Origin of the sequence: Streptomyces sp. NPDC005393 (assembly GCF_040606675.1) — a bacterium.
In the GTDB taxonomy this organism is placed as follows: Bacteria; Actinomycetota; Actinomycetes; order Streptomycetales; family Streptomycetaceae; genus Streptomyces.
Genome location: NZ_JBEXFG010000022.1, coordinates 1 through 57,671 on the forward strand (window position 1 = coordinate 1; position 57,671 = coordinate 57,671).

Here is a 57,671-nt window from a genome sequence, read left to right on the forward strand (position 1 = left end):
CTGCAGCGTCGCACCGATATCCGCCGTCACCGTCGTCGTCATGGACTGCACGGAGATCGGAGCATCCCCGCCGACCGCCACCGACCCGACCTGGATCTTCCGGCTGACCCTGCGCTCGGCGAGCTTGGTCGGGACGGACGGCATTCCTAGCGAAATCGCAGTCATCTGGTTCGTAACCCCAAGAAGGTGTATGAGTGGCCGGAGATCAGCGGGCTCCGGTCTCCGAGATTACGGCACGGGCCCAGGGCCGAGCACACCCAGTCCCGAAGTCCACCCAAAGGTGAACTTCGGGATATCTCGCGTCATCAGGAGATTCTCACGGGGTTCACGACGTCCGCCACGAGGACGAGAAGCGTGAAGCAAATGAAGATTCCCGCGATCACATAGGCGACCGGCATCATCTTGGCCACATCGAACGGTCCGGGGTCGGGCCGCCGGACCAGCCGCGACGCCTGCCGCCGCAGGGACTCCCACAGCGCGCCCGCGATATGTCCGCCGTCCAGCGGAAGCAGCGGCAGCATGTTGAACAGGAACAGCGAGAGGTTGAACCCGGCGACGAGGAAGAGCATCGTCGCGATCCGCTGCGAGGGCGGAATGTCGAGGTTGGCGACCTCGCCGCCGACCCGCGCCGCGCCGACGACGCCCATCGGGGAGTCCGCCTTGCGCGGGGCGTCACCGAAGGCCGCGTTCCACAGATCGGGGATCTTGGAGGGCAGGGCGACCAGGGAGTCGATGCCGTCCTCGACCATGTTGCCCATGCGGTCCACGGACTGGCCGAAGGACTGCTGGACCACGCCGTTTGCCGGGGTGAAGCCGAGGAAGCCGGCGCTCACGTACTGGCCCTCGACATAGCCGCCGTTCCCGTCGGACTTGGCGACCTGGTTCTCTATGAGGGTGGCCTGCAGGGTCTTGCGCGCGCCGTGCCGCTCGACGGTGATCGTGGCGGGGCCGGTGGTCTTGCGGATGTCCTGCTGGAGGGTGCCCCAGTCGGGGGTGGGGTGGCCGTTGAAGGCGACGATCTTGTCGCGGGGCTGGAGCCCGGCGGCCTTGGCCGGCGAGTCCTTGGCGCCCTTGGGGCACTTGTCGGTGGAGGAAGAGGCCGGGACCACGCATTTGGAGACCGTGCCGACGCTGGTGGTCTGGGTGTTGACGCCGAAGCTCATCATCACCCCGACGAAGATCACCACAGCGAGGACCAGATTCATGAACGGCCCGGCGAACATCACGATCACGCGCTTCCACGGCTTGCGCGTGTAGAAGAGGCGGGTATCGTCACCGGGCTGCAGCTCCTCGAAGGCGGCCGACCGGGCGTCCTCGATCATGCCGCGCCAGGGTGAGGTGGAGCGTGCGGTGATCTTGCCGTCATCGCCGGGCGGGAACATCCCGATCATGCGGATGTATCCGCCGAGCGGGACCGCCTTGATGCCGTACTCGGTGTCCCCCTTCTTGCGCGAGAAGATCGTCGGGCCGAAGCCGACCATGTACTGGGGCACGCGGATGCCGAAGAGCTTGGCCGTCGAGAGATGGCCGAGCTCGTGCCAGGCGATCGAGAAGAGCAGGCCGACGGCGAATACGACTATGCCGAGAACCGTCATCAGTGTCGTCATGCGCGAGCCTCCGGGGTCGCCGTCGCCGCTCGGGCGGCCAGTTCGGTTGCGCGGGCGCGGGCCCACGTCTCGGCTTCGAGGACGTCCGCGACGGTGAGCCGGGTTCCCGCGGTGGGGGTGCCGTGCTCGGCCACCACCTCCGCGACCGTATCGACGATTCCGTTGAAAGGCAGCTTCCGGTCAAGGAAGGCATCCACGCACTCCTCGTTCGCCGCGTTGAAGACGGCCGGTGCGGTGCCGCCCAGCTCTCCGACGTGGCGGGCGAGGCCGATCGAGGGGAACGCCTCATGGTCCAGCGGGAAGAACTCCCAGGTGTGGGCCTTGGCCCAGTCGCAGCCGGGCGCGGCGTCCGGCACTCGCTCGGGCCAGCCGAGGCCGAGCGAGATGGCCATCCGCATATCGGGCGGGCTCGCCTGGGCGAGCGTCGAGCCATCGGTGAATTCAACCATCGAGTGGATATACGACTGAGGGTGGACGACGACCTCAATCCGATCGAAGGGAATGTCGTACAGCAGATGGGCCTCGATGACCTCCAGGCCCTTGTTGACGAGGGTCGCGGAGTTGATCGTGATCACCGGGCCCATGGCCCAGGTGGGGTGGGCCAGCGCCTGCTCCGGGGTGACCGTGGCCAGCTCCCGCTTCGTCCGCCCGCGGAACGGGCCGCCGGAGGCGGTGACGACCAGCCGGCGCACCTCCTCCCGCGACCCGCCGAGCAGCGCCTGGAAGAGGGCCGAGTGCTCGGAGTCGACGGGCACGATCTGCCCGGGCTTGGCGAGGGCCTTCACCAGCGGGCCGCCGACGATCAATGATTCCTTGTTGGCCAGCGCCAGCACCCGGCCCGCCTCCAGGGCGGCCAGGGTCGGCGCGAGGCCGATGGAGCCGGTGATGCCGTTGAGCACGGTGTGGCACTGGGAGCGGGCCAGCTCGGTGGCCGCGTCGGGGCCCGCCAGGATCTCGGGCAACGGCTCGCCGGCGCCGTAGTGCGCGGTCAGGGCCTCGCGCACCTCGGGCACCGCCTCCTGCCGGGCGACCGCGACCCTGGGCACCCGCAGCCGGTGGGCCTGCTCGGCCAGCAGTCCGGCCCGCCCGCCGGCGGCGGACAGGCCGGTCACCCGGAAGCGGTCGGGGTTGCGCAGCACCACATCGATGGCCTGGGTGCCGATCGATCCGGTGGAGCCCAGGATCACGATGTCGCGCACGCCTCCGGCGGCGGCACTCGCCGCCGGAAAGCGCAGATGCGGGTCAGCCAGGGATTCCGTCATCCCCCCATTGTGGCCGGTAGGGGTGGCGGCTCGGGGACACGCCCCGGGATCGGGTGAGCGAGGATTCAGCGAATCGGGCGGTGGACGTTGTCCTTGGCCGACGGGCCGGGGGTGCCGTCGGCGATCCAGGGGCCGTCGCCGCTGGGGTCGAGAACGCCCTCTTCCAGCCACTCGTACGAGCCGGAGAGCACCCCGGAGACGACCTTGCGGTCGATCTCGTCGGTGTTGGTCCACAGCCGCCCGAAGAGCTCATCGGCGCGGATCCGGGCCTGCCGGCAGAAAGCGTCGGCCAGCTGGTAGGCCTCGATGCCGTGGTCGCCGCGGGCGCGCAGCATCTCGGCCCGTACGCAGGCGGCGCTCATCGCGAACAGCTCCGCGCCGATATCGACGATCCGGCTGAGGAAGCCCTGTTTGGTCTCCATCCGGGCCTGCCAGCGGGACATGGCGTAGAACGTGGAGCGGGCGAGCTTGCGCGCCGAGCGCTCCACATAGCGCAGATGGGACGAGAGGTCGCGGTGGCCCTCCGGGTGGAACTCGGCGTAGGAGCGGGGCAGTTGACCGGGCCCGGCGACCAGGCCCGGCAGCCAGCGGGCGTAGAAGCCGCCGGCCTTGGCGGCCGCCTTGCCCTTGTCCGCCAGGGACTTGTCGGGGTCGATCAGATCGCCGGCCACCGACAGATGCGCGTCGACGGCCTCGCGGGCGATCAGCAGATGCATGATCTCGGTCGAGCCCTCGAAGATCCGGTTGATCCGCAGATCGCGCAGCATCTGCTCGGCGGGGACGGCCCGTTCGCCGCGGGCGGCGAGCGAGGCGGCGGTCTCGTAGCCGCGGCCGCCGCGGATCTGGACCAGTTCGTCGGCCATCAGCCAGGCCATCTCGCTGCCGTAGAGCTTGGCGAGCGCCGCCTCGATCCGGATGTCGTTGCGGTCCTCGTCGGCCATCTGGGAGGCGAGGTCGATGACCGCCTCCAGCGCGAAGGTGGTGGCCGCGATGAAGGAGATCTTGGCGCCGACGGCCTCGTGGCGGGCGATCGGCTTGCCCCACTGCTCACGGTGGGCGGACCATTCGCGGGCGATCTTCAGACACCACTTGCCGGCGCCCGCGCACATCGCGGGCAGTGAGAGCCGGCCCGTGTTGAGCGTGGTCAGCGCGATCTTGAGCCCGGCGCCCTCGGGGCCGATCCGGTTGACGGCGGGGACGCGGACCCGGTGGAAGCGGGTCACCCCGTTCTCCAGACCACGCAGCCCCATGAAGGCGTTGCGGTGCTCGACGGTGACGCCCTCGGAGACCGTCTCGACGACGAAGGCGGTGATCCCGCCCTTGTGCCCCTCGGAGCGGGGCACCCGGGCCATGACGACGAGGAGGTCGGCGACCACGCCGTTGGTCGTCCACAGCTTGACGCCGTCGAGGATGTAGTCGTCGCCGTCGGGGACCGCGGTGGTGGCGAGGCGGGCCGGGTCGGAGCCCACGTCCGGCTCGGTGAGCAGGAAGGCCGAGATGTCGGTGCGGGCGCAGCGCGGCAGGAAGAGGTCCTTCTGTTCCCGAGTGCCGAAGAGCTTGAGCGGCTGCGGTACGCCGATGGACTGGTGGGCCGAGAGCAGCGCGCCGATGGCCGGGCTGATGGAGCCCGCCAGGGCGAGGGCCTTGTTGTAGTAGACCTGGGTCAGGCCCAGGCCCCCGTACTTGGTGTCGATCTTCATACCGAGCGCGCCGAGCTCCTTGAGGCCGTTGATGGTCTCGTCGGGTATCCGGGCCTCGCGCTCGATGCGGGCGGCGTCGACCCGCGTCTCGCAGAAGTCACGGAGCTTGGCGAGGAACGCCTCGCCGCGGCGCACATCGTCCGGCGCGGGGGCGGGGTGCGGATGGATCAGATCGAGTCGGAAGCGGCCGAGGAACAGCTCCTTGGCGAAGCTCGGCTTGTGCCATACCTGTTCCCGGGCGGCCTCGGCGACCTGGCGCGCTTCACGCTCGGACACCGGCCTGACGGATGATGCGGTCATCGGTGCTCCCTTGCCGCAAATGACGATCTCGTGACATTACCGGCACGTACCGCTGCCAGTGTGCATCCGGTTCGGTGCGACGGCAAAGCGGGGCGCAACCCGGTCTCGGGAGTTTGCCCGGAATCCTCGTTGTAGCGCTTCGACACTCCTTTGGACAGCTCTTCGCGACGGGTTTACGGTCGTTCCGCGTGGCCAGCCAGGAGCCGTTGGCCCACTGTGGAAGCGCTTCACCGCCTTTCTTTTTCGGACGGAATCCCCCCGCATGGTCGCCCTCGCCGAGGTCGCCCGCCACGCCGGAGTCTCCGCCAGCACGGTGAGCTATGTCCTCAGCGGCAAGCGCTCGATCTCGGCTCCCACCCGCGAGCGCGTCGAGCGCAGCATCAAGGAGCTGGGCTACCACCCGAACGCCGGAGCCCGCGCCCTCGCCAGCAGCCGCTCCACATCATCGCGCTGATGGTGCCGCTGCGGACCGACATCTATGTGCCCGTGATGATGGCGATCGCCATCTCGGTCGCCACCACCGCCCGCTCCCACGGCTATGACGTGCTGCTGCTCACCGGCGAGGAGGGGCCGGCGGCGGTGCGCCGGGTCACCGGCAGCGGTGCGCCGGGTCACCGGCAGCGGTGCGCCGGGTCACCGGCAGCGGGCTGGCCGACGCCATGATCCTGCATCCTGATGGATGTCGAGCTGGAGGACGAGCGGCTGCCGCTGCTGCACGCGGCCCGCCACCCCACCGTGCTGATCGGGCTGCCCTCCGACACCGTCGGACTGACCTGCGTCAATCTGGACTTCACCGCCACCGGCGCGCTGTGCGCCGACCATCTGGCCTCGCTCGGCGCCACCGCGAGATCGCCGTCGTGGGCGAGGCCGCGGCCGTCCACGAGCGCCACAGCGGATTCGCCGAGCAGACGCTGGACGGCCTGCGCGAACGCGCCCGTGAGCTGGGGCTGCGGCTACTGCACCGCCCGTGCGAGGGCAGTTACGAGTCCATGGACGGCGCCCTCTCCCGGATCTTCGACGAGCGCCCCCGCACCACCGGCTTCGTCGTCCAGAACGAGGCCGCCATCGACCCGCCGCTCAGCCTGTCGCGCCGGCAGGGGAGCGCGGTTCCCGAGGATGTCTCGGTGGTCGCGATCTGCCCCGACCAGGTGGCCACCTGGCGTCGGTGCGGCTCACCTCCGCCGCCATCCCGGCGCAGGAGATGGGGCGGCGCGCCGTCGAGCTGGTGGTGGCCAAGCTGGGCGGGAACGCCCCCGAGGAGCAGGTGGCCCTCCTGGCGCCGGAGCTGACCGTACGGGCCGGCTCGGGCCCGGCGCCCGCCACCGGCTGACCCTGGGCGACCGTCGTCACTTCTCCGGTTGAGGGTCCGGGGAACCCGGGACGGGCCGCCCGGCGCGGTGGGGCTGCTCGTGGTCCGGCCGGGTGCCGCGGGACGGGACGCGGCTCGCCCGAGTGCGGGTCTCGTCTCGCCTGGGGTGCTTGGAGCATCGGGCGGGGTGGGGGGCCGGTCCACGCCGTCGCCGGATGACGGTCCGGTGGGAGTGCGGGTGGTGCGGCCGAGCGCGTCGGGCGGTGCGCGGCTCCCCCGGTGCGGGCCTTCGTCTCGCGGCTGCGGTACCCCCTCTGAAAAAACGCTTGATCTGGCGCAACTACTTTGTCAAGCAATTTCGCAGGGTTACCCCACCGGCGCCGCCGGTACCGGCCGCAGCCCCACCGGCCCGTCACCCGGCGATGGCCCGCCAGTGGCCCCCACCCCACCCGATGCTCCAAACACCCCAGGCGGGACGAAGCCCGCAGACGGCAGAGCCGCAACCACCCGGCCACGCTCGACCGCACAACCCGACCGCACCTCAACCAAGACGGACGCGAGCCCCACCCGGCAGCGAGGGGAACATAGGCTCGATTCATATCCCCGGTGCGGTGGTGCCTGCCAGACTTGATCTGGGGAGAATCACACGCTCTGGGGGGTGCCACGCATGGCGGGACGTTGGCCTTTTCGTCTTTCTCGCCGTCATCGGGACGGCTCCCCGGACGACGCCGCCCAAAGCGATTCGGCTGGGCTGGACGATCCGCGGGCGCTCGCCGCTATGGGGCTCCGGTTGGCTGAGCGCGGGGATGTCGCCGGGGCGCGGCAGTGGTTGCGGAGGGCGGCTCGTACGGAGGATGCGGAGGTGTTGTTCGCCGTCGCGGGGGCGCATCATCAGTTGCTGGGGGACAGCGGGTTGGCGCAGTCTCTCTATGAGCGGGCGGCGGAGCACGGTTCCACGGACGCCATGAACAACCTGGGGGTGCTGCTCAAGCAGCAGGGGCGGCTCGATGAAGCCGAGCGGTGGCTGCGGAGGGCGGCGGCGACCGGTGACCCCGACGCGGCGAACAACCTGGCGCGCACCCTCCATGAGCGCGGTGAGCTCGAGGAGGCGGTGGTCTGGTTCGAGCGGGCGTTCCTGGTCGGGGACGATCCGGACGTGCTGGGCAACCTCACCATGACGCTTCTCACCCTGGGGCGTGAGGACGAGGCCCGGCGGCTGCTGGAGGCCGCCGGGGAGCGGGGGGATCCGTTGGCCGCGGGGCTTGCCTCGGCCCTCGTCGACCGGGCCGACGAGCCGCGCGAGCGCCCACCGACGGCCCCCGAGCCGGATCCGGCCGACGCTCTTGCCGAGGACACCGCGGGCCCCGGGCCCGCCGTCACCATCGATCCCACCGACCCGCTCGCCTCCGCCGACGGACTGCGCCTGGCCTATGCCCGCTCCGGCGACCCCCAACTGCTGGAGCTGGCGCTGGACATGTGCCGGCTCGCGGTCCAGACATACCGTGCGTACGCCAACCCCGCCCGCCATGCCCTCGCCCTCTCCACCCTCGGCGTCCTGCTGCGCATGCGCCATGAGCGCGACCGCTCGCCCGAGCCGCTGGCCGAGGCCGTGGAGGTGGGGCGGGCGGCGGTCGCGGCGTCCTCGCGCGAGGATCCGGAGTACGCCCGTCATCTGTCGGGGCTCGCCAACTCCCTTCAGGAGATGTTCGAGCAGACGGGCGATCTCGCCGTGATCGACGAGGCCATCGCGCTCTACCGCACCTGTCTGTCCGTCGTCCCGGCCGCCCACCCCGAACACACGAGTGTGCAGACCGACTTCGGCAACTGCCTGCTGTGCCGGGCCCGGCACAGTCCGGACCCCGCGGTTCTCGACGAGGCGATACTGGCCGGGCGGGCGGCCGTGCGTGGCACCCCGCCCGGCCACCCTCGTCACCCCGTCGTGCTCACCAACCTCGGCGCCGCGCTGCTGCAGTACGCGATCACAACCGTCAATCTGGCCGCTCTGGACGAGGCCATCGAGACCTACGAGCGGGCGCTGGAGGCGTTCCCGTCCGGGCATCCGGCGTGCGCGCAGGTCCGGGAGGCGCTGGACACGTGCGCACGGGCCCGCAGGGCCGTGCACAGGGAGCGCGGCACCACCCCGCGGCCCGGGGGCGCGCGGCGCGGGGCGCCCGCCGGGGCGGCGGCGGAGCTGCGGGAGGCGGCCGCCCGCCACGCCGCGTACGAGCGCACCGGAAGCTTGCCCGACCTGGAGCGGGCCGTCGCCGGCTTCGAGTCCGTAATGCGGTCCGCCACCGACGCCGAGCCGCGCAGCGCCGCCGCGAACGGGCTCGGCATCTCCATGTGGTCGCGCTACGAGCGCGGCAGCGACCGGCGCGATCTGGACCGGGCGATCGATCTGTTCGCAGACGCGCTGGCGATGGGCCCGCAAGAGGACCCGGAGGCGCCCGCGATGAGGGCGAACCTGTCCGGCGTTCTCCGGCTGCGCTGGCTGCTCACCGGCGACGGTGACGACCTTACGGCCGCCGTCGAGCTCTCGCGCGCCGTGCTGGCGGCGACCCGGCCGGACGATCCGCGCCGGTCATGGCGGCTGTCCGGGCTGGGCGGCGGGCTGCTGGGGCTGTTCTTGCACCACCGGGACTCCTCGGCGCTCGCCGAGGCGGTCCAGATCTACCGTCAGGCCCTGGCCGCCGTGGTGCCCGGGGACGCCGGGACCCGGGCCAAGGCCCGTTCCAACCTGGGTGAGGCGCTGCGGCAGCAGGCCGGGCTCGAGGGCGCGGGGGCGGAGGAGGCGCTGGACGAGGCGGTCGAGCTGGCGCGCGCGGCGCTCGCCGCCATGCCCGCCGACCGGCTGCTGCACCCCCGCTTCGAGTCGAATCTGAGCATCGCCCTGCACCAGCGGTTCACGGCCCGCGCCGACCCGGACGACCTGCGGGAGGCGGCCGCCGCCGCCCGCCGCGCGGTCGCCGCCACCCCCGCCGACCACCCCAACAGGGCGGAGCGGCTGAGCATCCTGGCGCAGGTGCTGCAGCTGGACTTCGAGCGGCGCCGGGACGCGTCCGCGCTGGACGTGCTGATCGTCGCCGCCGAAGCGGCGGCCGACGCGGCGCCGCCCGGCCACCGGTTGCGCGCCCAGGCGCTGACGCTGCACGCGCACGCGCTGGGTGTACGGGCCGTCGTCGAGCACGAGCCCGCGGCGCTGGCGGCGGCCCAGGCCGTCCACCGCGAGCTGGCGCACGATCCGACCGCCGCCGTGAGCGCGCGGGTCCGGGCCGCCCAGCGGTGGGCGTTCACGGCGCTCACGGCGGGCGACTGGCCCCGCGCGCTGGAGCCGTTCGCGCTCGCCGTGGAGCTGCTGCCGCGCACCGCGCCGCGCCGTATCGGCCAGGCGGACCGCGAGCGCCAGCTGGCCGGCTTCGCCGGACTCGCCTCGGACGCCGCGGCCTGCGCGATCCGGCTCGGCGACCCGGAGCGCGCGCTGCGGCTGCTGGAGCAGGGCCGCGGGGTGCTGCTCGCCCAGGCGCTGGACGCCCGTACGGCACTGGCCGGGCTGCGGGAACACCACCCCGGTCTCGCGCACCGCTTCGAGGAGCTGCGCGCGGCCCTCGACCGCCCCGAGGAGTCGGTCTTCAGCTCCGCCGGGACCGTCGCGGGCCGCCCGGACGCGACGGCGGGCAGCCTGCGGGGCGAGGACCGGCACGCGCTCGCGGAGGAGTGGGAGCGGCTGACGCTGCGGATCCGGCAGCAGCCCGGCTTCGAGTGGTTCCTGCACCCGCCCGAGGTCGCGGAGCTGCTGGCGGCCACCGGCGGAGCGGGCCCCGTGGTGATCGTGAACGTGAGCCGGCTGCGCTGCGACGCGCTCGTCCTCACCGACCGCGAGGTGCGGGCCGTTCCGCTGCCCGCGCTGCACCACGACGAGGTGGTGCAGCGCGCGGACGCCTTCTTCCCGGCGGTGCGTACGGCCGGGGACGGCGAGGGCGCGATGGCGGACCGGTTCACCGCGCAGGGGCAGGTCCGCGAGACCCTGGAGTGGTTGTGGACGGCGCTGGCCGAGCCGGTGCTGGACGCGCTCGGCCTCACCGGCAGAAGGGCCAAGGGCGGCCCCAGGGCCGGTCCCAAAGGCGCGAAGGACGCCGCCCTGCCACGGCTGTGGTGGATCCCGACCGGCCCGCTGACCGCCCTGCCACTGCACGCGGCCGGGCGCCATGACGCGGCGGGCCGCCCCGCCGACTCCGTACTGGACCGGGTGGTCTCCTCGTACGCCCCGACCGTCCGCGGTCTCGCGCGCGCCGCCCGGCGCGGCGCCGGCGACCGGGCCCCCGGGCCCGTCGAACCGCTGGTGGTGGCCCTCCCGGTCACGCCCGGGGCCCCCGAGCTGTCAGGGGCCCGGCAGGAGGCCGCCGCGGTGACCGGCCGACTGCCCGACACCCGGGTGCTGACGGGCGAGCGCGCCCGCCGGGATGTCGTCCTCGACATGCTGCCCCGCCACCGCTGGGCGCACTTCGCCTGCCATGCGGTCAGCGCGGTCGGCGATCTGTCGTCCAGCCATGTGCTGCTGTACGACCACCGGAAACGGCCGCTGGCCGTCGCGGACATCGCCCGTCTCGACCTCGGCGGCGCGGAGCTGGCGTATCTGTCTGCGTGCGAGACGACGCGCGCCCGGCAGGAGCCGGCCGACGAGGCGGTGCATCTGACCGGGGCGTTCCATATCGCCGGGTACGCCCATGTCATCGGCACCCTGTGGACCGTCGACGACGAGGCGGCGGCGCGGATCGCGGAGGACTTCTACGCGGCTCTCACCGCTTCCGGGGCCGCGGGCGCCCAGGGCGCGGCCCGCGCACTGCACGGAGCGGTGCGCGGGCTGCGCGATACGTACCCGATGGCGCCCACCCTGTGGGCCACGCATATCCACGTGGGCGCCTGAGCGCTTGCTTTAGAGGTCCAGCCCGGTGAGGACCATGACCCGCTCGTAGGTGTAGTCCTCCATCGCGTAGCGCACGCCCTCGCGGCCGACGCCGGACTGCTTGGCGCCGCCGTACGGCATCTGGTCGGCGCGGTAGGAGGGCACATCGCCGACGATCACGCCGCCGACCTCCAGCGCGCGGTGGGCGCGGAAGGCGGTCTGCACATCGTGGGTGAAGACGCCTGCCTGGAGGCCGTACTTGGAGTCGTTGACCGCCGCGAACGCCTCGTCCTCGCCCGTCACCTTGCGGAGGGTGAGCACCGGGCCGAAGACCTCCTCGCAGGCGAGCGTGGTGTCCGCCGGCACGTCCGCGAGCACCGTCGGGGCGTAGCTCGCGCCCTCGCGCTTGCCACCCGTCAGCAGCTTCGCACCGGCCTGGACGGCCTCGTCCACCCAGGACTCGACGCGCTTCGCCGCGTCCTCGCTGATCAGCGGGCCGACATCGGTCTTGTCGTCGGTCGGGTCGCCGGTGACCTGCGCCTCGACGGCCGCGACGATCTTCGACACGAGCTGCTCGTAGACGGACGCGTCCGCGATCACCCGCTGCACGGAGATACAGGACTGGCCGGCCTGGTAGTTGGAGAAGGTGCCGATGCGGGTGGCCGCCCAGTCGAGGTCGGCGTCGGAGGAGTAGTCCGGCAGGACGACCGCCGCACCGTTGCCGCCCAGCTCCAGCGTGCAGTGCTTGAGCGGCACCGACTCCTTGATCGCGTAGCCGACCTTTTCGGAGCCGGTGAAGGAGATGACCGGCAGCCGCTCGTCCTGGACCAGCGCGGGCATCCGGTCGTTCGGCACCGGCAGGATGCTCCACGAGCCCGCCGGGAGGTCCGTCTCGGCCAGCAGCTCGCCGAGGATCAGCGAGGAGAGCGGGGTCGCGGGCGCCGGCTTGAGGATGATCGGCGTGCCGACCGCGAGGGCCGGGGCGACCTTGTGAGCGCTCAGGTTCAGCGGGAAGTTGAACGGCGCGATGCCGAGGACGGTGCCGCGCGGGAAGCGGCGGGTCAGCGCGAGCCGCCCCACGCCTCCGGCATCGGTGTCCAGCCGCTGGGCCTCCCCGCCGTTGAACCGGCGGGCCTCCTCGGCCGCGAACCGGAACACGGACACGGCCCGGCCCACCTCGCCGCGCGCCCACTTAATGGGCTTGCCGTTCTCGCCCGAGATCAGCCGGGCGATCTCCTCGGTGCGCTCGGCGAGCCGGCGCGACACATGGTCGAGGGCGTTGGCCCGCACATATGCGGGGATCGCGGCGAGCTCCTCCCGCACGGCCTCGGCCGCGGCCACGGCCTCCTCGATCTGCGCGTCGGTGGGAACGCTCACCGCGCCGACGCGACGGCCGTCCCAGGGGGACGTGACCTCAAGCGTGCTCTCGCCCGTCGCCTCACGGCCGGCGAGCCAGAACGCGTGGGTGACAGCTTCGTTTGTGTCTGGCACAGCGGATCCCGACCCTTCTGAAGTGGTGTCTCTCCCCCCACGGTAGACGCGTCCGGCCCACCCGGCGTTTGTCCGAGGCGTAGCAGTCGACGGCGGATGCGCTCCGCTATGGCGTGGGGGCGAGTTGTGGGGCCGCCGGGCTCTGTCGTCGCCTCAGGCGGAGGTGCCCGGTCCGGTGGTCTTCAGTGCCAGCCACAGCTCCATGCGGACGTCCGGGTCGTCCAGGGAGCGGCCCAGGATCTCCTCGACCCGGCGCATCCGGTAGCGGAGGGTGTGGCGGTGGACGCCGAGGTCGGCGGCGGCCGCGTCCCATTGGCCGTGGCGGGAGAGCCAGGCGCGGAGCGAGGCGACCAGATCGCCGCGGCCCGTGGCGTCGTGTTCGTGCAGGGCGCGCAGCATGCCGTCGGCGAACGCCCTTACGGCGTCATCGGCGAGAAGCGGGAGGACCGAGCCCGCCGCCACCTGTTCGTGCTCGACGAGCACCCGGCCGCGGCGCCGCGCCACCGACAGCGCCTGCTCCGCCTGGCGGTAGGCGCCCCCGGCGGCGATGGGGCCGGCCGGGGCGGACAGTCCGATGACGAGGTCGTCACCCTGGTGCGCGGCGGCGCCGCGGTCGCGGGGGCGGGCCGCCGTACCGCGGCGGCTCTCGACCCCCTCGGCGTACTCGGCACACGCCGAGACCGCCGCCCCGCCGTCAGGGGCCAGCACGATGAGCCGCTCGCCGTCCGGGACGACGAGCACCGACTCGCCGGTGCGGGCCGCGGCCGACTCCATCGCGTCGGCGAGGGCGGCGAGGGGGGCGGTCCCGTCCGGCTCGCCCGCCCCCCTACCGGCGTCCGCGGGGTGCTCCGCCGGGGCCGCGTCCGCGGCGGCGGGCGCCGGGTGCTGCTGCTGGGCCGCGCCGCCGGGCGCCGCCTCGGCGACCAGCATCCGGAACGGGGCGTCGAGCAGCCCGCCGTACAGCCGCCCGGCGACCGCCCGCGCGTGATCCGGCTCGCCCGCCAGCAGCATCCGCAGTACGGCCGCGCCGAGCCGCTGCTCGGCCTCCTGGAGGGAGCGGGAACGCTCGGTGGTCAGGGTCAGCAGCGCCACCGCCGAATTCACGGCATAGCGCTCGGCGGTGCCCAGCGGCGCGCCCGTACCGACCGCGAGGACGCCGCGCGTACGGCGCCCGGTGCCCAGGGACTGGAGCTCGACCCGGTCCGCGGCGGCCGTGTCCTCGGCCGCGTCTCCGTCGCTTCCGCCGACCACGACGCTCGCGGGGGCGGGCCGGGCGCGCAGCCGCTCCACGTCGGCGGTGAGCCGGGCGGCGCGGCGGGCCGCCCAGTCGGGGGCGGCGGCGACCACGGAGCCGGAAACGTCGTAAAGCGCCGCCCAGCCGTCGAGGTGGACGGCGAGCCGGGCGAGCAGCGCGGCGGGCCCCTCGGCGCCGATGGCGGCGCGGGTCAGCTCGCGCTGCGCCTCGAAACCGGCGGTCACGGCCCGGTACTGATCGGCGGCTATCGCCGCGGAGACGGCCTTGCTGATCGCGATGAAGGGGGTGCGGCGCGGCACCCCGAGCAGCGGCAGCCCCTCCTCCTTGGCCGCCGCGACGAGCGCGGTCGGCACCTCGTCGTACTTGACGCCGATCGCGAAGCCGAGCCCGACGACGCCCGCGCCGGCCAGCCGCCGCACATAGCGGCTCATCTCGTCCGGGTCCTCGGCATTGAGCTGCATCGCCGTGATGAGGAGCAGTTCGCCGCCCTCCATATAGGGCACGGGGTCGGCGAGCTCGCTGACGTGTGCCCAGCGCACGGGCGTCTCCAGCCGGTCCTCGCCCGCGAGAACGGACAGCTTGAGCGCGGTGTGGTGGACGAGTGAGGCGAGCGTGGGAGGCATGGCACCTTCGATGCGAAATGCGACGACTTCACCGCCCCGTATGAACGGCTACTGCCGATTCTGCCTCAATGGACGAATCCGCGGATCGGCGCCGGATGTACGGGGCGGACGGGCGCCCCGTAATGACGCCGCGACCGGGGGCAGGGGGCCGGACCCGGCCGGGGAACCGGGGCCGTGTCCGGCCCCCTGCCCCCGGCTCAGCCGCGCAGATCCACCAGCACCGGCGGCCCGCCCTCACCCCGTACGGAGGTCACCGACAGCACCGCATGCCCGGCCGGAACCGAATGCGCCAGCTCCGACGCCGACCAGCGCTCCCGCTCCACCTTCCGTACGGTCACCGACTGGGTCGTCACCGCCTTGCCGGTCACCACCTTGCGGATGAAGTGCAGCACCTTGGTGAACGGCTCGTCCGAGACGATCTGCCGGTCGGTGACATCCCGCGTCTCGACCCACTCCGTGCCCCACACCTCCGCGAACCGCGCCCCGTCCCACGTCGTCACCCCGGCACACGCCATCCGGCAGCCCACCGCGCCGAGCAGCGCGCTGCGCAGCGCCTCGGGGACGTCGTCGAGGGTGCGGAGGGTCAGCACGGCGCCCGCGTGGGCGGAGCGCAGCCGCTGGATGCCGCGCAACGCCTCGGGGGTGACGGTGTGCGAGGCGTCGTCGAGGACCAGGCAGGCGAAGAGCGAACGGTCGGCGCGGCCCACGGCGCACTCGGTGAACTGCGCAAGGACGAGCCGCGCGAGCATCCGCGACGCCTCGGCATGGCCGCGCTCGGGCAGGTCGATACGGACCCGCAGCGGGTGTTCGAGGGCGCGGAGCGAGAACGGGCGGCGGTTGCCGGTGGTGTCGAAGAAATCGGCGAACGCGGGCCGGTCCAGCAGCGCGATCCGGTCCGCCAGCAGCGCACCCGCGTCCCCGGGCGAGCCGGACTGCCGTACGCGCGCCTCCAGCTCGCGCGCCTGCGCCCGCTCCCCGGCCGCCTCCAGCGCCTCGCGCAGCGCGCCGACGGCCGTCTTCGACCCGTCGAGCAGCTCACGCAGCTCCGGCACGGACGGAAAACGGCCATGGGCGGCGCGGTAGGGGCCGAGCAACTGGGCGAGCGCGGTCGCCGCCCGGCGGCTGTCCCCGCCGGGCAGCGAGGCGGCCAGGTCGCCGATCAGGGCCTCGGCCAGGATGCCGGCGGCCTCGTCGGGGTCGGTGGTGCCGCCGTAAAGATCGAAGTCGTACGCGGAGTCGGGGCGGCCGATCTTCACGACGACATCGAACGCCTCATCCCCCCCGAGTCCCGCCCCCGCCGCCCCCACGGCCACGACGGCGACCTGCCCGGCGAGCGCCTGCAGACACAGCGACTCCACGACGGGCCGCACCAGCCGCCCCGTCTTCCCCGAACCGGGCGGCCCCACGGCGAGCAGCGAGGTGCCGAGCACATCCGGGTCGAGGGCGAGGCCGACGCCGCGGTGCTGGTAGGGGTTGCGGAGGTCGTCGGCGGCGGTGCCGATACGGACCTGATGAGCGAGCAGGTCGTGCTGCGCCGTCCGGATGGGCAGATCGCGCGCGCCGGACGGGTGACCGTGCGAGGCGGCGCCATGGCGCAGCACGGTGTCGGTGAAGGCGGCGAGCGAGCCCCGCCCCGCCCGTACGGACTGCCAGGCGCGATCGATCCGGGCGTGGTCGACGTCGTTCATCGCCCCGGCCCGCGCCTCGGCCGCCAGCCGATCCGCCGCACTGTGCGCCCCCGCGACCCGCAACTGCGGCCACTCGACGGGATCGCCCTCAGCCCCCGCGACGGGCGCGGCCTCCGCGTCCGGCTCATCCCAGGCCCGCCGGAAGAGGGGCCCGACGTAGCGCCGCCAGGCTTCGCCCCAGTGGCCGACGCGGCTGAAGATCGCGGCGAGGAAGGCGAGAACGATGCCGATATAGATGCGCTGGGCCCACCAGCCTGCCTCTGTATTGCCTCCGCGCTCGTACCACGCATCGGGAGTCAGCAAGTACATCGGCCACAGCCAGTAGCCACCGAGGTACCCGTTCCAGAGCAGCGACCAGACCAGCCAGCCACAGAGCGCGGAGATCAGCGCGCCGCTGAGCAGACGGCGGCCAGGGATCCGGTCCGGTTCCTCCGGCGGCTTGGGCTTGTGCCCGTACGTCCACACCCCGGGCGCCGCCGTGGCGGCGCGCGGGACGCGCAGCCAGGCGACGAGGGACGGGCGCGCGGCAGGCCCGTGGGCCGCCCCGGGAACCGCGCCGGGCGCGATCGGGGGCGCGGTCGGCGGCATGGGCGGCAGCCCGGCGGGGGGCCTCGCGGCTGTCTCACCCGGAGCCGGGGCAGGCGGCCACCCCGACGTTGACGGGGCGGTCGCCGCAGGAGGCGTATGCATGCCGTTCGGGTGCCACAACTCGCCCGAGCCCTGCGATGACGCATCCGTCGCGAGCGGAGGCGAAGGGGGCCGCTCTGCTGACACTCGCGGGTGCGCCGATGGGTCCACCGGCCCGGACCCGCACTGCTGCGCGTCAATGGTCCCGGAGGGCTCCGCGGTTCGCGGCAGGACCCCAGGGCCCGGTGAGGGCGGGTTGGCCGGAGGTGGGGGTGGGATGGGGAGGGGTGGGGGCGGGTTGTGTTGTGTGCCGCGTGAGTCGAACGTGCCCTCGGTGTCCATGTGCTGCCCCTTGCCCCCTGACCGGCTGTGCCTGTGCTGTCGCGCCACCGCTCAATCTAGTGTTCCCGCCCGGGGAGTTCAGCGACCCGGGCGGGGCGGCCTGCCTCGGCATGCGCAACGGCGGGCCCCCGGCCGTATCCGCCCCGCTATGGCCGTCGCGGACAACGCAACACGCACACTGCTACCGAACGGAACATGCCTGATCCGCCACCCCGCCCCTAGCCTGCGATTAAGCGACCACATGACTTAGCGACCACATCCCCGTTCCCCCTCCGTTCTCACCCTGGAGCCCCTCATGACCGAACTGTCCGGAGGTCCGTCCCTCCCCCAGGAGCGCCGCGTCGTCACCGCGATTCCCGGCCCGAAGTCGCAGGAACTGCTCGCCCGTAAGACCGCGGCGGTCGCCGGTGGTGTCGGGAGCGTGCTGCCGGTCTTCACCGTGCGTGCGGGCGGCGGTGTGATCGAGGACGTGGACGGCAACTCGCTCATCGACTTCGGCTCCGGCATCGCCGTGACCTCCGTAGGCTCCAGCGCGGAGGCCGTGGTGCGCCGGGCGTCCGCGCAGCTGGCGGACTTCACGCACACCTGTTTCATGGTGACGCCGTACGAGGGCTATGTGGAGGTCTGCGAGGAGCTGGCGAGGCTGACGCCGGGCGATCACGCCAAGAAGTCGGCGCTCTTCAACTCGGGCGCCGAGGCGGTGGAGAACGCGGTGAAGGTCGCCCGCGCCTACACCAAGCGCAAGGCGGTCGTCGTCTTCGACCACGGCTACCACGGCCGGACCAACCTCACGATGGCGCTCACCGCCAAGAACATGCCGTACAAGCAGGGCTTCGGCCCGTTCGCGCCCGAGGTCTACCGCGTTCCGGTCGCCTACCCCTACCGCTGGCTGACCGGCCCGGAGAACTGCGCCCAGGAGGCCGCGGCCCAGGTCATCGAGACGATCAACAAGCAGATCGGGGCGGAGAACGTGGCCGCGATCATCATCGAGCCGATCCTCGGTGAGGGCGGCTTCATCGAGCCCGCCAAGGGCTTCCTGCCGAAGATCGTCGAGTTCGCCAAGGACAACGGCATCGTCTTCGTCGCGGACGAGATCCAGTCCGGCTTCTGCCGCACCGGCCAGTGGTTCGCGTGCGAGGACGAGGGCATCGTCCCGGACCTGATCACCACCGCCAAGGGCATCGCGGGCGGTCTGCCGCTCGCCGCCGTCACCGGCCGCGCCGAGATCATGGACGCGGCGCACGCCGGCGGGCTCGGCGGCACCTACGGCGGCAACCCGGTCGCGTGCGCGGCGGCGCTCGGTGCGATCGAGACGATGCGCGAGCTGGACCTCAACGCCAAGGCCAAGCGCATCGAGGAGGTCATGAAGGGCCGCCTCGGCGCGATGCAGGAGAAGTACGACATCATCGGCGACGTCCGCGGCCGCGGTGCGATGATCGCCGTCGAACTGGTGAAGTCCGGCACCAAGGACCCCAACCCCGAGGCCACAGCCGCCCTCGCCAAGGCCTGCCACTCCGCCGGCCTGGTGGTGCTCACCTGTGGAACCTACGGGAACGTGCTGCGTTTCCTGCCGCCGCTGGTGATCGGCGAGGACCTGCTGAACGAGGGTCTGGACATCATCGAGAGCGCCTTCGGCGAGCTGTGACTGTGGGTGATCGACGGGTGGCGTGAAGAAGATGTGCGGGGCCGATGACAGGTGGGTGATCGGCCTGTCGGGCAGGGCTTCGCTGCCGTACGGTCATTGCAGATGAGAGAAACACCCCGCCCGCAGGGGACTGCGGGCGATGCCGAGCCGGTGCTTCCCCAGCCCCGACCCGGCTGTGCCCTCGCGCACACCACCGGAGCCTCTGGCTCCGGATCTCCTCACCGATCGGATGGCCGCCCGCCCCAAACCCCCCGGGGCGCGCGGCACACCGGTCGCCACGGCGGCTCCGGAACCACCCCCCCTGTTCCGGGGCCGCCGATCGTCTTCCTGCCCGTGACGCTGCTGGCCCTGTTCGCGCTGTGCGCCTGGCAGATCGCCGCGGGCGGCCCACTGCGCTCGTTCGACGTACGGCTCGACCGCGCACTCGCCGGATCGGCCCTGCCCTCCCCCACCGCCGAGCTCTTCGCGGACCTCGGCAATACGGCGGCGGCGCTCCCTGTTCTCGTCCTGGCCCTCGCGTACGCCGCCTGGCGCGCCCGGCGCGCGGGGATGGCGCGCTGGTGGCCGGCGCCACTGGCGGCCGCGGTGGCGATGGCGGCGGTCCCGGCGCTGATCGCCCCCCTCAAGGCGATGATCGACCGTCCGGGGCCGCCCGGTCCGCTGGCGGACCAGAGCGGATTCTTCCCCTCCGGCCACGCCGCGACGGCCGCCGTCGCCTATGGCGCGGCCGTCCTTCTCCTCAGCCCGCTCCTGGGGCAACGCCTCCGGCGGCCGCTCCTTGTGGCCGTCGTGCTGCTGAACCTCTGCGTGGGCGCCGGGCTGGTGCGGCGCGGGTACCACTGGCCGCTGGATGTCGTCGCGAGCTGGTGTCTGTCCGGCTGTCTGCTGTGGGCGGTGGGGCTCCTGAGCCGGTTTGAGGCCAATCACCGGTTGGGGTCAAGCGCCGGCTGAGGTCAAGCGCCGACTGAGGTCAAGCGCCGGTTGACCTCGACCTTGGCTGAAGTACGACGCTGTCCTCACAGGCAGGCGCTCCAGGGACATCGAGTGGGCAGCGTGCCGGCGGTACAGGCGAAGGCGTTCAGCGGCCCGGCCTCAGCTGTCGAAGCCCAGCCCCGCCTTGTCCATGGCCTTCAGCCACAGATTGCGGCGGCCGCCGTTCTGGTCGGCACGCGTCATCGACCACTGGGTGATGCCGATGCCCGCCCACCGCACCGGCTCCGGCGGGAACGGCAGCGGTTTGCTGCGCACCATCTCCAGGCGCGTCCGCTCGGTCCGCTCACCGTCGAGCAGATCGAGCATCACCTCGGCGCCGAAGCGGGTCGCGCCGACGCCGAGGCCCGTATAGCCGAGGGCGTACGCCACCCGTCCGCCGTGTGCGCTGCCGAAGAAGGCGGAGAAGCGCGAGCAGGTGTCGATCGCGCCGCCCCACGCATGGCTGAAGCGCACGCCCTCCAGCTGCGGGAAGCAGCGGAAGAAGTGCTGGGCGAGGGTGCGGTAGGTGGCCGGGTGGTGGTCGTACTCGGCGCGCACCCGGCCGCCGTAGCGGTAGACGATGTCGTAGCCGCCCCACAGGATGCGCCGGTCGGCGGTGATCCGGAAGTAGTGGAAGTGGTTGGCCGTGTCGCTGAGCCCCTGCCGCCGCTTCCAGCCGATCGCGTCGAGCTGTTCCACGGTCAGCGGCTCGGTCATCAGCGCGTGGTCGTAGACGGGTGTGATGAACGGGCGTACGCGGCGCACCAGGGCGGGGAAGGCGTTGGTAGCCAGCGCCACCTGCCGGGCCCGCACCCGGCCGTAGGGCGTACGGACCGTCATCCCGGAGGATCCGGATCCGGCGCTCGCCAGCTGTTCGGCCGGGGTGTGCTCGTAGATCCGTACGCCCAGGTCGGCGCAGGCCCGCTTGAGGCCCCAGGCGAGCTTGGCGGGGTGCAGCATCGCCACGCCCCTGCGGTCCCACAGCCCGGCGAGGAAGGTGGGCGAGTCGACCTCGGCGCGCACCGCGTCGCGGTCGAGGAACTCCTGCTCCGCGACGCCGAGCGCGGCGGCCAGTTCCGCGGTCTCGCGCAACTCCTCGACCTGGTGCGGCGCGGTCGCCACATCGATCTCGCCGGTGCGCTCGAAGTCGCAGTCGATGGCGTAGCGGGCGACGGCGGCTTCGATCTCGTCCAGGTTGTGGTGGCCGAGCCGCTCCAGTTCGGCCTGTTCGGCGGGCCAGCGGGCCGCGCCGTTGCCGAGGCCGTGGGTGAGGGAGGCGGCACAGAAGCCGCCGTTGCGCCCGGAGGCGGCCCAGCCGGCCTCCTGGCCCTCGATCAGGACCACATCGCGGGCGGGGTCGCGCTCCTTGGCGATGAGGGCGGTCCACAGTCCGCTGTAGCCGCCGCCGACGACGAGCAGATCGCAGTGCTCGTCCCCGACGAGGGCGGGGTGGGGGCGGGGCCTGCCGGGGTCATCCAGCCAGTAGGGCGTGTACGCGGCGTCGGCCAGGGCTTCCAGTGCGGATGGTCGGGGGGCGCTGTCGCCCCCGGGAGAGCGCGTCATGGCGTCTGCGGCCATGGTTCTCAGCTCCTCTTGCGGCGGGCGCCGGCCAGTTGGCCGACGAGAACGCACAGCACCGCGATGGCGAACATCGCCGTTCCGATCACATTGATCTGGACCGGGGTGCCGCGCTGCGCGGATCCCCACACGAACATGGGGAAGGTCACGGTCGATCCGGCGTTGAAGTTGGTGATGATGAAGTCGTCGAAGGAGAGCGCGAAAGACAGCAGCGCGCCCGCGGCGATACCGGGTGCGGCGATCGGCAGGGTGACGCGCAGGAAGGTCTGCGCCGGGGAGGCGTAGAGGTCCTGGGCGGCCTGTTCGAGCCGGGGGTCCATGCTCATCACGCGCGCCTTGACGGCCGTCACGACGAAGCTCAGGCAGAACATGATGTGGGCGATGAGGATCGTCCAGAAGCCGAAGTCGACGCCCATATTGAGGAAGAGGGTGGCGAGCGAGGCGGCCATGACGACCTCGGGCATCGCCATCGGCAGGAAGATCAGGCTGTTGACGGCGGGGCGCGCCCGGAAGCGGTAGCGGGCCAGCGCGAAGGCGATCATCGTGCCGAGGACGGTCGCTCCGATCGTCGCCCACAGCGCGATCTGGAGGCTCAGCGAGAGCGAGCCGCACAGGTCGGCCACGCCGCACGGGTCGGTCCAGGCGTCGGTGGAGAACCGCTGCCACGCGTAGTTGAACCGGCCGTTGGGCTTGTTGAAGGAGAAGACCAGGACGACGACGTTGGGCAGGATCAGATACGCGAGGGTGCCGAGCCCCGCGATGACCACCAGGTTCCGCCGTATCCAGCGCGTCAGAGCCATCAGACCAGATCCTCCGTCCCGGATTTGCGGATGTAGACGGTGACCATCGTGAGGATCGCCGCCATGAGGATGAAGGAGAGCGCCGCGGCCGTCGGATAGTCGAGTACCCGGAGGAACTGCGACTGGATGACATTGCCGACCATCTTCTGGTCGGTGGAGCCGAGCAGCTCGGCGTTGATGTAGTCGCCCGCGGCGGGGATGAAGGTGAGCAGGGTGCCCGCGACGACGCCCGGCATGGACAGCGGGAAGGTCACCTTGCGGAAGGTGGTGAAGGGGCGGGCGTAGAGGTCCCCGGCCGCCTCGTGCAGCCGGCCGTCGATGCGCTCCAGGGAGCTGTAGAGCGGCAGGACCATGAAGGGCAGGAAGTTGTACGTCAGCCCGCAGACCACCGCGAGCGGCGTGGCCAGCACCCGCTGCCCCTCGGTGATCCCCAGTCCGCTCGTCACATCCAGGATGTGCAGGGAGCTCAGCGCGCCCACCACCGGGCCGCTGTCCGCCAGGATCGTCTTCCAGGCGAGCGTGCGGATCAGAAAGCTGGTGAAGAACGGCGCGATGACCAGGACCATCACCAGATTGCGCCAGCGGCCCGCGCGGAAGGCGATGAGATACGCGAGCGGATAGCCGAGCAGCAGACACAGCACGGTGGCGGTCGCGGCGTACAGCACCGAGCGCAGGAACTGCGGGTAGTACTCGCTCAGCGCGGCCCAGTAGGTCTGGAAGTGCCAGGTGACCTTGAAGCCCTCTTCGAGGGAGCCGGTCTGGACGGACGTCGACGCCTGGTAGACGAGCGGCGCGGCGAAGAAGATCAGCAGCCAGAGGATGCCGGGGAGCAGCAGCCAGTAGGGCACCAGCCGCTTGCGGACGGCGGTCTTACGGACGGCGGCCTGCTGTTCGGGCCCGGCCGCCGGGGGCGCCTCAGGAGTGACCGTCGTTGTCACGCCGCCTCCTCGTCCAGCTCCGTGCCCGCGTCGATGTCCTGCGCCGCGTCGAGGCCGAAGGTGTGGGCCGGGTTCCAGTGCAGGACGACCTCGGCGCCGGGCAGGAGCCGGGCGTCGCGTTCGATGTTCTGCTCATAGACGGCGATCTCGGGGCAGTCGGGGGTCTGGACGACATACTGCGTGGAGACGCCGATGAAGCTGGAGTCCAGGATCCGGCCGGTGATCCGGTTGCGCCCCTCGGGGACGGTGCCGGCGTCCTCGGCATGGGCCAGGGAGATCTTCTCGGGGCGCACTCCGACCAGCACCTTCCCGCCCGGGCGGGCGGGCGCGCTGCATCGCTCCGCGGGCAGCGCGAGCCGGCCGCCGGCGGCGGTGAGGACGAGCTCGCCGCCGCTCTTGTCGGTGATCTCGGCCTCGATGAGGTTGGAGGTGCCGAGGAAGTTGGCGACGAAGGTGGTGCCGGGGTTCTCGTACAGCTCGGCCGGGGCGCCCTGCTGCTCGACCCGGCCGCCGTTCATCACCGCGACCGTGTCGGCCATGGTCATGGCCTCCTCCTGGTCGTGGGTGACGTGGACGAAGGTGATGCCGACCTCGGTCTGGATGCGCTTGAGTTCGAGCTGCATCTGGCGGCGGAGCTTGAGGTCGAGCGCGCCCAGCGGCTCGTCGAGGAGCAGCACCTGGGGGTGGTTGATCAGGGCCCGGGCGACGGCGACGCGCTGCTGCTGGCCGCCGGAGAGCTGCTGGGGCTTGCGGCGGGCGAAGTCGCCGAGCTGGACGAGTTCCAGCATCTCGTCGACCTGCTTCTTCACCGACTTGACGCCGCGTCGGCGCAGCCCGAAGGCGACGTTCTCGTAGATGTCGAGATGCGGGAAGAGCGCATAGTTCTGGAAGACGGTGTTGACGGGCCGCTTGTACGGCGGGAGGTCGGTGACGTCGTTCCCGGCGAGCCGGACGGTGCCGGTGGTCGGCTCCTCCAGGCCCGCGATCATGCGCAGGGTGGTGGTCTTGCCGCAGCCGGAGGCGCCGAGCAGGGCGAAGAAGGAGCCGGCGGGTATGTGGAGGTCGAGCGGGTGGACGGCGGTGAAGGACCCGTAGGTCTTGCTGATCCCGGAGAGGCGGACGTCGCCGCCGGAGGTGGGCTGGGTCATGGGCGTGCGCTTCCTTGGTTTGTCAGGCGCCGGTGAGCTTGGCGAACTTGTCCTCGAATGCCGTCTCTTCCTTGCTCGACAGCGTGCGGAAGGCGTGGGACTTGGCGGCCATCTCCTCGTCCGGGAGGATCAGCGGATTGTCCGCCAGCTTCTTGTCGATCTTCGCGAGTTCATCGCGTACGCCGTCGACCGGGCACACATAGTTGATGTAGGCGGCGATCTTCGCGGCGACCTTGGGCTCGTAGAAGTAGTCGATGAGCCGTTCGGCGTTCTTCTTGTGGCGCGCCTTGTTGGGGATCAGGAGGTTGTCGGTGGCGGTCATATAGCCGGCGTCCGGGATGGCGAACTCGATCTCGGAGTTGTCCGCCTGAAGCTGGATGAGGTCGCCGGCCCAGGCCAGACACGCGGCGAGATCGCCCTTGGTGAGGTCGCCGGTGTAGTCGTTGCCGGTGAAGCGGCGGATCTGGCCGCGGTCGGAGGCCTTCTGGATCCGGGCGATCGCGGCGTCGTACTCGTCGGCGGTGACGTCCTCGGGGCGCTTGCCCATGTCGAGAAGGGTCATCCCGATGGTGTCGCGCATCTCGGTGAGCATGCCGACCCGGCCCTTGAGCTTGGGGTCGTCGAGGAGCTGGGAGACGGAGGTGACCTTACGGCCGCCGGTCGCCTTCTTGTTGTACGCGATGACGGCGGGGATGCCGGTCCAGGTGTAGGAGTGGGCGCGGCCCGGATCCCAGTCGGGGTTGCGGAATCCTTGTCCCAGGTTGGCGTACGCGTGCGGCAGATTGGCCGCGTCCAGCGTCTGCGTCCAGCCGAGCCGGATCATCCGGGCGGCCAGCCAGTCGGTGACGCAGATGAGATCACGGCCGGTGTCCTGGCCCGCGGCCAGCTGCGGCTTGATCTTCCCGAAGAACTCGACATTGTCGTTGATGTCCTCGGTGTACTTCACCTTGATGCCGGTGCGGCGCTGGAATTCCTCGAGGGTCGGATGGTGATTGCCCTTGGAGACATCCATGTACTCCGTCCAGTTGGAGAAGTTGACCCTCTTCTCCTCCGCGGAGTGGTCATCGGACGCGTTGTCCGCCTCGCTACGCCCCGCGGGCGGGATCCCGCAGCCGCCGAGCGCCCCGAGCCCGCCGACGGTCAGCGCCCCGGCGCCGCCCGCGCGCAGCAGCGAGCGGCGGGTGAGCGCCATACGGCCGTTCGTCATGGAGCGCCGCATCGCGGCGAGCTGCGGTGAGGACAGGCTCTCGGGCTCGTGCTGTGCTTCCATAAGCTGTGCCTTTCGAGGGTGTCGGCCGGTCTCAGCCGGTCCCGGCCACGCGAAGTGGCCGCACATTCAGGTCTGTCGGTCCCCGAAGACCGTGCGGTGCCAGTCCTTGCGGACCACCGCGGTGTTGTCGAACATCACATGCTTGACCTGCGTGTACTCCTCGAAGGAGTACGCCGACATGTCCTTGCCGAAGCCGGAGGCCCGCATACCGCCGTGCGGCATCTCGCTGATGATCGGGATGTGGTCGTTGATCCAGACGCAGCCCGCCTTGATCTCGCGGGAGGCGCGGTTGGCCCGGTAGACATCGCGGCTCCAGGCGGAGGCGGCGAGCCCGTAGGGCGTGTCGTTGGCGAGCGCGATGCCCTCGTCGTCGCTGTCGAAGGGGAGGACGACGAGGACCGGGCCGAAGATCTCGGACTGGACGATCTCGCTGTCCTGGGCCGCGCCGGTGACGAGGGTGGGCCGGTAGTACGCGCCCCTGGCGAGGTCACCGCCCGGAGCCGTGCCGCCGGTGACGACGGTCGCGTAGCCGCGGGCCCGCTCCACGATGTCAGCGACGCGGTCGCGCTGCGTGTGCGAGACCAGCGGGCCGAGGTCGGTGTGCGGGTCGAAGGGGTCGCCGAGCCGTACGGACGCCATCAGATCGGCGACGGCGGCAACGAACGCGTCGTACAGCGGACGCTGGACATAGGCGCGGGTGGCCGCGGTGCAGTCCTGCCCGGTGTTGATCAGCGCGCCCGCGACGGCACCGTGCGCGGCGGCTTCGAGGTCCGCGTCGTCGAAGACGACGAAGGGCGCCTTGCCGCCGAGTTCGAGATGGAGCCGCTTGACGGTGGAGATGGCGAGCTCGGCGACGCGCTTGCCGACCGCCGTTGATCCGGTGAAGGAGGTCATGGCCACGCCGGGGTGGGCGACCAGCCGCTCACCCGCGTCCGGACCGGTGCCGCTCACCACGTTGACGACACCGTCCGGGATGCCCGCTTCCGTGGCCGCCTGAGCGAACATCAGCGAGGTCAGGGGCGTCAGCTCGGCGGGCTTCAGCACGATGGTGTTGCCTGCGGCGATGGCCGGGAGGACCTTCCACGCCGCCATCTGCAGGGGGTAGTTCCAGGGGGCGATGGAGCCGATGACGCCGATGGGTTCACGGCGGACGTAGGAGGTGTGGTCGCCGCTGTACTCGGCGGCCGCCCTGCCCTCCAGATGGCGGGCGGCGCCCGCGAAGAAGGCGGTGTTGTCGATCGAGCCGGGCACATCGAACTCGGTGGAGAGCTTGATGGGCTTGCCGCACTGCAGCGACTCGGCGTACGCGAGCTCGTCCGCCCGCTCGGTGAGGGCGGCGGCGAAGCGGTGCAGCGCGTCGGAGCGCTCACCGGGGGTGGCACCCGCCCACTCGGGGAAGGCCGCCTCGGCGGCGGCGACGGCGGTGTCGACGTCGTCCGGACCGGCGAGCCGGTAGTTGTACACCTGCTCGCCGGTGGCCGGGTCGACGACCGTATGCGTACCGCCCGAACCGCCCTGGCGCAGACGGCCCGCGATGTACTGCGCACCGTCGGCGAACCGCCCCGTCACATCGAACCGCTGATCCATCGCGTGCTCTCCTCCGCCGGTCCGCCCCGAGGGGGCGCGGCGTAGCTCCAACCGGAATCGAAGGCCGATCCTGACAGAGAGCCTTCACTTCAACAAGGGATTCCGTTGTTGCTTTTTGGTTTCGCGACGGATTCAGTGATCAGCGCGGGTGCCGACGTCACCGTTCCGGGCTAGAACACGGAGTCGATCGCGGACTCCAGCGCCGCGAGGTAGATCATCGGGATGACCATGCCGACGATGCCGCAGACCAGACCGGCGGTCGCCGAGCCCGCGTTGCCCGCCTCGCCCCGGTTCGCCTTTCCCCGGCCGAGGGCGCCGAAGATGATCGCGAGGATCCCGAGAATGATCGCGAAGACCCACAGAAAGTAGGTGATTCCGCAGACCAGGCCGATGATGCCGCAGACCAGCGCGGCCGTGCCCATGCCATTGCTCTGCTGCACGGGCATCCCCGGCGCCCCCGGGTAGACGGGCGGCGCGGCGGGGTAGCCGGCGCCGGGGTACTGCGGCGGCTGGGCCGGGGGCTGGGCCGGCGGCGTGGGAGCGGCGTACGGGTTGGCGGGATAGGGCTCGTGCGGGTCCTGCTGTGGGCCGGGCATGTTGGTGGACATGGATGGTCTCCCCTCCTGATGAATGTCGGGCAATGTTATGGGCATGACTCGTCCCTGGTCAGCCCAGTTGCCCAGGTTGGTGGCGCTGTCGGTGGCCGGTGCGAGAATCCCGGGCATGGAGACGAACGGGGTGGCGGGATCGGTTTCGGCGGACGGCGGTCCCCGGTCGGTCGAGGAGCTGGTCGATCGGGCGGCGCGCGGTGAGCGGCCGAAGTACGTCTGGTTCTGGGGCCACCGGCCACGGCGGGACGGAAGCGTGGGCCCGGGATGCTTCAGCCAGTGGTGGCCCGCGCCGTTCGCGGTGGACGGTGTCACGTACCCGACGGCGGAGCACTGGATGATGGCCGGGAAGGCGCGGCTGTTCGGCGACGCGGACGCCGAGCGGCGGGCGATCGACGCCTCGCATCCCAAGGAGGCCAAGGACGCGGGCCGCTCGGTGCGCGGTTTCGACGAGGAGATCTGGCGGCAGCGCCGCTTCGGGCTCGTGGTCGAGGGCAGTGTGCGGAAGTTCGGGCAGCATCCGTCGCTGCGCGACTATCTACTGGGGACGGGGTCACGGGTGCTGGTCGAGGCCAGTCCGGTGGACCGGGTGTGGGGCATCGGTCTCGCGGCGGACGACGAGCGGGCGGCGGATCCGGCCCGCTGGCGCGGGCTCAATCTGCTGGGCTTCGCGCTGATGGAGGCCCGTCAGCGGCTCATGGCGGAGGGCGGGAGCACCAGCACGGCCGAGACCTCGGCATAGCCGGTATCGCCGCTTTTGTCAGCGTCGTCGTCTGCGGCGGCGATATACACAAAGATCATGACCACGCTCGCCACGACGGCGATCGCCCCGAGGATCACCCCGGCGAGAGCCGATCCCCCGTTGGTCGCCTCGCCGCTCGTCGCCTTGGCGCGGCCGAGCACACCGAAGATGATCGCGAGCACGCCGAGGACGATGCCGAAGACGATGGAGGCGAAGAAGACCAGGCCGATGATCCCGAGCACCAGGGCGGCCGTGCCGTTGCCGTTGTTGGGGAGGTAGGAACCGCCCTGCCAGCCCGCGCCGTAGGCGGCGCCGGGGTGAGTCGTGCCCGGGTAGGCCGTGTTCGCGTAGCCGTAGCCGGGATGGGGATAGCCGGGGTAGCCGTAGCCCGGACCGCCGGGCGCGGCGCCGTACGGGGCCTGCGGGTGGGGCGGCTGCTGTCCGTACCCGGGCTGCCCGTATCCGGTCGCGCCGTACGGGGCGCCCGGGTAGGCGGGGTAGGCGCTGGGGGTGCCGGGGCCGGTCGGCGCGGGCGGCGGCGGGGGCACCGCGCCCGGCGGGGTCACGGAGCGCGGCGGGTGCGGGGCGCTCGGCGCGGGCGGCGGGGGCGGCACACGCGGCGTGCCGGGATGGGAGGTGAGCGTCGGCTGCTCGGCCACCGAGGGCCGGGGCGCCGGCTTGTCCAGCGGGGTCCGCTGCGGCGGCGGAGCCCATGGATCGCGGTCCCGCGGTTCCGGCCGTCGTGGCTGCTGATCCGATGGCCGCGGCTGATCCTGCTGGTCGGACTGGTCGTGCTCGTCTGCCATGTATCTCCCCCACTGAGATGTCCGCCCATGCTACGGCCTGTGCCCACTCGCTCGCGGCCACACAATTACGATGACCGGAGCCCGCCGCCGGCGGCCGTCTCCCGGAGGTTCCGTTGACCGATCTCACCGCCTTCATCGCCGGACTGCCCAAGGCGGAACTCCATGTCCACCACGTGGGATCCGCGTCCCCGCGCATCGTGGCCGAGCTCGCCGCCCGCCACCCGGACTCCAAGGTGCCCACCGATCCCGAGGCCCTGGTCGACTACTTCGTCTTCCGGGACTTCGCGCACTTCATCGACGTCTATCTCTCCGTGGTGGATCTGATCCGCGACGCCGACGACGTACGGCTGCTGACCTACGAGGTCGCCCGCGACATGGCCCGGCAGAACATCCGCTACGCCGAGCTGACCGTCACCCCCTACAGCTCGACGCGGCGCGGCATCCCGGACACCGCCTTCGTCGAGGCGATCGAGGACGCCCGCAAGGCCGCCGAGGCGGAGTTCGGCACCGTGCTGCGCTGGTGCTTCGACATCCCCGGCGAGGCCGGTCTGCAGGCCGCCGAGGAGACCGCCCGGATCGCCTGCGACCTGCGTCCCGAGGGTCTGGTCGGGTTCGGCCTCGGCGGGCCGGAGATAGGCGTGCCGCGTCCGCAGTTCAAGCCGTACTTCGACCGTGCCATCGCCGCCGGGCTGCGCAGCGTGCCGCACGCGGGCGAGACCACCGGACCGCAGACGATCTGGGACGCCCTCACCGAGCTGCGCGCGGAGCGCATCGGCCATGGCACCAGCGCCGTCCAGGACCCGAAACTGCTCGCCCATCTCGCGGAGCACCGCATTCCGCTGGAGGTCTGCCCGACCTCCAACATCGCCACGCGCGCGGTCGCCACCCTCGACGAGCACCCGCTCCGGCAGATGGTCGAGGCCGGGGTGTTCGTCACGATCAACAGCGACGACCCGCCGATGTTCGGCACCGACCTCAACACGGAGTACGCGGTGGCGGCCCGGCTGCTGGACCTGGACGCGGCGGGCGTCGCGGCCCTCGCCAAGAACGCCGTCGAGGCGTCCTTCCTGGACGCGCCGGGCAAGGCACGGCTGGCGGCGGAGATCGACGCCTATACGGCGGTCGCGGGCCGATGACGGCACTCGGCCCGGTGTGCGTCCCGGTCGGCCACCGCGGCGACCCGTATGCGTGCCGCGAGAACACCCTGGCATCGGTCCGCTCGGCGGTCCGTGCCGGGGCCGGCGCGGTCGAGATCGACGTACGGCTGACGCGGGACGGCGTCCCGGTCCTGCTCCACGACGCCACCCTCAAGAGGCTGTGGGGGCACGACCGGCCGCTGGCGGCGCTGACCGCCGACGAGCTGCGGCGGCTGACCGACGGAGGCGTCCCGACCCTGCGCTCCGCCCTCGCCGCGGTCGACTCGACCCGGCTGCTCATCGACCTCCCGGACGCGTCGGCCGTGCCCGCGGCCGTCGCCGAGGTGCGGGAGAGCGGGGCCGCCGACCGGGTCTACTACTGCGGTGAGCCGGCCGCCCTGCACGCCGTACGCCGCGCCGACCCGGCCGCCGAGATCGCGCTGACCTGGACCACCCTGGCCCCGCCGCGTCCGACCCTGCTGGCCGCGCTGCGTCCCCGATGGCTCAACCACCGCTTCGGGCTGGTGTCGCCGGAGCTGGTGGAGCGCAACCACGCCGACGGCCTGCTGGTCTCCGTCTGGACCCCCGACACCCGCCGGTCGATGTCCCGGTTGCTGCGCGCGGGCGTCGACTCGATCACCACCAACCGCGTCGGCACCCTGTGCGCCCTGCTCAGCCGCCGCTGAGCGCACCGCGCCGCCGGACCACCCCTCGGCCCCCTGGCCGGGCGCCATGTCGCCGGGCACGTCACCGCTCGGCCCGTCCGACGCACCGGCCCCCGGCGCGGGGTCGAGCGAGAGCTTCGTACAGCCCGCGTTTCCGGTCCGGTTGACGCCCACATCGCGGTGGCCGTTGCTGTACTTACCGACGCCGAGGATGCAGTCGCCGTACGGGACGAGCGCGTCGAGCCCGTGCTCGCCACCGCCGTCCTTGGTCACCGCCGGGTACTGCATCGCACCGGGGCAGTGCCTGAAGCCCAGCTCCGACGGATCCGCGCCGCCGCCCGCCTTCTGATCGCCGCAGCCCGCGACGGCCGGCAGCAGCGCGGCGGCGGCCGCGGCACGCACCGTTCCGGATTTCCCCCACTTGGTCTTGACAGTGGATCCTGTCATGACCTCATGGAGATCAACCCAGCGATGTCATCACATGCTTGATGCGCGTGTAGTCCTCGAATCCGTACGCCGACAGGTCCTTGCCGTAGCCGGACTTCTTGAAGCCGCCGTGCGGCATCTCGGCGACCAGCGGGATATGGGTGTTGATCCACACACAGCCGAACTCCAGGGCCTTGGACATCCGCATCGCGCGGGCATGGTCCTTGGTCCACACCGACGACGCCAGCGCGTACTCCACGCCGTTGGCGTACGAGACCGCCTGCGCCTCGTCCGAGAAGGACTGGACGGTGATGACCGGGCCGAACACCTCCCGCTGGATGATCTCGTCGTCCTGCTTGAGCCCGGAGACGACGGTGGGCGCGTAGAAGAAGCCCTTGTCGCCGACCCGGTGGCCGCCCGCCTCGACCTTGGCGTGCGCGGGCAGCCGCTCGATGAAGCCGCTGACCTGGGCCAGCTGGTTGGCGTTGTTGAGCGGCCCGAAGAGCACGTCCTCGTCGTCCGGGTGGCCGGTCTTGGTGTCCGCGGCGGCCTTGGCCAGCGCGGTCACGAACTCGTCGTGGATCGACTCGTGGACCAGCACACGGGTGGCCGCCGTACAGTCCTGGCCCGCGTTGAAGAAGCCCGCGACCGAGATGTCCTCGACCGCCTTGGCGATGTCGCTGTCCTCGAAGACCACGACCGGCGCCTTGCCGCCGAGCTCCAGGTGCACCCGCTTGAGGTCCTTCGAGGCGCTCTCGGCGACCTGCATACCGGCGCGCACCGACCCGGTGATGGACGCCATGGCCGGCACCGAGTGCTCGACCATCAGCCGGCCCGTCTCGCGGTCGCCGCAGATGACGTTGAAGACGCCCTGCGGATGGCCCAGTTCCGCCAGCACCCCGCCGATGATCTCGGCGATCAGCACGGTGGAGGCGGGGGTGGTGTCCGAGGGCTTGATGACGACCGTATTACCGGCCGCCAGAGCCGGCGCGAACTTCCATACGGCCATCATCATCGGGTAGTTCCACGGCGCGACCTGCGCGCAGACCCCGATCGGCTCACGCCGGACGATGGAGGTCAGCCCCTCCATGTACTCGCCGGCCGAGCGGCCCTCCAGCATCCGCGCCGCGCCCGCGAAGAAGCGGATCTGGTCGATCATCGGCGGGATCTCCTCGTCCCGCGTGAGCCCGATCGGCTTGCCGGTGTTCTCGGACTCGGCGGCGATCAGCTCCTCCGCCCGCGCCTCGAAGGCGTCGGCGATCTTCAGCAGTACCTTCTGCCGCTCGCCCGGCACGAGATCGCGCCAGGCGGGGAAGGCGGCCTCGGCGGCGGCCATCGCCGCGTCCACGTCCGCCGGGCCCGAGAGCGGCGCCGTGGCGTAGGGCTCGCCCGTGGCCGGGTTGACCACCTCTGTGGTCCGCCCGTCCGTGGCGTCCCGGAACTCTCCGTCGATGTAGTTGCGCAGACGACGCAGTTCGGTGGTCACGTGCCACCCCTCCTGTCAGCTGTCCGATGGGTGAGACACCCACACTAGTCGCCGGGATGACGCTTTCAACATACCCGCCACACCAGAACGACGGAATCAGTGATTTCTTGATGCCATAACAACGAAATTCATCGATCAAGGGTTGCGAGACGGCCGAGGCTCGTGCACAGTGAGGGTCGTGGCCACACCTGACAAGAACGGCACGCAGTCCCTCGACTCCGTATCCCTGGCGATCATCGAGCAGCTCCAGGAGGACGGTCGCCGGCCGTACGCCGCCATCGGAAAGGCCGTGGGGCTCTCCGAGGCGGCCGTGCGGCAGCGCGTGCAGAAGCTGCTCGACCAGGGCGTGATGCAGATCGTCGCCGTCACCGATCCTCTCACCGTGGGGTTCCGGCGTCAGGCGATGGTCGGTATCTACGTGGACGGCGATCTCGACCCGGTGGCGGACGCGCTGACCGGCATGGACGAGGTCGAGTACGTGGTCGTCACCGCGGGCTCGTTCGATCTCCTCATCGAGATCGTCTGCGAGGACGACGACCACCTCCTTGAAACGATCAACAAGCGGATCCGCACGCTGCCCGGCGTGCGCTCCACCGAGAGCTTCGTCTACCTCAAGCTCCGGAAGCAGACCTATACCTGGGGAACGAGATAGCAATGAGCGCCGACCTCTCCAAGACGGCGTACGACCACCTGTGGATGCACTTCACCCGCATGGCGTCGTACGAGAACTCCCCCGTGCCGACGATCGTGCGCGGCGAGGGCACGTACATCTACGACGACAAGGGCAAGCGCTATATCGACGGCCTCGCCGGGCTGTTCGTGGTCAACGCCGGCCACGGGCGCGTCGAGCTGGCCGAGGCCGCCTACAAGCAGGCCCAGGAGCTCGCCTTCTTCCCGGTGTGGAGCTACGCCCACCCCAAGGCCGTCGAGCTCGCCGAACGGCTCGCGGGCTACGCGCCCGGCGACCTCAACAAGGTCTTCTTCACCACGGGCGGCGGCGAGGCGGTCGAGACCGCCTGGAAGCTGGCCAAGCAGTACTTCAAGCTCACCGGCAAGCCCACCAAGTACAAGGTGATATCCCGGGCGGTGGCCTACCACGGCACCCCGCAGGGCGCCCTGTCGATCACCGGGCTGCCGGCGCTGAAGGCCCCGTTCGAGCCGCTGGTCCCCGGCGCCCACAAGGTGCCGAACACCAATATCTACCGGGCGCCGATCTTCGGTGACGACCCGGAGGCGTTCGGCCGCTGGTGCGCCGACCAGATCGAGCAGCAGATCCTCTTCGAGGGTCCGGACACCGTGGCCGCGGTCTTCCTGGAGCCCGTGCAGAACGCGGGCGGCTGCTTCCCGCCGCCGCCCGGGTACTTCCAGCGCGTCCGCGAGATCTGCGACCAGTACGACGTGCTGCTCGTCTCGGACGAGGTCATCTGCGCCTTCGGGCGGCTGGGCACGGTCTTCGCGTGCGACAAGTTCGACTACGTCCCGGACATGATCACCTGCGCCAAGGGCATGACCTCGGGTTACTCCCCGATCGGCGCGTGCATCATCTCCGACCGGCTCGCCGAGCCCTTCTACCGGGGGGACAACACCTTCCTCCACGGCTACACCTTCGGAGGCCATCCGGTCTCGGCCGCGGTGGGCCTCGCCAACCTCGACATCTTCGAGCGCGAGGGCCTCAACCAGCATGTGCTGGACAACGAGGGCGCGTTCCGCTCCACGCTGGAGCGGCTGCACGATCTGCCGATCGTCGGCGATGTCCGGGGGAATGGTTTCTTCTACGGCATCGAGCTGGTGAAGGACAAGACCACCAAGGAGTCCTTCAACGACGAGGAGACCGAGCGGATCCTGTACGGCTTCCTCTCCAAGGCGCTGTACGAGAACGGGCTGTACTGCCGGGCCGACGACCGCGGCGACCCGGTCGTCCAGCTGGCGCCGCCGCTGATCGCCGACCAGTCGGTGTTCGACGAGATCGAGCAGGTGCTGCGGGGCGTGCTGACGGAGGCGTGGACCAAGCTCTGACGGTCACCGCCACTTGAGGGCGAACCACAGCTCCATCCGGACGTCCGCGTCGCTCAGGTCCACCTCCAGCAGGGCCTCGGCGCGGGCGATCCGCTGACGGACCGTATTGCGGTGGATCTCCAGCGCCACCGCCGTACGGTCCCAGCTGCCGTGCAGCGACAGCCATACCCGCACCGTCTCCAGCAGCGCCGGTGCGCCGTCGAGCGGGGCGAGCAGGGCCCGGCCGAGCGCCCCCGCCTCGGCCGGGTCGACGAGCGAGGCGACCCCGTCGGCCCGGTCCGGGCCGTGCCGCACCAGGGGCACCCGCCCGGCGACCGCCCGCCGCAGCGCACGGGCCGCGTCGGCGCCGCCGTGCGCGAGCTCGGCCGCCGGTACGGGCGCCCCGGCGCCCAGCGTCCAGCCGGGCTGTGCCCGCACCTCCGCCTCGCCGGGCAGCAGGGCGGACACCTCGTCCCCGTCGAGGTCGACCAACGGCGTTCCGAGCCCGGCCGCGAGCGCCGCTGTGGCCAGCAGTCCGTCGTCCCGGGCACGGCCGCGCCGCCGTCCGCGTACCACGGTCCACAGCCCGGGGTCCTTCCCGTCGGCGGGCTCCGCCGTCCCGGGGCGCGGCAGCGAGCGGCGGAGCGCCCCGGCCACCTCGGCCGGTTCGGCGCCGAGCAGCAGCCGCACCAGGGCCGCCGTGCGCTCGGTCCCGGCGGTGGCCGTCCGCCGTCCGGTGAGCAGTGAGAGCAGCACCACGGCCACCCCCACGATCGCCCCGTCCGCCCCGTCGCGCCGCGGGGCGCAGACGCCGAGCGCGAGCCGCCGGTCCCCCGGCCCCGCCTGGCCGCCCAGCCCGTATGCGGTCAGATGCAGCCGCTCGCCCGACGGGCCTCCCGCCGTGCCCGCCGCCGAGGACGGCCCCGAGCGCAGCCGCGCGGCCAGCGAGCCGAGCGCCGCACGGACCTTCTCCGGCGGGCGCGGCCCCGCGGCCGACAGCTGCTCGCCATCCGGTCCGTAGAGCACCGCCCACGCGCCGAGGTGCCGGCCCAGCTGACGCAGGACGGCCGGTACGGGGTGGGGGCGGGCGGCGGCCGTCGCGAGCGACTGCTGCGCCTCGGTGATCCGCCGCAGCTCATGGTGGCGGCGCTCGGCCATCGCGTCCCATACGGCGCTCGCGACGGCCGTGAACGTCGTCTGTCGCGGCACCTCCACCAACGGCAGCCCGTGCCGGTCGCACGCCTCGACCAGCGCCCGGGGCACCGCGTCGTGCACGGGCGCGATCCCGAAGCCGAGCGCCGCCGCGCCTGCCTCGACCGTACGGGCCACATAGCGGTCCCAGTACGTACCGGCGCCCGCCGCCTCCGGGCAGTGCACCCCGGCGCTGAGCAGCAGTTCACCGCCGAGGAGATACGGAACCGGGTCCTCCATCTCGCTGGTGTGGACGAGGTACACGGGCGTGTCCGCCTCGCGCGCCCCCGCGACCTGCCGCAGCCCGAGGGCGGGGTGGCCGAGGAGAGCGGAGAGCGGGACGGGGGCCGTCGGGGGTACGCGGTCGTTCGTCACGGCGGTGCCCTTGCTGATGACTGGTTCGTACATCCCGAGGGCCGGGAGTAGAGGAAACGTACACTTCCCGGACGCTTCGGCGACACCTAGGGTCCTGGTCACTCCCCACATCGCGATCCGCCCGGCTTTCCGCGGATGGCCCCTGCCCCATCCCCTCCCCCTTTCCCCCTCCCCCGCTACGCCGATTCTTCGGACCGAGGAGCGCCCCATGACCGCTGTCGACTACACGGTGATCGTCGTCTATCTCGCGGGCATGCTCGCGCTCGGCTGGTGGGGCATGCGCCGCGCCAAGTCCACCAGCGACTTCCTCGTCGCCGGCCGCCGGCTGGGACCGGCCATGTACTCCGGCACCATGGCGGCGATCGTCCTCGGCGGCGCGTCCACCATCGGCGGTGTCGGCCTCGGCTATCAGTACGGGCTCTCCGGCGCGTGGATGGTCCTCGCCATCGGGGTCGGTCTGCTCGCGCTGTCCGTCTTCTTCTCCGCGCGCATCGCCCGGCTCAAGGTCTACACGGTCAGTCAGATGCTGGACCTGCGCTACGGCGGAACCTCCGGGCTCATCTCGGGCATCGTCATGTGGGCCTACACCCTGATGCTCGCGGTCACCTCGACCATCGCCTACGCCACCATCTTCGACGTGATCTTCGGCCTCGACAGGGTGGTCGCGATCGTGCTCGGCGGGGCGATCGTCGTCTGCTACTCGACGCTCGGGGGCATGTGGTCGATCACCCTCACCGACATGGTGCAGTTCGTGGTCAAGACGGTCGGTGTGCTGCTGCTGTTGCTGCCGATCGCGGTCGTCAAGGCGGGCGGGTTCGCCCAGATGAAGGCCGAGCTGCCGAGCGGCTACTTCTCCCCGATGGGCATCGGGGCGCAGACCGTCTTCACGTATGTGCTCATCTACTCCTTCGGCATGCTCATCGGCCAGGACATCTGGCAGCGCGTCTTCACCGCCCGCAACGACAAGGTCGCCCGCCTCGGCGGCACGGCGGCCGGTACGTACTGTCTCGCGTACGCGGTCGCGGGCGCGGTCATCGGTACGGCGGCGAAGGTGCTGTACCCGAAGCTCGGCGCCCCGGACGACGCGTTCGCCACCATCGTCAAGGACGCCCTGCCGGTGGGGATCAAGGGGCTGGTGCTGGCCGCCGCGCTGTCCGCGGTGATGTCCACCTCCTCGGGCGCGCTCATCGCCTGCGCGACGGTCGCGAACAACGACATCTGGTCCCGGCTGCGTGGCCGTACGCTCCCCGTGGACGGCGAGTCGCATGACGAGGTCGGCGGCAACCGCGTCTTCATCCTGATCATGGGCGTCGCGGTCATCGGCATCGCCATCGCGCTCAACGATGTCGTCGAGGCGCTGACCGTCGCCTACAACCTGCTGGTCGGCGGGTTGCTCATGCCGATCCTGGGCGGGCTGCTGTGGAAGCGCGGCACGGGCGCGGGCGCGCTGGCGTCGGTCGGCGTGGGCGGTCTGACGGTCATCGCGCTGATGGGCTGGAAGGGCATCCTCGCCAGCGAGCCCATCTACTTCGGGCTGCTGGCCTCGCTCGTGGCCTATGTGGCGGTGAGCCTCGCCACCAAGCCGACGGACGCGGCGGTCCTGGAAGCCTGGCGCCGCCGCCTCGCCGGCGACGTGACTCCCGCCGCCGAGCCCACCACTCCCGCCGCCGCGAGCGCGTAACGCCTGGTTGCGCCCGCCGGACGCGGGGGCGCCATGCGGAGCGCACATGCCCCCGTCATGTGCGCTCCGCACGCCCCCGTCCCGTCAGGCCGGCCCGGCCCTCTGGAACCCGGCGGCCGTGAACACGCGGCAACACCCCCCGAACGCACCATCGGAAAGGCAACACCACATGCGCACCGCACAGCGCGAACGGCACGGCGGCGATCTGGTCGTGGAATCCCTCACCGCGCTCGGAGCGAACACCGTGTTCGGGCTTCCGGGACAGCACGCGCTCGGAGCCTTTGACGCGCTGCGGCGGTCCGGGCTCGGCTATGTGGGGCTGCGCGTGGAGAACAACGCCGGGTTCGCCGCCGACGCCTTCGCGCGCGTCACCGGGTCGGTCGCGCCGCTGCTGGTGTCCACCGGGCCCGGTGCGCTGATGACGCTCGCAGCGCTGCAGGAGTCGGCCGCGGCGTCGGCGCCCGTGCTGGGTATCGCCAGCCAGGTGCCGACGGCCGGGCTCGGCGGCGGGCGCAGGGGCTATCTGCATGAACTCATCGACCAGAAGGCGTCGTTCCGCGACATCGTCAAGTCCGTCCATACGGTCCGTACGGCCTCCCAGATCCCCTCCGCGCTCGCCGCCGCCTGGGCGTCCGCGCTGGAGGCCCCCGCCGGTCCGGTGTGGCTGGAGATCCCGCAGGACGTGCTGCTCGCGCCGACCTCCGTACCGCCGGTGACAAGCCTGCGCGCCGAGCCCCGCCCGCTGCCGCCCCGGCCCGAGCTGACCGCGGAGGCCGCGGAGCTGCTGCGGGGCGCCGAGCGCCCGGTGATCCTGGCCGGCGGCGGGGTGGTGCGCTCCGGGGCGCAGCAGGAGCTGCGAGCGCTGGCCGAGAAGCTGGACGCGCCGGTGGCCACGACCTTCGGCGGCAAGGGCGCGTTCCCCTGGGAGCATCCGCTGTCCCTCCAGTCGTGGCTGGAGGACCGGCACACCACCGACTTCCTGGAGGACGCCGACGTCCTGCTCGTCGTGGGCTCCGGGCTCGGCGAACTCTCCTCCAACTACCACACCTTCCGCCCGCGCGGCCGCGTCGTCCAGATCGAGGCCGACCTCGGCAAGCTGGAGTCCAACCACCCGGCGCTCGGTATCCACGCGGACGCACGGGAGGCGCTGGCCGCGCTCGCCGAGGCCGTCGCACCCCGCCCCGAGGGGACGGCTGCCAAGGCCGCGGCCGGGGTGCTCACCCGGGTGCGGGAGCGGATCGAGGCGCAGGACCTGGAGCTGGAGCGGCGGGTGCTCGGCGCGGTACGGGACGCGCTGCCCGACGACTCCCCCAGCTTCTGGGACATGACGATCCTCGCGTACTGGGCCTGGTCCGCCTTCGATCCGCGCGCGGGCGCCATGCATTCGGCGCAGGGCGCGGGCGGCCTCGGCTACGGGCTGCCCGCCGCCCTCGGGGCCGCCGCCGCGGACCGTACGAGGCCGGTGCTGGCCGTGTCGGGCGACGGCGGCGCGATGTACTCGATCGCCGAGCTCGCCACCGCCCGCCAGTGCGACCTGCCCGTCACCTGGCTGATCGTGGACGACGGCGGCTACGGCATTCTGCGCGAGTACATGACGGACGCCTTCGGCGAGGCGACCGCCACCGAGCTGACCCGCCCCGACTTCGTCGCGCTCGCCGAGTCCTTCGGCGTCCCGGCGGTCAGTACCACACCCGACCGGCTGGCCGCGGACCTCGCTGACGCGCTGGCCTCCCCGGGCCCCTCGGTCGTGGTGCTGCCCGCGCGCTTGCGCATGTTCGCGCCCACCCACCTCGGCAACCAGGGCTGATCGGAGGAAATGGGGGACGCCCGCGCCGAGCCTGGGCGCGGGCCCCCACCCGAGTCCTTACCGTGCCAGTGACCCATTGGCTTCGCGCTCGTTCACCCAACCGGGGGAACGAGACGATCGCAGGTAAGGCGAGGTGCTCTGGATGGTGGCTCCGCCGGACAACGACGTGCTCTGGGCACGCGCCCTGTCCTATGCCTATGGGGGCTCGCCCGCCCTCCTCGGCGTCTCGATCGGCGCGCGCGACGGCGAGATTCTGGCCGTCACCGGGCCGCGCGGCTGCGGCAAGACCACCCTCCTGAAGTGTCTGTCCGGCCAACTCCTCCCGGACGGCGGGGAGGTGTGGTTCAAGAGCGCCCCCGTGCACACCCTCCCCCCGCTGGGCCTGGAGCGGCTGCGGCGCGACCACTTCGGCTGGATCGGCACCAAGCCCCAGCTCGTCCCCGAGCTCACCGCCTGGGAGAACGCCGCGCTGCCGCTGATGCTCCGCGGCACCGGGCGGCACGCTGCGAAGAGCACCGCCTGCGAATGGCTCGACCGGCTCGACGTCGGCGAGTGCGCCCGGGTGCGTCCCGCCGCGCTGGTCCAGTCGCAGCGTCAGCGGGTGGCGATCGCCCGCGCGCTGGCCGCGGGGCCCGGGGTGCTCTTCGCCGACGAACCCACCGCGCCGCTGCACCGTGCCGACCGCGCCCAGGTGCTGCGCACCCTCACCACCGCGGCCCGCACGCATGGCATCACCGTCCTCCTCGCGACCCACGACCGGGAGGTGGCCACCCTCGCCGACCGCACCGTGGCGCTCCTCGACGGCCGCCGGGTGGGCTCGGTGCCCTCCCCCGAGGCGGAGGGCAGGGCGGCGTGCTCAGTCTCCGCCTAACCCGCGGTGCCCGTCCGTTCGTCCTGCTGCGCCGGTCGCTGGTCGCCGTCGCGGCGGCGGGCGCGGGCTTTCTGCTGCTGTGCGCCCTGGGGTTCGCGGCGGGCCACCCCGCCGACCCCCGGGGCGCGCTGGCGCGGCTGCTGTGGTGTGCCGTACCGCTGGCCGCCACCGTCCAGCTCGCCGTCGCCGTCGCCCGCGCCGACCCGAGCACCCGGCCGGGCCCCGGCTTCACCGCCGCCGGGCTGGGCCCGGCCCGCTCTGCGCTGCTCGCGGCCGCCTCGATGGCGACGGCCTGCGCCCTCGGCAGCGCGCTGGCCTTGCTGACGTTCCTTCATCTGCGCGGTGACATCGGCGGCTCATGGCTGATCTGGGCCGGAAGCGGGGCGGCGGGCCGTCAGCTCGGCGCCGGACACCCGTTGCCGCTGGCCGGCGCGGTCACGCTGGTCGGCGTCGTACCGGTGCTGGCGGGCGCGGCGTGCGCGGCGTGCCTGTGGCCCCGGCAGCCGCGGGCCGTGGGCGCCCCGCGCGCCAACGCCCCGGCCACCCCGGCCGTCCCCACCGTAACGACGGGCCCGGTCGGCCCGCGGCCGGACCACGCGACCTCCGCTCTGCCGTGGGGCATCGCGCTCACCGCCGCCGGGCTCGCCCTTGAGGCGTACGCGGGCAGCGGCGCGCCCCCGCGCCTGGATGCCCTCCTCTCCGCGTCCGGCCGGCTCGGCGGCAGCCCGCCCGGTGTGGTGGGCGGCTGGGCGCTGACGGCGGTCGGGCTGGTCCTGGCCGGGCCCGGCCTCACCCATCTGTGCGGCAGGTTGCTGGCCATCGGACGGCCGGGCGTACTGCGGCTGCTGGCCGGGCGCGTACTGCAGCAGGAGGCCGGGCTGATCGGACGCCCGGTCGGCGCGCTGTGCGCCATCGGCTCCGCCGCCTACGCCGCCATGGAGCTGTACGGCACGGGCTCCGGCCCGTCCGGGAGCCGTCTCTACGGCCCGCTCACCGGCCTGGGGGCGGCCCTCGTCCTGATGTGCGCCGCCACCGCCACCCTTACAGCGGTGCTGGAGGCGAGGAGCGCCCGTGAGCGAACGACCGCCGCGCTGCTGCGCCTTGGCGCGCCGGTCCGGCTGCTGCGCGGCGCTGCCGCCCTGCGGGCGATGGCCCTGCTGGTGCTGTTGGCTCCGCTGACGTGGGTGGTGGCGCATCTGGCGGCCATGCCGTTCACGCACTGACCCCGCTGGCGGGACGGCCCGGTGGCCCGCCCTCGGGTACGTGGGGCGACTCGGATCGGTGGCCCGCACTGGGTGCGTGGGGCGACTGGGCTCGGTCGGGTGCGGCTTTCGTCTCGCGCCTTCGGCGCATTGGAGCATCGGTGGGGGTGGGGGCGGGGTCCGCGCCGACGCCGTCCGCCGGGCCGCCGCTGGGCCGGGCTTCATACGGCGCCGTCGCGCCTGCCGCCGCTGTCATCTGCCGGTCAGGGCGGTCTGGGGCGCGCGAGGGTGACGTCGCGCACGCCGCCGGGGCCGCTGCCTACGCCCTCGTACCCCCTGAAAAGCGCTTGATCTGGCGCAAGCGTTTCATCAAGCGTTTTCGCGCAAGGTACCTGGTCCAGCCGCGAGTCGACCCGACGGACGGCAACGGTCCCGGCCCCCGCCTCGCTGAGCCGCATCCGGCCATCCGCCCCACCGGCCCGGCGGCCGGCGACGCGCCCCGGGCCGCCCCTACCCCCATGCTCCAATGCGCCGAAGGCGCGAGACGAAAGCCGCACCCGACCGAGCCGCGTACCCCCGACCCCCTGCCCCGGCCGCGCGGTGTGATTAGCATGACGCCGTGCAGACCGATGACGCTTCCACCCCAGCGATCGACCGGGAAATCGAGTCCCTCGAGGAGTTCGACCAGGTCGTCGCCCGCGGCACCCTGGCCGGGTTCCGGGTCCAGTCCGTCGATCTGACGGGCCGTACGTCCGCACTGCTCTCCACCGACACCGCCGAGGCGGTCTTCCTCGGCTGCCCGATGGAGTCCGAGGCCGCGGCCACGGTACGGGCCAGGGGCGCGCTGGTGTTCCCGCCGGTGCCGGACCTGCCGTTCGATCCGTACCGCGGCGCCCTCTACTCCCCTGCGGAGCTGTTCGAGGGCCTGGCGGAGCACGGATACGCGCGGACACCGGACGCGCTCTCCTACACGTGGTTCCAGCGCACCAAGGCGGACGGCGACATCTTCGCCTCGATGCTGCGCTCCATCCACGACGACGCGGTCTCCGACGCGCTCGATGAACTCCTCGTCGGCACCCGGGTCGTGGGCGTCATGGGCGGGCACGCGCTGGAGCGCGGATCCGACGGATACGCGGGCGCCGCCCGGCTGGGGCGGGCGCTGGCACGGGCCGGGCTGATGGTCGCGACGGGCGGCGGGCCGGGCGCGATGGAAGCGGCGAACCTGGGCGCGTACGCGGCGCCGCATCCGGATCCGATGCTGGACGAGGCGCTGGAACTACTCGGCAAGGCGCCCTCGTTCCGGCCGTCCATCGGGGCGTGGGCCGACGCCGCGTTCGGGGTGCGCGAGCGCTGGCCGGACGGCGGCACATCGGTCGGCATACCCACCTGGTTCTATGGACACGAGCCGCCGAACGCCTTCGCCTCGCATATCGCCAAGTACTTCGCCAACGCGACCCGTGAGGACGGCCTGCTGGCGCGCTCGACCGCGGGGGTGGTCTTCCTGCCGGGCGCCGCCGGGACCGTACAGGAGATCTTCGACAACGCGACGCCGAACTACTACGAGTCGCGCGGCGAGCCGACCCCGATGGTGCTTGTGGACCGCGACCACTGGACCCGGCGGCTGCCGACCTGGCCGCTGCTCGAAGCGCTCGCGGAGGGACGGTCCATGAAGGCCCGTATGGCGCTGGTGGACTCGGTGGACGAGGCACCGGACGCGCTCGCGTCCCTGCTGGGCTGAGGGGGCGTCAGCAGGTCAGGCCCGGGGCCAGCACCACCACGTCCGCCGCGTCGAAGGCCACCCCGACCCGGTCGCCCGCCTCCGGGGCGTCCCGCAGCGCACAGGACGCCTCCAGGCGCGGGGCGTCGGGGTCCGCCGGCCGCAGGATGAGCGCCACATGGTCGCCGCGGAAGGTGCGCGCCGCCACCGTGCAGGGCACGCCCTCGGAGGCGGAGGTGAGCCGCACCCCGGCCGGGCGCACCAGGAGGCGGCACGGCCCCGGGCGGGAGCCGCGCGGCACGGGCAGCTTGCCCCAGCAGGTGTCGGCGATCTCACCGTGCACGATCGCCTCGACCACATTCTCGAAGCCCAGGAAGCGGGCGACGAACTCGGTGGCCGGCCGCTGCCACACCTCCAGCGGGGTGCCGGACTGCGCGATCCGGCCGTCCTCCATCACCACCACCCGGTCGGCGAGGGCGAACGCCTCCCCCTGGTCATGGGTGACGGCGAGGACCGTGGTCCCCAGCCGGCCGAAGAGCTCGCGCAGTTCCACGACCAGCCGCTCCCGCAGGCCCCGGTCGAGCTGGCCCAGCGGCTCGTCCAGCATCAGCAGCTTGGGCCGCGGGGCCAGCGCGCGGGCGAGCGCCACGCGCTGCTGCTCACCGCCGGAGAGCGAGTCGATGGCACGGCGCTCGGCGCCCGGCAGCCCGACCAGCTCCAGCAGCTCGGCGACCGTGCGGTCCGCCTCCGCGCGCCCCACCTTGCGCATCCGCAGCCCGAACGCGACATTGCCGCCCACGTCCCGCTGCGGAAAGAGCTGATGGTCCTGGAACATCAGCCCCACCCCGCGCCGGTGGGTGGGCACCCCGCCCTGGTCACGGCCCGCGAGCCACACCCGGCCGGCGTCGGCGCGCTGCAGCCCGGCCACCACACGCAGCATGGTGGACTTGCCGCTGCCGCTCGGCCCCAGCACACATACCGTCTCGTGCTCGGCGACCTCCAGGTCCACGGCGTCCAGCGCGTCGCGCCGGCCGAACCTGACCGTCACGTCGTCCAGTCGCAGCAGCGTCATTCAGAACTCCCCGGAACGGTCGGTGCGGATGCGCTCCAGCGCCAGCAGGGAGCCGGCGCAGACCAGCATCAGGATCGTGCTCAGGGCCATCGCCTGCCCGTAGTTGAGCTGTCCGGCCCGGCCCAGGAAGCGGGCGACGGCCACCGGCAGGGTCGGATGGTCGGGCCGCGCGATGAACACCGTCGCCCCGAACTCGCCGAGCGAGACGGCGAACGCGAAGCCCGCCGCGACCGCCAGTGCCCGCCCCACCAGCGGCAGATCCACCTCTCGCCACACGCGCAGCGGGGACGCGCCGAGCACGGCCGCGGCCTCGCGCAGCCGGTGGTCCACGGCCCTCAGGACGGGCAGCATGGTCCGTACGACGAAGGGCACGCCCACCAGGGCCTGTGCGAGCGGCACCAGGACCCAGGAGGCGCGCAGATCCAGCGGAGGTTCGTCGAGCGCGATGAGGAAGCCGAAGCCGACGGTGACGGCGGAGGTGCCGAGCGGCAGCATCAGCAGCGCGTCGAAGCCCCGTACCAGCCGCCCGGCCCTCCGGGTCAGCGCGGCGGCGGCCAGACCACCCACGACGAGGGCGAAGAGGGTGGCGAGCGCCGCGTACCGCAGGGAGTTCCCGACGGCGTCCACCGGGGCCACGAAGAAGGTCCCGCCGCTGTCGGCCGCGGACTGGAGCGCCCGGTAGTACGTGAAGCCGTAGCCGTCCGGTCCGTCGAGCGAGCGCTCCGCCAGCACCGCGAGCGGCGTCACGATCAGCAGCGCGACGACGGCCAGCACACCCCACAGCAGGGCCCACTGCGCCGGGCCCTGCGGGCGGCGCGCCGTCCGGTCGGGGTCGACAAGCCTCAGGGCGCCCTCCCGGCGCCGTACGGTCCACGCGTGCAGGGCGAGGACGGCCGCCACCGCCGCGAACTGGACGACGGTGAGCACCGCGGCCGTCGGCAGGTCGAGCAGCTGCGCGGTCTCCCGGTAGATCGCCACCTCCAGCGTGGCGTAGCGCGGGCCGCCGAGGATCTGGATCACGCCGAAGGAGGTGAAGGTGAACAGGAAGACCATCAGCGCGGCGGCGGCCACGGCGGGGGCGAGGGCGGGCAGCGTCACCCGGCGCCAGGCCGCGAGGCGGCCGGCGCCGAGCACCCGCGCGGCCTCCTCCTGCCGTGGGTCGAGCTGGGCCCACAGCCCACCGACGGTGCGTACCACCACCGCGTAGTTGAAGAAGACATGGGCGAGGAGGATCGCCCAGACGGTGGTGTCGAGCCGTACGCCCCACAGCTCGTCCAGCACCCCGCCGCGGCCGAGCAGCGCCAGGAACGCGGAACCGGCGACCACGGTCGGCAGGACGAAGGGCACGGTCACCACGGCGCGCAGCAGCCGCTTGCCGGGGAAGGCGAAGCGGGCGAAGACATAGGCGCCGGGCAGCGCGACCACCAGGGTCAGGGCGGTCGAGGCGACCGCCTGCCAGCCGGTGAACCAGAGGATGTGCAGCGTCGCCGGATCGCTCACCACCTCGGCGATCCGGCCGAACCGCCACCGGCCGTCGACGCGCAGCCCCCGGGTGACGATGGCGGCCACGGGATAGGCGAAGAAGACCGCGAAGAAGGCGAGGGGAACGGCCATCAGGGCGAGCCGCAGCGCGGCGGCGCGCAGCCGGGACCGCGTCGGCGCCTTTGGATCGGGAGCCGTACCGCGCTTGTCCTTGGCTACGGGCTCGGGCTTTACAGGACGAGCGAGGACCATGTCCTGACCCACGGCTCACGGTTCTTGGCGATCTTCTGCGGGGACAGGGTGGCCGAGTCGGCGATCTTCACCCCGTACCGGGTGAAGAGCTCGGGCAGCTTCGCGTCCTCGCGCGCCGGGTTGACGTACATGTTCAGCGGCACGTCCTCCTGGAACCGCTTGCTCAGCAGAAAGTCCAGCAGGGCCTTGCCGCCCTTGGTGTTCCCCGCGCCGTTCAGCAGCCCGGCGAACTCGACCTGCCGGAAGCAGGTCCCGGTCGCCACCCCGGTCGGGGCCTTCGCCGGCTTGGACTTCGCGTCGGCCACCTCGGCGGGCGGGCTGGAGGCGTACGAGACGACGAGCGGCCGGTCGCCGTTGCCGCCGCCGGCCGAGCCGGAGAAGCGGTCGTAGTACGCCTGCTCCCAGCCGTCGACGACCTCGACGCCGTTGGCCCGCAGCTTCTTCCAGTAGCTCTTCCAGCCGTCGTCGCCGAACGTGGCGGCCGTGGCGAGGAGGAAGCCGAGGCCGGGGGACGAGGTGGCCGCGTTCTCGGTGACGAGGAGGTTCTTGTAGGCGGGCTTGGTCAGATCGTCGAGGGACCTGGGCGGCGCCAGCTTCTTGTCGGCGAAGTACTTCCGGTCGTAGTTGACGCAGATGTCTCCGAAGTCGACCGGGGTGACGCGGTGCTTCGCCTTGTCGAGCTGGAGGGCGGCCGGGACCTTGTCCAGGCCCTTGGCCCGGTACCGGGTGAACAGGTCGTTGTCGAGCGCGCGGGAGAGCAGCGTGTTGTCGACGCCGAAGAACACATCGCCCTGGGGGTGGTCCTTGGACAGGATCGCCTGGTTGACGGCCGCCCCGGCGTCGCCGCCGGTCTGCACCCGCACCTTGTAGCCGGTCTCCTTCGTGAACTCCTTGAGGACGGCCTTGGAGGCCACGAAGGAGTCGTGCGAGACCAGGGTGACGGTCTTGGAGTCCGAGCCGCCCTTGGGGTCCCCGCCGCAGGCGACGAGGGCGGAGAGGCCGAGTGAGCCGAGGAGGGCGGTCCCGATGGCACGCCGAAGGTGGCTGTTCATGGTGATGCTGACTCCCTACGCCGGTATGACCCGGATCAGGTCCGAGGGTCTGCGGCCGTGCCGCACTCTCAGCGCTCTGTGCGCTCCCCTGTCGGAATGTTCATTTGTACGACCTTGCCGCGATGCCGCGAGGGCGCGAAGGCACCGTATCAGCCGGTCCTCAGCGCTCCGAAGCCGCCAGCTGTCCGCAGGCCCCGTCGATCTCCTGCCCCCGGGTGTCCCGGACGGTCACGGGCACTCCGTGCGCCTCCAGGGCCGCCACGAACGCCTTCTCGTCCTCCGGGCGGGACGCGGTCCACTTGGAGCCGGGCGTCGGGTTGAGCGGGATGAGGTTGACATGCACCCGATGCCCCTTGAGCAGCCGGCCGAGGAGATCGGCGCGCCAGGCCTGATCGTTGATGTCCTTGATCAGGGCGTACTCGACGGAGATGCGGCGGCCGGACTTCTCCGCGTACTCCCACGCGGCGTCCAGGACCTCGCGCACCTTCCAACGGGTGTTGACCGGGACGAGGGTGTCGCGCAGCTCGTCGTCGGGCGCGTGCAGCGACACCGCGAGCCGGCACTTGAAGCCCTCGTCGGCGAACCGCAGCATCGCCGGGACCAGCCCGACGGTCGAGACGGTGATACCGCGCTGGGACAGGCCGAGGCCGTCGGGCTCGGGGTCGGTGAGCCGGCGGATGGCGCCGACGACGCGGCCGTAGTTGGCCAGCGGCTCGCCCATGCCCATGAAGACGATGTTGGACAGCCGCGCGGGGCCGCCGGGGATCTCCCCGTCGCGCAGTGCCCGCATCCCGTCGACGATCTGGTGCACGATCTCGGCCGTGGACAGATTGCGGTCCAGACCCGCCTGCCCGGTGGCGCAGAACGGGCAGTTCATGCCGCAGCCCGCCTGAGAGCTGATGCACATGGTGACCCGGTCCGGGTAGCGCATCAGGACGGACTCCACGAGCGTGCCGTCGAAGAGCCGCCACAGGGTCTTGCGCGTGGTGTCGTCGTCACAGCTGATGTGCCGCACCACACTCATCAGATCCGGCAGCAGCTCGGCCGCCAGCCTCTCGCGCGCGGCCGCCGGGATGTCGGTCCACTGGGCGGGATCGTCGGCGAAGCGGGCGAAGTAATGACGCGACACCTGGCCGGCCCGGAAGGGCTTCTCCCCGAGGGCGGCAACGGCCTCGCGGCGCTGGGCGGGGGTGAGGTCGGCGAGATGCCGCGGGGGCTTCTTGGCCCCACGCGGCACGGCGAAAGTGAGTTCTCCGGGCTTAGGCATGGTTCAACCAGTGTCGCAGACGTACGAAGGGCCGGCCCCGCGCCAGGAGCGGCACGGGGCCCGGAGGGCGGTCGTCAGCCGCCGCCTACGAAGATCACCAGCAGCAGCCAGACCACGGGGGCGGTGGGCAGCAGCGAGTCGAGCCGGTCCATGATCCCGCCATGGCCGGGCAGCAGCTTGCCCATGTCCTTGATGCCGAGATCCCGCTTGATCATGGACTCGCCGAGGTCGCCGAGGGTCGCGCTGACCGCGACCGCGAGGCCGAGCAGCAGCCCCTGCCACCACACGCCGCCCTTGATCAGGTACTGCATGCACAGCGCGCCCGCGACCATCGCGAAGGTCACCGCGCCCAGCAGCCCCTCGCGGGTCTTGCCGGGGCTGATGCGCGGCGCGAGCGGGTGGCGGCCGAAGCGCCAGCCGACCGCGTACGCCCCGGTGTCGCTGACCACGGTCAGCAGCAGGAAGGTGAGCACCCGCTGCGGGCCGTCCTCGGTGTCGAGCATGAGCGCCACGAAGGTGGCGAGGAACGGCACGTAGAAGGCGGCGAAGACCCCCGCCGTGACATCCCTGAGGTAGTCGTCGGGGGGCTCGGTCATCCGCCACACCAGCACCGCGAGCGCGGTGAGCGACACCGCCACCACCGCGCCCTGCGCACCGCGCACATAGCCGGCGACGACCATGGCGACGCCGCCGACGGCGAGCGGCACCAGCGGGACCCGGATGTTCTTGCACTCGGCCAGCCGCGAGGTCAGCTCCCACAGCCCGACGACCACCGCGACCGCTATCACGCCGATGAACACCGGCTTGTAGATGAAGAGCGAGGCGACGATGATCACGCCGAGGCCGACGCCCACCCCTATCGCGGCGCGCAGATTGCGGCCCGCGCTCTTCTTCGCCCCCTGGCCGCCGCCGTTGCTTCGCGCGCCGCCTCCGTTCGCGGGGTCGGCCGACGGGGGGTCGGGGGGCGTCGGCGGGCACCCGGCGGACTGCCGGGGTCCGGGCCGCGGCTCCCGCTCGTCGCGGAACAGGGGGCCGCCCAGCGGAGCGGCCCCCCGGTCACGGTCGGCGGCGTCACCGGAGCCGCCGGCGGCGTGAGGGACGGTGGGCATGGGCCGAGTCTGCGCCGCCTCGCCCACCTCGTGCGCGGGACCCGCCGAAGAAGGGGGCACCTCCCAGCCGTAGCCGGGGGAGGTGCCCTGATCGCCCGGTCCCCACAGTCCGGCGCTCGGTGGTGGGGCCCCCCAGGAAGACTCGTTCATCAGACCTCGAGCAGCTCGGCTTCCTTGTGCTTGAGCAGCTCATCCACCTGCGCGACATACTTCGCGGTGGTGTCGTCGAGCTCCTTCTCGGCGCGACGGCCCTCGTCCTCGCCGACCTCGCCGTCCTTGATCAGCTTGTCGATGGACTCCTTGGCCTTGCGCCGGACGCTGCGGATCGAGATCTTCGCGTCCTCGCCCTTGCCCTTGGCGACCTTGATGAACTCCTTGCGGCGCTGCTCGGTGAGCTCGGGGAACACCACCCGGATGATGTTGCCGTCGTTGCTCGGGTTGACGCCCAGATCCGAGTCACGGATCGCCTGCTCGATATTGCGGAGCGCGCTCTTGTCGAACGGCGTGACCACGGCCATCCGCGGCTCCGGCACCGAGAACGACGCCAGCTGGTTGATCGGCGTCAGCGCACCGTAGTAGTCCGCCACGATCTTGTTGAACATCGCCGGGTGCGCACGCCCGGTGCGGATCGCGGCGAAGTCCTCCTTGGCGACCACAACGGCCTTCTCCATCTTCTCCTCGGCCTCGAGGAGGATCTCTTCGATCACCACTTGCTCCTGGTGTTATCCGTAAGCAGAGCCTCGCCCCTGCGTGCGTCTATCTCCTGCACGGTGTCCGACCGGCAGGCCGTTGTCCATCCCCCGTTCGAGCCGTCAGGCCCGGGAGCCCTGGTCGCTCACGAGAGTGCCGATCTTCTCACCCTTCACCGCACGCGCGATATTTCCTTCGGCGAGGAGCTCGAAGACAAGGATGGGCAGCTTGTTGTCCCGGCAGAGGGTGATCGCGGTGGCGTCGGCGACCTTGAGGTCCCGGGTGATCACCTCGCCGTACTCCAGAGCGTCGAACTTCACCGCGTCCGGGTTGCGGGCGGGGTCGGAGTCATAGACCCCGTCCACGCCGTTCTTGCCCATGAGCAAGGCCTTGGCATCGATCTCCAGGGCGCGCTGGGCGGCGGTGGTGTCCGTCGAGAAATAGGGCATGCCCATCCCCGCGCCGAAGATGACCACACGCCCCTTCTCCAGGTGGCGCACCGCGCGCAGCGGAATGTACGGCTCCGCGACCTGGCCCATGGTGATGGCGGTCTGGACCCGCGAGTCGATGCCCTCCTTCTCCAGGAAGTCCTGGAGGGCGAGGCAGTTCATGACCGTGCCGAGCATGCCCATGTAGTCCGAGCGTGCCCGGTCCATACCGCGCTGCTGCAGCTCGGCCCCGCGGAAGAAATTGCCGCCGCCGATGACGATGGCGATCTCGGCGCCGTCCCTGACCACGGCGGCGACCTCGCGGGCGATGGCGTGCACGACGTCGGGATCGACACCGAGTCCCCCGCCTCCGGCGAACGCCTCGCCGGACAGCTTCAGCAGGAAACGACCTTGTGGGGCTTTGCCCTGCGCGTTCTTGTCGTCGGCGGCCTGTTTGGCGTCCGCGCCCTGATTCATTGGAGATCTCCTCGTGCACATACGAAGAGGCCATTGCCGGACGGGTCCTCGTTCGACCTCTGCGGCAATGGCCTCCTCGTCACATCTGCGGCCGACCGGTTGACGGTTGGCTGCCTTCGACCCTATCGGGGTCGCCGGTCATTCGCTGCTCGGCTCAGACGCCGACGCGGAAACGGGCGAAGCGCTTGAGCGAGACACCGGCCTCGTCCAGAACCTTCTGGACGGTCTTCTTGTTGTCCTTGGCGAATGCCTGGTCCACCAGGACGTTCTCCTTGAAGAAGCCGGTCACGCGACCCTCGACGATCTTCGGCAGGGCGGCCTCGGGCTTGCCCTCCTCGCGGGCGGTGGCCTCGGCGACCCGGCGCTCGTTCTCGACGGTCTCGGCCGGGATCTCGTCGCGGCTCAGGAACTTCGGCGCGAAGGCGGCGATGTGCTGCGCGACGTCCTTGGCGACCTCGGCGTTCTCCTGGTCCAGCTCGACCAGCACACCGACCTGCGGCGGCAGGTCCGGGCTGGTGCGGTGCATGTACGCGGCGACGTAGGCGCCGGAGAACTCCGCGAAGCGGTCCAGGACGATCTTCTCGCCGAGGGTCGCGTTGGCCTCGTCCACGAACGCCTGGACGGTCTTGCCGGCCTCGATCTCGGAGGCGAGCAGCGCCTCGAGGTCGGCCGGGGCGGACGTGAGGACATGGGCGGCGACGGCGTCGGCGACCGCGACGAACTTGTCGCCCTTGGCCACGAAGTCGGTCTCGCACTTCAGCTCGACCAGCACACCGGAGGTCTTGTCGTCCGCGATGAGGGAGACGACGGCACCGTTCTCGGCGGTGCGGCTCTCGCGCTTGGCCACACCCTTCTGGCCCTTGACCCGAACGATCTCTACGGCCTTGTCGACGTTACCCTCGGCCTCGTCCAGCGCCTTCTTGCAGTCCAACATGCCGGCGCCGGTGAGCTCACGGAGCTTCTTGACGTCAGCGGCGGTGAAGTTCGCCATGATCTGTGAATCTCTTCTCGAAAGTCGAAAGCTCTACGGGTGAACGGCGGGGCGGCGCCACCGCACCGTCCCCCGCCGTTGTACACCGTCTGAGTGGTCAGCTCTGCTCGGCGCCCGCGGCCGGGGCCTCGGCGGCCTCGGCGGCCTCGGCAGGCTTCTCCTCGGCAGCCTCGGCGGGCTTCTCCTCGGCAGCCTGGGCGGGCTTCTCCTCGGCGGCCTCGGCGGGCTTCCCCTCGGCCGGCTTGGCGACCTCGGGCTCGTCCGCCTTCTTCTCACCCTCGAGCAGGTCGCGCTCCCACTCGGCGAGCGGCTCGCCCGCGGCCTTGTCGGCCTTCTGGTCACCGGTGGCGACGCCGGAGCGGGCGATGAGGCCCTCGGCGACGGCGTCGGCGATCACACGGGTGAGGAGGGTGACGGAGCGGATCGCGTCATCGTTGCCCGGGATCTTGTAGTCGACCTCGTCCGGGTCGCAGTTGGTGTCCAGGATCGCGACGACCGGAATCCGGAGCTTGCGCGCCTCACCGACGGCGATGTGCTCCTTCTTGGTGTCCACGATCCAGACGGCGCTCGGCACCTTCTGCATCTCGCGGATACCGCCGAGGGTCTTCTCCAGCTTGGCCTTCTCACGGGAGAGGACCAGGAGCTCCTTCTTGGTGAGGCCGGAGGCGGCCACATCCTCGAAGTCGATCTGCTCCAGCTCCTTCAGGCGCTGCAGGCGCTTGTAGACGGTCGAGAAGTTGGTGAGCATGCCGCCCAGCCAGCGCTGGTTGACGTACGGCATGCCGACGCGGGTCGCCTGCTCGGCGATGGCCTCCTGCGCCTGCTTCTTGGTGCCGACGAACATGATGGAACCGCCGTGGGCGACGGTCTCCCTGACGAACTCGTAGGCGCGGTCGATGTACGACAGCGACTGGAGCAGGTCAATGATGTAGATGCCGTTGCGCTCGGTGAAGATGAAGCGCTTCATCTTCGGGTTCCAGCGGCGGGTCTGGTGCCCGAAGTGGACGCCACTCTCCAGCAGCTCCCGCATCGTGACGACGGCCATGGCCGTACTCCTTGAGGTACTCGGTTCCGCGGTGACCGGGCGGCCGCCGCGCCTGACGCCCCGGCGCGCCTGCCACGAACGGGGCCCTGAGGGGCTCGTCCGAGGACCGAGGGGCGCGGCCGCCGTGCTGTCCGATGCGCGATCGGGCGTCGGCGGCGGGGCGTGCGAAGTCGATCCGGTGACCCGGATCGCCATAGGAAGTGTACGGGACCGGTGCGGTGCCGGGTGACGGCGATATCCACAACCCGTGAGTAGTACCCAGATTCCGTCCATGATCCACCTGAATCGGCGTACCGGGCCACGGTGGATGTCATGCGACGGCTTCTGGTGTGGTGGGCGCTTGCCCTGTGCGTGTCGACGGTACCGGTCCTGGCGGCACCGGCTGTGGCGGCGCCGGTCCCGCCCCCGGCTTCGGGCCCGGCCGGTGACCGTTCCTGGCCGGTGGACGGCGCGCCGGGCGCGGCGCGGCCGGCCGTGCTGAGGGGCTGGCAGCCGCCTCCCGTGCCCTGGGCGGCGGGGCATCGCGGGGTCGATCTGGCGGCGCGCGCGGGAGCGCGGGTGCGGGCGGCGGCCGCGGGGCGGGTGAGCTTCGCCGGGCCGGTCGCGGGGCGCGGAGTGCTGGTCATCGAGGTGTCCGGGAGCGGCGCGCCGGCGCTGCGGACCACCTATGAGCCGGTGCGAGCCACGGTGGCCAAGGGCGAGCGGGTGACCGCCGGGCAGGTGGTCGGCGTGGTGCAGTCGGGCCCCTTCCACTGCCCGGGCGGCTGTCTGCACTGGGGGCTGCGCCGCGCGGACCGCTATCTCGACCCTCTTTCGCTGCTGCCACCGTCGATGCTCCGGGGCGGCCCCTCCCGGCTGCTCCCGGTCTTCGGCGTCCCGGACGCCCTCACCGCCGCCGCGGTGGTCTCCCCCGCCGGATGGACAGAGCTGGCTCCGGCCGCGGCGCTGGCGGCCGCCTCCGCCTGGGCCCGGGTCCGGCTGCGCCACGGGCACGGGCGAGCGGGTACAGGAAACCGGGTATGGGCAACCGGCCACGGCAGCGCGGCCGGGCGGGCCGGAGCCAGTGGGTACGGCCCGGGCGGGCGAGAGCCCATGGGCACGGCCGGGCGGGCAGGGTCGGGCGGCCGGGTACGGCCGGCGGAGGGGCCATGGCCGGGGAGGCGGGCGGGCCGGGGCCCGCGGGGGTCAGCGCCGCACGCCGCCCAGGGCCATGGCGACGGCCGCCTCGGTGATGCGCTCGGGGTCCTCGGCCGCGCCGAGCTCGATACGCCGGACCGCCGCGTCCACGATGCCCTGCAGCAGCACGGCCGTCAGCCGGGGCTGCTCATGTCCGAGGGCGCTGAGGGCCTCGACCACCATGGCGATCAGCCCGCCGTGCGCGGCCCGGATCTTCTCCCGCGCGCCCGCGTCCAGCTCACCGGCCGAGATCGCCACCACCGCCCGGTGGCGGCGGTCGCCCACGAGCGCCAGCTGCCGGCGCACATACGCCTCGATCTCCGCCTCGGGCGAGCCGGCCCGCGCCATGGCGGCCTCGACCTCGGCGGCCCAGACCGGGAAGTCGACCGCACACAGCTCCTCGACCACGGCGGCGCGGGAGCGGAAGTACTCATAGACGGAGGACCTCGCGAGGCCCGTGCGCTCGGCGAGGGCGGGGAAGGTCAACGCCTCCGTACCGCCCTCGGACAGCAGGGACCGGGCGGCCTCCAGCAGGGCGCCGCGCTGCATCGTCCGGTGCTCGGCCACTGAGGCCGCTCGAATCCTGGGCACGCGACCACCTTACGAAAGAGGCCGCGGCCGAGGCGATGCTGGAGGGACGATTCAGCGCCCGACGTCGGCGAGTTTCGCCCGCAGCTGGAGCACCGACTTGGTGTGGATCTGACTGACCCGGCTCTCGGTGACCCCGAGGACCTGGCCGATCTCGGCGAGGGTGAGCCCCTCGTAGTAGTAGAGGGTGACCACGGTCTTCTCCCGCTCCGGAAGGGTGTTGATGGCACGGGCGAGCAGCCGGCGCAGCTCCCGGTCCTCGGCCACCTCGACCGGATTGTCGGCGGCGGTGTCCTCAAGGGTGTCCATGAGGCTGAGCCGGTCGCCGCCCTCGCCGCCGACATGCAGCAGCTCCTCCAGGGCGACCACATTGGCGAGCGACAACTGGCTGAAAACCCCGTGCAGTTCATCGAGGCTGATGTCCATCTCAGCGGCCACCTCGGCCTCCGAGGGGGTGCGGCGCAACTGCGCCTCCAGCGTGGCGTACGCCCGCTCGACCGCCCGGGCCTTCTGACGGACCGACCGCGGGATCCAGTCCAGCGCCCGCAGCTCGTCGATCATCGCACCGCGGATCCGGGTGATCGCGTAGGTCTCGAACTTGATGGCGCGCTCGGGCTCGAACTTCTCGATGGCGTCGATGAGTCCGAAGACCCCGGAGGAGACGAAGTCCGCCTGCTCGACATTGGAAGGCAGCCCGACGCTGACCCGCCCGGCCACATATTTCACCAGCGGTGAGTAGTGCAGGATCAGCTGCTCCCGCAGCCGGCCGTCGCCCGTGGTTTTGTACGACCGCCACAGCTCGTCGAGCGACGAGGGTGCGGCGGGGCGCACCGCGCCGCGGGCAGCGGGCGGCGCCGCGCGGTCAGACCCGGAGATGTGCTGGGGCATTCGTCGCCTTGAGCCGTTCTGCCATGACATGGGTGAGGACGTGCGCTTCCGCCGGAAACCTTGTGAGCGTAGCGTGACTACGGCGTCGCGGTATGCGAAGGGCGTCGGCTCGGCGGTGTGCGGATACGGTCATCGCCTCAACCCTTTCACCCGATTGCCCCGATTCGGGGGACCGCCTCGCCGTGCGCCGCCGTTCCGGCGCACGGAGGGGACCAACTCCCAGCGGTCGCCATCACGTTCGACGAAACCCAGGGCGAGCAGTTCATAGAGCCGGCCCAGGGCCTCGTCGCAGCTCGTCCCGGAGTCCCGGGCCACGTCACGCACGTCGTTGCCGCCCCGTGCCGACAACGCTTCGAGCACCCGTGCCGTCACGGGATCGAGCAGGTCCCGCTCGACCAGCGGCCCCCGCCGCTCGGGGGCGAGGTCCCCGATGCCTCCGACCAGCTCGGCCACTTCATCGGCGTCGGTGACCAGGACGGCCTCCCCGCGCAGCAGTTCATGCACCCCCGCGGAGAGCCCGCTGGTCACCGGACCGGGCACCCCCATGGTGAACCGGCCCAGCTGCCCGGCCCGGCGCGCGGTGACCAGCGATCCGCTGCGGTACTGGGCCTCGACCACGACCGTGCCACGGGTGAGCGCGGCGATGACCCGGTTGCGGAGCACGAAGCGGCTGCGCGACGGATGCCCGCCGGGCGGCAACTCGCCCAGTACCAGACCCTGTTCCGCGATGCGCTCGATCAACTCGGTGTGCCCCCGCGGATAGGGGACGTCCACCCCGGAGGCGAGCACGGCGACGGTGGCCCCGCCCGCGGCGAGCGCCCCGCGGTGCGCCGCGCCGTCGACCCCGTGGGCGGCGCCGGAGACCACCACCCAGCCCCGCTCGGCGAGCCCGGCGCCGAGCGTCGAGGCGACATGCGCGCCGTAGTCGCTGCAGGCCCGCGCGCCCACCACGGCGACCGAGCGCAGCGCCCACATCCGCAGGCTGGCCGGGCCGCGCAGCCATAACCCGACCGGGCGAGAGTCTCCGAGGTCGTCGAGCTGACCGGGCCACTCCAGATCCCCGGGGCAGACGAACCGTCCGCCACGCCCGGCGATCACCGCGAGGTCCGCGGCGGGGTCGAGCCGGTCGGCCCGCAGCGCACATCCGGCCAGCCGCTGTCCGCTCGCCCCGGGCGGTGGCTTCCCCTCACCGCACAGCGCCCGCCGCAGTGCCACGGGGCCCAGCTGGCGCAGCCACCGCCCCACCGTCTCGTCCCCGGGCTCCACGAGCCGGGTGAGCGCCGCCCGTGCCAGACGCTCCTCCTCGCAGACGCCCTGCCCCGTATCCCGGCCCAGGGCCGGGTCCGGGTCCGGAGCCGGGTCCGGAGCCGGCCCCCGGCCCGGCCAGGACCCCAGGGCGGG

General features: G+C 72.0%; 42 protein-coding genes, 2 pseudogenes and 1 riboswitch (1 of these 45 running past the window's edge). Of the genes and pseudogenes, 15 read left to right on the forward strand and 29 right to left on the reverse strand.

The window, feature by feature from the left end; genetic code table 11:
- The 4 genes from ABZS71_RS19360 to ABZS71_RS19375 all read right to left on the reverse strand — a co-directional run.
- Positions 1-165: flavodoxin-dependent (E)-4-hydroxy-3-methylbut-2-enyl-diphosphate synthase (locus ABZS71_RS19360; RefSeq protein ID WP_356211781.1), on the reverse strand; the 165-nt coding region annotated here is incomplete at its 3' end.
- A 140-nt stretch (positions 166-305) separates the two neighbouring features.
- Positions 306-1,607 carry a site-2 protease family protein gene (locus ABZS71_RS19365; protein WP_355846491.1) on the reverse strand — a complete coding sequence of 434 codons (1,302 nt, stop codon included), beginning with the start codon at positions 1,605-1,607 and terminating at the stop codon, positions 306-308.
- Positions 1,604-2,869, reverse strand: a complete 1,266-nt coding sequence (gene dxr / locus ABZS71_RS19370; protein ID WP_355846488.1) for a 1-deoxy-D-xylulose-5-phosphate reductoisomerase — start codon at positions 2,867-2,869, stop codon at positions 1,604-1,606. The genes ABZS71_RS19365 and dxr overlap by 4 nt, the downstream gene beginning before the upstream one ends.
- Positions 2,870-2,934: 65 nt before the next feature.
- Entirely contained in the window at positions 2,935-4,869 is a 1,935-nt protein-coding gene (locus ABZS71_RS19375) for an acyl-CoA dehydrogenase family protein (protein WP_355846485.1), read from the reverse strand.
- 262 nt (positions 4,870-5,131) lie between these two features.
- Between ABZS71_RS19375 and ABZS71_RS19380 the strand changes: the two are divergent.
- Both ABZS71_RS19380 and ABZS71_RS19385 read left to right on the forward strand, forming a co-directional pair.
- Positions 5,132-6,199 (forward strand): annotated as a pseudogene (locus ABZS71_RS19380) (LacI family DNA-binding transcriptional regulator).
- An 841-nt stretch (positions 6,200-7,040) separates the two neighbouring features.
- Positions 7,041-11,102, forward strand: a complete 4,062-nt coding sequence (locus tag ABZS71_RS19385; RefSeq protein ID WP_356211639.1) for a CHAT domain-containing protein — start codon at positions 7,041-7,043, stop codon at positions 11,100-11,102.
- Positions 11,103-11,111: 9 nt separating this feature from the next.
- Here ABZS71_RS19385 and ABZS71_RS19390 read toward each other — a convergent pair whose 3' ends face one another.
- The 3 genes from ABZS71_RS19390 to ABZS71_RS19400 form a co-directional block, all read right to left on the reverse strand.
- A complete protein-coding gene (locus ABZS71_RS19390; RefSeq protein WP_355846479.1) occupies positions 11,112-12,572 on the reverse strand; it encodes an aldehyde dehydrogenase family protein in 1,461 nt (486 codons plus the stop codon).
- 153 nt (positions 12,573-12,725) lie between these two features.
- On the reverse strand, positions 12,726-14,450 hold the full coding sequence (locus tag ABZS71_RS19395; RefSeq protein WP_356211641.1) for a PucR family transcriptional regulator: 1,725 nt from the start codon (positions 14,448-14,450) through the stop codon (positions 12,726-12,728).
- Positions 14,451-14,647: 197 nt separating this feature from the next.
- On the reverse strand, positions 14,648-16,726 hold the full coding sequence (locus tag ABZS71_RS19400) for an ATP-binding protein (RefSeq protein ID WP_356211644.1): 2,079 nt from the start codon (positions 16,724-16,726) through the stop codon (positions 14,648-14,650).
- A 676-nt stretch (positions 16,727-17,402) separates the two neighbouring features.
- Between ABZS71_RS19400 and gabT the strand changes: the two genes are divergently transcribed.
- Entirely contained in the window at positions 17,403-18,752 is a 1,350-nt protein-coding gene (gene gabT / locus ABZS71_RS19405) for a 4-aminobutyrate--2-oxoglutarate transaminase (protein ID WP_356211647.1), read from the forward strand.
- 333 nt (positions 18,753-19,085) lie between these two features.
- Positions 19,086-19,703, forward strand: a complete 618-nt coding sequence (locus ABZS71_RS19410) for a phosphatase PAP2 family protein (RefSeq protein ID WP_356211650.1) — start codon at positions 19,086-19,088, stop codon at positions 19,701-19,703.
- 141 nt (positions 19,704-19,844) lie between these two features.
- On the opposite strand, the gene ABZS71_RS19415 is transcribed toward ABZS71_RS19410, so the two are convergent.
- The 7 genes from ABZS71_RS19415 to ABZS71_RS19445 all read right to left on the reverse strand — a co-directional run bounded on the left by ABZS71_RS19415 (position 19,845) and on the right by ABZS71_RS19445 (position 27,653).
- Positions 19,845-21,287 (reverse strand): FAD-dependent oxidoreductase, encoded by a 1,443-nt coding sequence (locus tag ABZS71_RS19415; protein WP_356211784.1) that lies wholly within the window; start codon positions 21,285-21,287, stop codon positions 19,845-19,847.
- A gap of 20 nt (positions 21,288-21,307) precedes the next feature.
- On the reverse strand, positions 21,308-22,102 hold the full coding sequence (locus ABZS71_RS19420; RefSeq protein WP_355846464.1) for an ABC transporter permease: 795 nt from the start codon (positions 22,100-22,102) through the stop codon (positions 21,308-21,310).
- Positions 22,102-23,040: an ABC transporter permease gene (locus tag ABZS71_RS19425; RefSeq protein ID WP_356211653.1), complete on the reverse strand. Its 939-nt coding sequence runs from the start codon at positions 23,038-23,040 to the stop codon at positions 22,102-22,104. Before ABZS71_RS19425 ends, ABZS71_RS19420 begins: the two co-directional genes overlap by 1 nt.
- Positions 23,037-24,188, reverse strand: coding sequence for an ABC transporter ATP-binding protein (locus ABZS71_RS19430; protein ID WP_356211655.1), 1,152 nt, complete (start codon positions 24,186-24,188; stop codon positions 23,037-23,039). Before ABZS71_RS19430 ends, ABZS71_RS19425 begins: the two co-directional genes overlap by 4 nt.
- Before the next feature lie 22 nt (positions 24,189-24,210).
- Entirely contained in the window at positions 24,211-25,458 is a 1,248-nt protein-coding gene (locus tag ABZS71_RS19435; RefSeq protein WP_356211657.1) for a spermidine/putrescine ABC transporter substrate-binding protein, read from the reverse strand.
- 66 nt (positions 25,459-25,524) lie between these two features.
- The gene (locus tag ABZS71_RS19440) at positions 25,525-27,045 is read right to left on the reverse strand and encodes a gamma-aminobutyraldehyde dehydrogenase (protein ID WP_356211659.1); all 1,521 of its coding nucleotides are present in this window, start codon (positions 27,043-27,045) and stop codon (positions 25,525-25,527) included.
- A gap of 170 nt (positions 27,046-27,215) precedes the next feature.
- On the reverse strand, positions 27,216-27,653 hold the full coding sequence (locus ABZS71_RS19445; protein WP_356211662.1) for a DUF4190 domain-containing protein: 438 nt from the start codon (positions 27,651-27,653) through the stop codon (positions 27,216-27,218).
- Positions 27,654-27,768: 115 nt separating this feature from the next.
- Between ABZS71_RS19445 and ABZS71_RS19450 the strand changes: the two genes are divergently transcribed.
- Complete coding sequence (locus tag ABZS71_RS19450) at positions 27,769-28,395, forward strand: NADAR family protein (protein WP_355846447.1); 627 nt, start codon at positions 27,769-27,771, stop codon at positions 28,393-28,395.
- On the opposite strand, the gene ABZS71_RS19455 is transcribed toward ABZS71_RS19450, so the two are convergent.
- The gene (locus tag ABZS71_RS19455; RefSeq protein WP_356211664.1) at positions 28,341-29,201 is read right to left on the reverse strand and encodes a DUF4190 domain-containing protein; all 861 of its coding nucleotides are present in this window, start codon (positions 29,199-29,201) and stop codon (positions 28,341-28,343) included. The two genes, ABZS71_RS19450 and ABZS71_RS19455, sit on opposite strands and share 55 nt — an antisense overlap.
- A gap of 113 nt (positions 29,202-29,314) precedes the next feature.
- Between ABZS71_RS19455 and ABZS71_RS19460 the strand changes: the two genes are divergently transcribed.
- Both ABZS71_RS19460 and ABZS71_RS19465 read left to right on the forward strand, forming a co-directional pair.
- Positions 29,315-30,337, forward strand: coding sequence for an adenosine deaminase (locus ABZS71_RS19460; RefSeq protein ID WP_356211666.1), 1,023 nt, complete (start codon positions 29,315-29,317; stop codon positions 30,335-30,337).
- The gene (locus tag ABZS71_RS19465) at positions 30,334-31,023 is read left to right on the forward strand and encodes a glycerophosphodiester phosphodiesterase (RefSeq protein ID WP_355846437.1); all 690 of its coding nucleotides are present in this window, start codon (positions 30,334-30,336) and stop codon (positions 31,021-31,023) included. The genes ABZS71_RS19460 and ABZS71_RS19465 overlap by 4 nt, the downstream gene beginning before the upstream one ends.
- Positions 31,024-31,462: 439 nt before the next feature.
- On the opposite strand, the gene ABZS71_RS19470 is transcribed toward ABZS71_RS19465, so the two are convergent.
- Complete coding sequence (locus ABZS71_RS19470; RefSeq protein ID WP_355846434.1) at positions 31,463-32,914, reverse strand: gamma-aminobutyraldehyde dehydrogenase; 1,452 nt, start codon at positions 32,912-32,914, stop codon at positions 31,463-31,465.
- A 178-nt stretch (positions 32,915-33,092) separates the two neighbouring features.
- On the opposite strand from ABZS71_RS19470, the gene ABZS71_RS19475 reads away from it, so the two are divergent.
- Together ABZS71_RS19475 and ABZS71_RS19480 are read left to right on the forward strand one after the other, a co-directional pair.
- The gene (locus ABZS71_RS19475) at positions 33,093-33,566 is read left to right on the forward strand and encodes an Lrp/AsnC family transcriptional regulator (RefSeq protein ID WP_355846431.1); all 474 of its coding nucleotides are present in this window, start codon (positions 33,093-33,095) and stop codon (positions 33,564-33,566) included.
- Positions 33,567-33,568: 2 nt separating this feature from the next.
- Positions 33,569-34,930, forward strand: a complete 1,362-nt coding sequence (locus tag ABZS71_RS19480) for an aspartate aminotransferase family protein (RefSeq protein ID WP_356211669.1) — start codon at positions 33,569-33,571, stop codon at positions 34,928-34,930.
- Positions 34,931-34,933: 3 nt separating this feature from the next.
- Here ABZS71_RS19480 and ABZS71_RS19485 read toward each other — a convergent pair whose 3' ends face one another.
- On the reverse strand, positions 34,934-36,508 hold the full coding sequence (locus ABZS71_RS19485) for a PucR family transcriptional regulator ligand-binding domain-containing protein (RefSeq protein ID WP_356211672.1): 1,575 nt from the start codon (positions 36,506-36,508) through the stop codon (positions 34,934-34,936).
- Positions 36,509-36,683: 175 nt separating this feature from the next.
- On the opposite strand from ABZS71_RS19485, the gene ABZS71_RS19490 reads away from it, so the two are divergent.
- The 5 genes from ABZS71_RS19490 (at position 36,684) to ABZS71_RS19510 (ending at position 43,774) form a co-directional block, all read left to right on the forward strand.
- The gene (locus ABZS71_RS19490) at positions 36,684-38,156 is read left to right on the forward strand and encodes a sodium:solute symporter (RefSeq protein WP_356211675.1); all 1,473 of its coding nucleotides are present in this window, start codon (positions 36,684-36,686) and stop codon (positions 38,154-38,156) included.
- 169 nt (positions 38,157-38,325) lie between these two features.
- Positions 38,326-39,963 carry a thiamine pyrophosphate-binding protein gene (locus ABZS71_RS19495; protein WP_356211677.1) on the forward strand — a complete coding sequence of 546 codons (1,638 nt, stop codon included), beginning with the start codon at positions 38,326-38,328 and terminating at the stop codon, positions 39,961-39,963.
- A 142-nt stretch (positions 39,964-40,105) separates the two neighbouring features.
- Entirely contained in the window at positions 40,106-40,834 is a 729-nt protein-coding gene (locus tag ABZS71_RS19500) for an ATP-binding cassette domain-containing protein (RefSeq protein ID WP_356211680.1), read from the forward strand.
- Entirely contained in the window at positions 40,816-42,057 is a 1,242-nt protein-coding gene (locus ABZS71_RS19505; protein WP_356211682.1) for a hypothetical protein, read from the forward strand. The genes ABZS71_RS19500 and ABZS71_RS19505 overlap by 19 nt, the downstream gene beginning before the upstream one ends.
- 598 nt (positions 42,058-42,655) lie before the next feature.
- The gene (locus tag ABZS71_RS19510) at positions 42,656-43,774 is read left to right on the forward strand and encodes an LOG family protein (RefSeq protein WP_356211684.1); all 1,119 of its coding nucleotides are present in this window, start codon (positions 42,656-42,658) and stop codon (positions 43,772-43,774) included.
- Positions 43,775-43,781: 7 nt separating this feature from the next.
- On the opposite strand, the gene ABZS71_RS19515 is transcribed toward ABZS71_RS19510, so the two are convergent.
- The 9 genes from ABZS71_RS19515 to rpsB form a co-directional block, all read right to left on the reverse strand.
- Positions 43,782-44,825, reverse strand: a complete 1,044-nt coding sequence (locus tag ABZS71_RS19515; protein ID WP_356211686.1) for an ABC transporter ATP-binding protein — start codon at positions 44,823-44,825, stop codon at positions 43,782-43,784.
- Positions 44,826-46,439 carry an iron ABC transporter permease gene (locus tag ABZS71_RS19520; RefSeq protein WP_356211787.1) on the reverse strand — a complete coding sequence of 538 codons (1,614 nt, stop codon included), beginning with the start codon at positions 46,437-46,439 and terminating at the stop codon, positions 44,826-44,828.
- 98 nt (positions 46,440-46,537) lie between these two features.
- Entirely contained in the window at positions 46,538-47,611 is a 1,074-nt protein-coding gene (locus ABZS71_RS19525) for a thiamine ABC transporter substrate-binding protein (protein ID WP_356211688.1), read from the reverse strand.
- Positions 47,607-47,711, reverse strand: a riboswitch (TPP riboswitch). Its footprint overlaps the gene before it by 5 nt.
- 60 nt (positions 47,712-47,771) lie before the next feature.
- Positions 47,772-48,878: a 23S rRNA (adenine(2503)-C(2))-methyltransferase RlmN gene (rlmN, locus tag ABZS71_RS19530; RefSeq protein WP_356211691.1), complete on the reverse strand. Its 1,107-nt coding sequence runs from the start codon at positions 48,876-48,878 to the stop codon at positions 47,772-47,774.
- Between the two features lie 74 nt (positions 48,879-48,952).
- Positions 48,953-50,137: a phosphatidate cytidylyltransferase gene (locus tag ABZS71_RS19535; protein WP_356211693.1), complete on the reverse strand. Its 1,185-nt coding sequence runs from the start codon at positions 50,135-50,137 to the stop codon at positions 48,953-48,955.
- Positions 50,137-50,694 carry a ribosome recycling factor gene (gene frr, locus ABZS71_RS19540; RefSeq protein WP_176180391.1) on the reverse strand — a complete coding sequence of 186 codons (558 nt, stop codon included), beginning with the start codon at positions 50,692-50,694 and terminating at the stop codon, positions 50,137-50,139. The genes ABZS71_RS19535 and frr overlap by 1 nt, the downstream gene beginning before the upstream one ends.
- Before the next feature lie 105 nt (positions 50,695-50,799).
- On the reverse strand, positions 50,800-51,582 hold the full coding sequence (gene pyrH / locus ABZS71_RS19545; RefSeq protein WP_355846394.1) for a UMP kinase: 783 nt from the start codon (positions 51,580-51,582) through the stop codon (positions 50,800-50,802).
- Positions 51,583-51,736: 154 nt separating this feature from the next.
- Positions 51,737-52,573 (reverse strand): translation elongation factor Ts, encoded by an 837-nt coding sequence (gene tsf, locus ABZS71_RS19550; RefSeq protein WP_356211696.1) that lies wholly within the window; start codon positions 52,571-52,573, stop codon positions 51,737-51,739.
- A gap of 97 nt (positions 52,574-52,670) precedes the next feature.
- Entirely contained in the window at positions 52,671-53,618 is a 948-nt protein-coding gene (rpsB, locus tag ABZS71_RS19555; RefSeq protein ID WP_356211698.1) for a 30S ribosomal protein S2, read from the reverse strand.
- Positions 53,619-53,942: 324 nt separating this feature from the next.
- On the opposite strand from rpsB, the pseudogene ABZS71_RS19560 reads away from it, so the two are divergent.
- A pseudogene (locus ABZS71_RS19560) lies at positions 53,943-54,500 on the forward strand (peptidoglycan DD-metalloendopeptidase family protein); the annotation flags it as partial.
- Between the two features lie 303 nt (positions 54,501-54,803).
- Here ABZS71_RS19560 and ABZS71_RS19565 read toward each other — a convergent pair.
- The 3 genes from ABZS71_RS19565 to dprA form a co-directional block, all read right to left on the reverse strand.
- On the reverse strand, positions 54,804-55,343 hold the full coding sequence (locus ABZS71_RS19565) for a helix-turn-helix domain-containing protein (RefSeq protein WP_356211790.1): 540 nt from the start codon (positions 55,341-55,343) through the stop codon (positions 54,804-54,806).
- Positions 55,344-55,436: 93 nt separating this feature from the next.
- Complete coding sequence (whiG, locus tag ABZS71_RS19570) at positions 55,437-56,270, reverse strand: RNA polymerase sigma factor WhiG (protein WP_355846385.1); 834 nt, start codon at positions 56,268-56,270, stop codon at positions 55,437-55,439.
- 129 nt (positions 56,271-56,399) lie between these two features.
- Positions 56,400-57,671 carry the 3' portion of a DNA-processing protein DprA gene (gene dprA / locus ABZS71_RS19575; RefSeq protein WP_356211700.1) on the reverse strand. Its footprint extends 36 nt past the window's final position, so the window shows 1,272 of its 1,308 coding nt (coding positions 37-1,308); its start codon lies beyond the right edge, outside the window — the gene reads right to left on this strand; its stop codon occupies positions 56,400-56,402.

Bases quoted from the DNA above. Each gene is read 5' to 3' on its own strand.
- ABZS71_RS19365 (WP_355846491.1), bottom strand. From the start codon at position 1,607: ATGACGACACTGATGACGGTTCTCGGCATAGTCGTATTCGCCGTCGGC.
- dxr (WP_355846488.1), bottom strand. From the start codon at position 2,869: ATGACGGAATCCCTGGCTGACCCGCATCTGCGCTTTCCGGCGGCGAGT.
- ABZS71_RS19375 (WP_355846485.1), bottom strand. From the start codon at position 4,869: ATGACCGCATCATCCGTCAGGCCGGTGTCCGAGCGTGAAGCGCGCCAG.
- ABZS71_RS19395 (WP_356211641.1), bottom strand. From the start codon at position 14,450: ATGCCTCCCACGCTCGCCTCACTCGTCCACCACACCGCGCTCAAGCTG.
- ABZS71_RS19400 (WP_356211644.1), bottom strand. From the start codon at position 16,726: ATGCCGCCGACCGCGCCCCCGATCGCGCCCGGCGCGGTTCCCGGGGCG.
- gabT (WP_356211647.1), top strand. From the start codon at position 17,403: ATGACCGAACTGTCCGGAGGTCCGTCCCTCCCCCAGGAGCGCCGCGTC.
- ABZS71_RS19415 (WP_356211784.1), bottom strand. From the start codon at position 21,287: ATGACGCGCTCTCCCGGGGGCGACAGCGCCCCCCGACCATCCGCACTG.
- ABZS71_RS19420 (WP_355846464.1), bottom strand. From the start codon at position 22,102: ATGGCTCTGACGCGCTGGATACGGCGGAACCTGGTGGTCATCGCGGGG.
- ABZS71_RS19430 (WP_356211655.1), bottom strand. From the start codon at position 24,188: ATGACCCAGCCCACCTCCGGCGGCGACGTCCGCCTCTCCGGGATCAGC.
- ABZS71_RS19435 (WP_356211657.1), bottom strand. From the start codon at position 25,458: ATGGAAGCACAGCACGAGCCCGAGAGCCTGTCCTCACCGCAGCTCGCC.
- ABZS71_RS19440 (WP_356211659.1), bottom strand. From the start codon at position 27,045: ATGGATCAGCGGTTCGATGTGACGGGGCGGTTCGCCGACGGTGCGCAG.
- ABZS71_RS19445 (WP_356211662.1), bottom strand. From the start codon at position 27,653: ATGTCCACCAACATGCCCGGCCCACAGCAGGACCCGCACGAGCCCTAT.
- ABZS71_RS19450 (WP_355846447.1), top strand. From the start codon at position 27,769: ATGGAGACGAACGGGGTGGCGGGATCGGTTTCGGCGGACGGCGGTCCC.
- ABZS71_RS19455 (WP_356211664.1), bottom strand. From the start codon at position 29,201: ATGGCAGACGAGCACGACCAGTCCGACCAGCAGGATCAGCCGCGGCCA.
- ABZS71_RS19465 (WP_355846437.1), top strand. From the start codon at position 30,334: ATGACGGCACTCGGCCCGGTGTGCGTCCCGGTCGGCCACCGCGGCGAC.
- ABZS71_RS19480 (WP_356211669.1), top strand. From the start codon at position 33,569: ATGAGCGCCGACCTCTCCAAGACGGCGTACGACCACCTGTGGATGCAC.
- ABZS71_RS19485 (WP_356211672.1), bottom strand. From the start codon at position 36,508: ATGTACGAACCAGTCATCAGCAAGGGCACCGCCGTGACGAACGACCGC.
- ABZS71_RS19490 (WP_356211675.1), top strand. From the start codon at position 36,684: ATGACCGCTGTCGACTACACGGTGATCGTCGTCTATCTCGCGGGCATG.
- ABZS71_RS19495 (WP_356211677.1), top strand. From the start codon at position 38,326: ATGCGCACCGCACAGCGCGAACGGCACGGCGGCGATCTGGTCGTGGAA.
- ABZS71_RS19500 (WP_356211680.1), top strand. From the start codon at position 40,106: ATGGTGGCTCCGCCGGACAACGACGTGCTCTGGGCACGCGCCCTGTCC.
- ABZS71_RS19515 (WP_356211686.1), bottom strand. From the start codon at position 44,825: ATGACGCTGCTGCGACTGGACGACGTGACGGTCAGGTTCGGCCGGCGC.
- ABZS71_RS19520 (WP_356211787.1), bottom strand. From the start codon at position 46,439: ATGGCCGTTCCCCTCGCCTTCTTCGCGGTCTTCTTCGCCTATCCCGTG.
- ABZS71_RS19525 (WP_356211688.1), bottom strand. From the start codon at position 47,611: ATGAACAGCCACCTTCGGCGTGCCATCGGGACCGCCCTCCTCGGCTCA.
- rlmN (WP_356211691.1), bottom strand. From the start codon at position 48,878: ATGCCTAAGCCCGGAGAACTCACTTTCGCCGTGCCGCGTGGGGCCAAG.
- ABZS71_RS19535 (WP_356211693.1), bottom strand. From the start codon at position 50,137: ATGAACGAGTCTTCCTGGGGGGCCCCACCACCGAGCGCCGGACTGTGG.
- pyrH (WP_355846394.1), bottom strand. From the start codon at position 51,582: ATGAATCAGGGCGCGGACGCCAAACAGGCCGCCGACGACAAGAACGCG.
- tsf (WP_356211696.1), bottom strand. From the start codon at position 52,573: ATGGCGAACTTCACCGCCGCTGACGTCAAGAAGCTCCGTGAGCTCACC.
- rpsB (WP_356211698.1), bottom strand. From the start codon at position 53,618: ATGGCCGTCGTCACGATGCGGGAGCTGCTGGAGAGTGGCGTCCACTTC.
- ABZS71_RS19565 (WP_356211790.1), bottom strand. From the start codon at position 55,343: ATGCAGCGCGGCGCCCTGCTGGAGGCCGCCCGGTCCCTGCTGTCCGAG.
- whiG (WP_355846385.1), bottom strand. From the start codon at position 56,270: ATGCCCCAGCACATCTCCGGGTCTGACCGCGCGGCGCCGCCCGCTGCC.